This is a genomic window from Paraburkholderia sp. BL9I2N2, from assembly GCF_004339745.1.
Lineage (GTDB): Bacteria > Pseudomonadota > Gammaproteobacteria > Burkholderiales > Burkholderiaceae > Paraburkholderia.
The window spans coordinates 804,692-862,362 of record NZ_SMGP01000003.1 but is presented as its reverse complement, the minus strand read 5'-3'; the positions used below and the strand labels follow the sequence as shown (position 1 = coordinate 862,362).

The 57,671-nt window shown below is 60.7% G+C and carries 46 protein-coding genes and 5 pseudogenes (1 of these 51 cut by a window edge); 27 read left to right on the top strand and 24 right to left on the bottom strand.

From position 1 onward, the window contains the following. The 5 genes and pseudogenes from B0G74_RS34800 to B0G74_RS47555 form a co-directional block, all read left to right on the top strand. Positions 1 to 1,070, top strand: partial view of an amidase gene (locus B0G74_RS34800; protein ID WP_132380764.1) — the 3' portion only. Its footprint begins 397 nt before the window's first position; 1,070 of the gene's 1,467 nt are visible here — the last part of the coding sequence; its start codon lies off the left edge, out of view; it ends in the stop codon at positions 1,068 to 1,070. Positions 1,071 to 1,251: 181 nt separating this feature from the next. Further along, positions 1,252 to 2,631, top strand: a complete 1,380-nt coding sequence (locus B0G74_RS34795) for an MFS transporter (protein WP_132380762.1) — start codon at positions 1,252 to 1,254, stop codon at positions 2,629 to 2,631. Positions 2,632 to 2,679: 48 nt separating this feature from the next. Next, positions 2,680 to 3,828 carry a porin gene (locus tag B0G74_RS34790; protein ID WP_132380760.1) on the top strand — a complete coding sequence of 383 codons (1,149 nt, stop codon included), beginning with the start codon at positions 2,680 to 2,682 and terminating at the stop codon, positions 3,826 to 3,828. 86 nt (positions 3,829 to 3,914) lie between these two features. Then, positions 3,915 to 4,013 (top strand): annotated as a pseudogene (locus B0G74_RS47075) (IS6 family transposase); the annotation flags it as partial. A 730-nt stretch (positions 4,014 to 4,743) separates the two neighbouring features. Further along, positions 4,744 to 4,872 carry a hypothetical protein gene (locus tag B0G74_RS47555; RefSeq protein ID WP_279388633.1) on the top strand — a complete coding sequence of 43 codons (129 nt, stop codon included), beginning with the start codon at positions 4,744 to 4,746 and terminating at the stop codon, positions 4,870 to 4,872. A 210-nt stretch (positions 4,873 to 5,082) separates the two neighbouring features. On the opposite strand, the gene B0G74_RS34780 is transcribed toward B0G74_RS47555, so the two are convergent. Further along, positions 5,083 to 5,874 carry a phytanoyl-CoA dioxygenase family protein gene (locus tag B0G74_RS34780; RefSeq protein ID WP_243658453.1) on the bottom strand — a complete coding sequence of 264 codons (792 nt, stop codon included), beginning with the start codon at positions 5,872 to 5,874 and terminating at the stop codon, positions 5,083 to 5,085. Between the two features lie 190 nt (positions 5,875 to 6,064). On the opposite strand from B0G74_RS34780, the gene B0G74_RS45980 reads away from it, so the two are divergent. Continuing rightward, on the top strand, positions 6,065 to 6,241 hold the full coding sequence (locus B0G74_RS45980) for a hypothetical protein (protein WP_165923988.1): 177 nt from the start codon (positions 6,065 to 6,067) through the stop codon (positions 6,239 to 6,241). Between the two features lie 144 nt (positions 6,242 to 6,385). Further along, positions 6,386 to 6,703: a DUF2231 domain-containing protein gene (locus B0G74_RS34775; protein ID WP_132380758.1), complete on the top strand. Its 318-nt coding sequence runs from the start codon at positions 6,386 to 6,388 to the stop codon at positions 6,701 to 6,703. Positions 6,704 to 7,207: 504 nt separating this feature from the next. On the opposite strand, the gene B0G74_RS34770 is transcribed toward B0G74_RS34775, so the two are convergent. The 3 genes from B0G74_RS34770 to B0G74_RS34760 all read right to left on the bottom strand — a co-directional run bounded on the left by B0G74_RS34770 (position 7,208) and on the right by B0G74_RS34760 (position 10,869). Further along, positions 7,208 to 7,927 carry a hypothetical protein gene (locus tag B0G74_RS34770; protein ID WP_132380756.1) on the bottom strand — a complete coding sequence of 240 codons (720 nt, stop codon included), beginning with the start codon at positions 7,925 to 7,927 and terminating at the stop codon, positions 7,208 to 7,210. 1,123 nt (positions 7,928 to 9,050) lie between these two features. Further along, positions 9,051 to 10,124 (bottom strand): alpha/beta hydrolase, encoded by a 1,074-nt coding sequence (locus tag B0G74_RS34765; protein WP_132380754.1) that lies wholly within the window; start codon positions 10,122 to 10,124, stop codon positions 9,051 to 9,053. A 19-nt stretch (positions 10,125 to 10,143) separates the two neighbouring features. Next, complete coding sequence (locus B0G74_RS34760; RefSeq protein ID WP_165923987.1) at positions 10,144 to 10,869, bottom strand: SDR family NAD(P)-dependent oxidoreductase; 726 nt, start codon at positions 10,867 to 10,869, stop codon at positions 10,144 to 10,146. Positions 10,870 to 11,056: 187 nt separating this feature from the next. Between B0G74_RS34760 and B0G74_RS34755 the strand changes: the two genes are divergently transcribed. Together B0G74_RS34755 and B0G74_RS34750 are read left to right on the top strand one after the other, a co-directional pair. After that, positions 11,057 to 11,653: a helix-turn-helix domain-containing protein gene (locus B0G74_RS34755; RefSeq protein ID WP_132380750.1), complete on the top strand. Its 597-nt coding sequence runs from the start codon at positions 11,057 to 11,059 to the stop codon at positions 11,651 to 11,653. Further along, entirely contained in the window at positions 11,640 to 11,924 is a 285-nt protein-coding gene (locus B0G74_RS34750) for a hypothetical protein (protein ID WP_132380748.1), read from the top strand. Before B0G74_RS34755 ends, B0G74_RS34750 begins: the two co-directional genes overlap by 14 nt. Positions 11,925 to 12,041: 117 nt before the next feature. Here the strand turns inward: B0G74_RS34750 and B0G74_RS34745 are convergent. Continuing rightward, positions 12,042 to 13,760, bottom strand: a pseudogene (locus tag B0G74_RS34745) (amino acid transporter). Between the two features lie 394 nt (positions 13,761 to 14,154). On the opposite strand from B0G74_RS34745, the pseudogene B0G74_RS34740 reads away from it, so the two are divergent. Then, positions 14,155 to 14,332, top strand: a pseudogene (locus B0G74_RS34740) (ATP-binding protein); the annotation flags it as partial. A 298-nt stretch (positions 14,333 to 14,630) separates the two neighbouring features. Here B0G74_RS34740 and B0G74_RS34735 read toward each other — a convergent pair. From B0G74_RS34735 to B0G74_RS34720, 4 genes are all read right to left on the bottom strand, one after another. Continuing rightward, on the bottom strand, positions 14,631 to 14,849 hold the full coding sequence (locus B0G74_RS34735; protein ID WP_132380746.1) for a hypothetical protein: 219 nt from the start codon (positions 14,847 to 14,849) through the stop codon (positions 14,631 to 14,633). A 104-nt stretch (positions 14,850 to 14,953) separates the two neighbouring features. Beyond that, entirely contained in the window at positions 14,954 to 15,982 is a 1,029-nt protein-coding gene (locus B0G74_RS34730; protein WP_132380744.1) for an alpha/beta hydrolase, read from the bottom strand. 38 nt (positions 15,983 to 16,020) lie between these two features. Next, a complete protein-coding gene (locus B0G74_RS34725) occupies positions 16,021 to 16,446 on the bottom strand; it encodes an organic hydroperoxide resistance protein (RefSeq protein WP_132380742.1) in 426 nt (141 codons plus the stop codon). A gap of 170 nt (positions 16,447 to 16,616) precedes the next feature. Further along, on the bottom strand, positions 16,617 to 17,183 hold the full coding sequence (locus B0G74_RS34720) for a TetR/AcrR family transcriptional regulator (RefSeq protein WP_132380740.1): 567 nt from the start codon (positions 17,181 to 17,183) through the stop codon (positions 16,617 to 16,619). A gap of 899 nt (positions 17,184 to 18,082) precedes the next feature. On the opposite strand from B0G74_RS34720, the gene B0G74_RS34710 reads away from it, so the two are divergent. Next, complete coding sequence (locus B0G74_RS34710; RefSeq protein ID WP_132380736.1) at positions 18,083 to 19,705, top strand: tetratricopeptide repeat protein; 1,623 nt, start codon at positions 18,083 to 18,085, stop codon at positions 19,703 to 19,705. Positions 19,706 to 21,542: 1,837 nt separating this feature from the next. Here B0G74_RS34710 and B0G74_RS34700 read toward each other — a convergent pair. Continuing rightward, a complete protein-coding gene (locus B0G74_RS34700; protein WP_243658452.1) occupies positions 21,543 to 21,743 on the bottom strand; it encodes a LysR family transcriptional regulator in 201 nt (66 codons plus the stop codon). 514 nt (positions 21,744 to 22,257) lie between these two features. Here B0G74_RS34700 and B0G74_RS34695 point away from each other — a divergent pair. Beyond that, complete coding sequence (locus tag B0G74_RS34695; RefSeq protein WP_132380734.1) at positions 22,258 to 23,313, top strand: AI-2E family transporter; 1,056 nt, start codon at positions 22,258 to 22,260, stop codon at positions 23,311 to 23,313. Positions 23,314 to 23,323: 10 nt separating this feature from the next. Here B0G74_RS34695 and B0G74_RS34690 read toward each other — a convergent pair whose 3' ends face one another. Further along, complete coding sequence (locus B0G74_RS34690; protein ID WP_132380732.1) at positions 23,324 to 24,097, bottom strand: TetR/AcrR family transcriptional regulator; 774 nt, start codon at positions 24,095 to 24,097, stop codon at positions 23,324 to 23,326. 368 nt (positions 24,098 to 24,465) lie between these two features. On the opposite strand from B0G74_RS34690, the gene B0G74_RS34685 reads away from it, so the two are divergent. The 6 genes from B0G74_RS34685 to B0G74_RS34660 are packed head-to-tail and all read left to right on the top strand — an operon-like array spanning position 24,466 to position 33,935. After that, positions 24,466 to 25,590 (top strand): efflux RND transporter periplasmic adaptor subunit, encoded by a 1,125-nt coding sequence (locus B0G74_RS34685; protein ID WP_243658488.1) that lies wholly within the window; start codon positions 24,466 to 24,468, stop codon positions 25,588 to 25,590. Further along, positions 25,587 to 28,757 (top strand): efflux RND transporter permease subunit, encoded by a 3,171-nt coding sequence (locus B0G74_RS34680; protein WP_132380728.1) that lies wholly within the window; start codon positions 25,587 to 25,589, stop codon positions 28,755 to 28,757. Before B0G74_RS34685 ends, B0G74_RS34680 begins: the two co-directional genes overlap by 4 nt. Positions 28,758 to 28,759: 2 nt before the next feature. Further along, a complete protein-coding gene (locus B0G74_RS34675; RefSeq protein WP_132380726.1) occupies positions 28,760 to 30,223 on the top strand; it encodes an efflux transporter outer membrane subunit in 1,464 nt (487 codons plus the stop codon). Positions 30,224 to 30,234: 11 nt separating this feature from the next. Next, positions 30,235 to 31,614 carry a paraquat-inducible protein A gene (locus tag B0G74_RS34670; RefSeq protein ID WP_132380724.1) on the top strand — a complete coding sequence of 460 codons (1,380 nt, stop codon included), beginning with the start codon at positions 30,235 to 30,237 and terminating at the stop codon, positions 31,612 to 31,614. 24 nt (positions 31,615 to 31,638) lie between these two features. After that, on the top strand, positions 31,639 to 33,234 hold the full coding sequence (locus tag B0G74_RS34665; protein ID WP_132380722.1) for an MlaD family protein: 1,596 nt from the start codon (positions 31,639 to 31,641) through the stop codon (positions 33,232 to 33,234). After that, entirely contained in the window at positions 33,231 to 33,935 is a 705-nt protein-coding gene (locus tag B0G74_RS34660; RefSeq protein ID WP_132380720.1) for a PqiC family protein, read from the top strand. Before B0G74_RS34665 ends, B0G74_RS34660 begins: the two co-directional genes overlap by 4 nt. 20 nt (positions 33,936 to 33,955) lie before the next feature. Here the strand turns inward: B0G74_RS34660 and B0G74_RS34655 are convergent, their stop codons facing one another. Beyond that, a complete protein-coding gene (locus B0G74_RS34655) occupies positions 33,956 to 34,726 on the bottom strand; it encodes a TetR/AcrR family transcriptional regulator (RefSeq protein WP_132380718.1) in 771 nt (256 codons plus the stop codon). Positions 34,727 to 35,079: 353 nt separating this feature from the next. Between B0G74_RS34655 and B0G74_RS34650 the strand changes: the two genes are divergently transcribed. The 8 genes and pseudogenes from B0G74_RS34650 to B0G74_RS34610 form a co-directional block, all read left to right on the top strand. Next, positions 35,080 to 36,150 carry a VOC family protein gene (locus B0G74_RS34650; RefSeq protein WP_132381324.1) on the top strand — a complete coding sequence of 357 codons (1,071 nt, stop codon included), beginning with the start codon at positions 35,080 to 35,082 and terminating at the stop codon, positions 36,148 to 36,150. A 34-nt stretch (positions 36,151 to 36,184) separates the two neighbouring features. Continuing rightward, positions 36,185 to 37,141, top strand: a complete 957-nt coding sequence (locus B0G74_RS34645) for a fumarylacetoacetate hydrolase family protein (protein ID WP_132380716.1) — start codon at positions 36,185 to 36,187, stop codon at positions 37,139 to 37,141. Next, positions 37,138 to 39,162 carry an acyl-CoA synthetase gene (locus B0G74_RS34640; protein ID WP_132380714.1) on the top strand — a complete coding sequence of 675 codons (2,025 nt, stop codon included), beginning with the start codon at positions 37,138 to 37,140 and terminating at the stop codon, positions 39,160 to 39,162. Before B0G74_RS34645 ends, B0G74_RS34640 begins: the two co-directional genes overlap by 4 nt. A gap of 506 nt (positions 39,163 to 39,668) precedes the next feature. Further along, entirely contained in the window at positions 39,669 to 40,409 is a 741-nt protein-coding gene (locus B0G74_RS34630; protein WP_132380712.1) for an OmpW family outer membrane protein, read from the top strand. 127 nt (positions 40,410 to 40,536) lie between these two features. Continuing rightward, positions 40,537 to 43,515: a molybdopterin-dependent oxidoreductase gene (locus tag B0G74_RS34625; RefSeq protein ID WP_132380710.1), complete on the top strand. Its 2,979-nt coding sequence runs from the start codon at positions 40,537 to 40,539 to the stop codon at positions 43,513 to 43,515. A gap of 10 nt (positions 43,516 to 43,525) precedes the next feature. Continuing rightward, positions 43,526 to 44,389 (top strand): 4Fe-4S dicluster domain-containing protein, encoded by an 864-nt coding sequence (locus tag B0G74_RS34620; protein ID WP_132380708.1) that lies wholly within the window; start codon positions 43,526 to 43,528, stop codon positions 44,387 to 44,389. 686 nt (positions 44,390 to 45,075) lie between these two features. Continuing rightward, entirely contained in the window at positions 45,076 to 45,516 is a 441-nt protein-coding gene (locus B0G74_RS34615; RefSeq protein ID WP_243658451.1) for a hypothetical protein, read from the top strand. Between the two features lie 83 nt (positions 45,517 to 45,599). Next, positions 45,600 to 45,821, top strand: a pseudogene (locus tag B0G74_RS34610) (TetR family transcriptional regulator); the annotation flags it as partial. Positions 45,822 to 45,835: 14 nt separating this feature from the next. Here the strand turns inward: B0G74_RS34610 and B0G74_RS34605 are convergent. From B0G74_RS34605 to B0G74_RS34550, 12 genes are all read right to left on the bottom strand, one after another. Further along, positions 45,836 to 46,912 (bottom strand): TadG family pilus assembly protein, encoded by a 1,077-nt coding sequence (locus B0G74_RS34605; protein WP_132381318.1) that lies wholly within the window; start codon positions 46,910 to 46,912, stop codon positions 45,836 to 45,838. A gap of 31 nt (positions 46,913 to 46,943) precedes the next feature. Continuing rightward, positions 46,944 to 47,393 carry a TadE/TadG family type IV pilus assembly protein gene (locus B0G74_RS34600; RefSeq protein ID WP_132380706.1) on the bottom strand — a complete coding sequence of 150 codons (450 nt, stop codon included), beginning with the start codon at positions 47,391 to 47,393 and terminating at the stop codon, positions 46,944 to 46,946. Next, positions 47,390 to 48,292: a tetratricopeptide repeat protein gene (locus B0G74_RS34595; RefSeq protein ID WP_243658450.1), complete on the bottom strand. Its 903-nt coding sequence runs from the start codon at positions 48,290 to 48,292 to the stop codon at positions 47,390 to 47,392. Before B0G74_RS34595 ends, B0G74_RS34600 begins: the two co-directional genes overlap by 4 nt. Before the next feature lie 26 nt (positions 48,293 to 48,318). Beyond that, positions 48,319 to 49,266, bottom strand: coding sequence for a type II secretion system F family protein (locus tag B0G74_RS34590; protein WP_132380704.1), 948 nt, complete (start codon positions 49,264 to 49,266; stop codon positions 48,319 to 48,321). Beyond that, positions 49,263 to 50,249, bottom strand: a complete 987-nt coding sequence (locus B0G74_RS34585) for a type II secretion system F family protein (RefSeq protein WP_132380702.1) — start codon at positions 50,247 to 50,249, stop codon at positions 49,263 to 49,265. Before B0G74_RS34585 ends, B0G74_RS34590 begins: the two co-directional genes overlap by 4 nt. Next, positions 50,246 to 51,733, bottom strand: coding sequence for a CpaF family protein (locus tag B0G74_RS34580; protein WP_132380700.1), 1,488 nt, complete (start codon positions 51,731 to 51,733; stop codon positions 50,246 to 50,248). Before B0G74_RS34580 ends, B0G74_RS34585 begins: the two co-directional genes overlap by 4 nt. Beyond that, entirely contained in the window at positions 51,694 to 52,920 is a 1,227-nt protein-coding gene (locus tag B0G74_RS34575) for an AAA family ATPase (protein ID WP_132380698.1), read from the bottom strand. Before B0G74_RS34575 ends, B0G74_RS34580 begins: the two co-directional genes overlap by 40 nt. Positions 52,921 to 52,934: 14 nt before the next feature. Beyond that, a complete protein-coding gene (locus B0G74_RS34570) occupies positions 52,935 to 53,300 on the bottom strand; it encodes a CpaD family pilus assembly lipoprotein (protein WP_243658487.1) in 366 nt (121 codons plus the stop codon). Positions 53,301 to 53,382: 82 nt separating this feature from the next. Then, positions 53,383 to 54,816 carry a type II and III secretion system protein family protein gene (locus tag B0G74_RS34565; RefSeq protein WP_132380696.1) on the bottom strand — a complete coding sequence of 478 codons (1,434 nt, stop codon included), beginning with the start codon at positions 54,814 to 54,816 and terminating at the stop codon, positions 53,383 to 53,385. A gap of 8 nt (positions 54,817 to 54,824) precedes the next feature. Further along, a complete protein-coding gene (gene cpaB, locus B0G74_RS34560; RefSeq protein WP_132380694.1) occupies positions 54,825 to 55,847 on the bottom strand; it encodes a Flp pilus assembly protein CpaB in 1,023 nt (340 codons plus the stop codon). A gap of 52 nt (positions 55,848 to 55,899) precedes the next feature. Further along, positions 55,900 to 56,436 carry a prepilin peptidase gene (locus tag B0G74_RS34555; protein WP_132380692.1) on the bottom strand — a complete coding sequence of 179 codons (537 nt, stop codon included), beginning with the start codon at positions 56,434 to 56,436 and terminating at the stop codon, positions 55,900 to 55,902. A gap of 73 nt (positions 56,437 to 56,509) precedes the next feature. After that, positions 56,510 to 56,689, bottom strand: coding sequence for a Flp family type IVb pilin (locus B0G74_RS34550; protein WP_132380690.1), 180 nt, complete (start codon positions 56,687 to 56,689; stop codon positions 56,510 to 56,512). Between the two features lie 423 nt (positions 56,690 to 57,112). Between B0G74_RS34550 and B0G74_RS34545 the strand changes: the two are divergent. Then, positions 57,113 to 57,343, top strand: a pseudogene (locus B0G74_RS34545) (IS66 family transposase); the annotation flags it as partial. Between the last annotated feature and the right edge of the window lie 328 nt (positions 57,344 to 57,671).

Sequence of the window (57,671 nt, the reverse complement as noted above, 5' to 3'; positions counted from 1 at the left end):
GCAATGCCGGCGCGAACATCATCGGCCGCTCGAACGTACCGCCGTTTTCTTTCAGGTGGTTCACTGACAACCCACTCCACGGCAGGACGCTGAATCCGTGGCGGGAGGACATTACGTCAGGTGGATCGAGCGGCGGTGCAGGTGTATCGGTAGCAACAGGCATGTGCGCTCTGGCGCATGGCACCGACATCGCCGGATCTATCCGCTACCCCGCGTATGTTAATGGTGTGGTGGGCCTTCGTACCACGCCGGGACGTGTCCCGGCCTATCACCCGACCACCGGCCACCGCTTCTACGGCCTTCAGTCCATGTCCGCGCAGGGCCCACTCGCCCGATCGGTCACCGATGTGTTACTCGGACTACGCGCAATGATCGCCGCCGATACGCGTGACCCAACGTGGGTCGATGCGCGGTTGGAACACCCGGATGATTTTGCGCCAGTGAAGGTCGCCCTGATCGACGAGATTCCGGGAACCTCGGTTTGTGCAGAGATCAAGGCAGCGCTCCAGCAGGCAGCGACCGCGCTTGCAGCGGCTGGCTATATCGTCGAGCGCGCGCTGCCCCCGGTAATTGAGCAGTGCGTTGAAGTGTGGCAGTCGATCGTCATGACAGAGTCTCGTCTTGGCATGATTGCGGGCGTGGATGCGATCGGAGACGCCGACATCAAACGATCGGTCCACAACATGGCTGATTGCGGGCCCACGGTCGACCTGAACGGCTACGTTCGGGCAATCGCACGGCGCGACGTATTGCGTCGCAAGTGGAACGAATTCCTTGGCCGCTACCCAATTGCACTTTTGCCCGTTTCATGCCGCCTGCCTCAAACGTGGGGCGCGGACCTGGGAACGGTCGATGAGATGCGCGCGCTGGTAGCCGCCCAGAGTCCCCTGATCGCCACCGCAGCGCTCGGACTTCCCGGGATCAGTGTTCCGACGGGTCTGTCCGGTGGACTGCCGGTAGGCGTGCAACTGGTGGCCGACAGTTTTCGAGAATTGCGCCTGCTCACCGCTGCATCAGTCATTGAAAGCAATGTCGGCGTGACATCTGCTCTCGACTATAGGGCTGACTGAGGTACCCGAACCCGGCTATTACCGGGCTCCAATTAAGTCACTACCCGGCCGGCATGACGCAGAAGTCGGGGACGCGACTGCATCTTCGATTTCTGTACGCGTATCGACAAACATTCAAGTGTGGGCAACGTACTCACAATCAGCAACGCGCGCACGAGTCGCGCAATCAGGAGACTTCATTATGTCCTCAGCCAACTCTTCATCTGAAGTGGTTGATGTTCAGGCTTTCATCGACCAGCAAAGGTTCTCTCCCTACCAGTGGCTTATTCTCGGGCTGTGTTTCCTGATCGTTGCCGCGGATGGTTTCGATACGGCGGCAGGCGGATTCGTTGCGCCCGCGCTTGCCAGGGAGTGGGGACTGACACGACTCGAACTCGGCCCCATACTGAGCGCTGCGCTCATCGGATCCGTGGTCGGCGCCCTTATCGCAGGTCCGCTTGCCGACCGCATCGGTCGAAAACGTGTCCTGGTGGGTGCCGTTCTGTCGTTCGGTACATTCAGTCTCGCCTGTACGCAAGCTCATTCCACTGAAGTACTCACGATGCTACGCCTGTGCAGCGGCATCGGATTGGGCGCGGCCATGCCGAACGCGACGACGATGATTTCGGAATACGTACCCGCAAAGCACAGGGGACTTCTGGTCAACGTGATGTTTTGCGGATTCACGATAGGCGCCTCCGCTGGTGGATTCGCAGCCGCTGTGCTCATTCCCGCATTCGGATGGAGAAGTGTCTTTTTCGCCAGCGGCGCTGTGCCACTCCTGCTTGCCGTTGCACTTCTCATTTATCTGCCGGAGTCAGTTCGATTCATGGTCGCGAAGTCATGGCCCGCGGCACGCGTCAATGCGGTGCTCGGTCGTATCTCAGGCACGACGTTGACAGGACAACGATTCACGCTTCACGAGCAATCCGGAGCTACCAGACAGACGTCCGTTGCGTTGATTCTGTCGAAGAATTTTCGTGCGGGAACCTTGCTGTTGTGGCTCACGTATTTTATGGGACTGCTTGTCTACTTCCTGCTGACCAGCTGGCTTCCGACCTTGTTGAAAGACAGCGGGATGACCTTGAAACATGCATCTTTGATCACGGCGCTGTTTCCCCTTGGCGGCGGACTTGGGTCGATTGCCTGCGGATATTTCATGGACCGCGCCAACGCACATCGTGTCGTCGCTTTCACCTATATCCTGACCGGCGTATTTCTCTGGAGCATTGGACAGCTTACCGGTGGCGTGTTCTTCGTTGGCGTGCTGATCTTTATTGCCGGGACCTGTTTAAACGGTGCGCAGGTTTCCATGCCGGTTATTGCCGCAGCATTCTACCCAACCAATGGGCGCGCATCGGGCGTTGCGTGGATGCTAGGCATAGGCCGCATCGGTGGCATTGTCGGGTCCATGGCCGGAGCAAGTTTCCTTCAGGCCGGATTCGGTATCGGCTCCATTCTAAGCATGCTCGCGATTCCCAGCTTCATCGCAGCCGCGGCTCTTTTGTTGAAAGATTGCCTGGCACGGCGGCAAGTACGTACAGATGTGATCTTGCAGCAACTTACACCGGATTCCGACTAGACGACTACGTATCGATCTGAAAATTTCATATGGCTGAATATAATTAGTATGTCTATTGTTTGGAGACGCAGTGAAAAAATTGCAATTACCTTCGTCGGAGGGGTAGGTTTAGTCAGTGGTACGGTATTCGCACAAAGCGTGCAGTTATATGGAATTGTGGATACGGGTGTGGAGTACGTCACACACGCCGACTCTGCTGGTAGCAGCGTTGTGAGAATGCCCGCAATTACAGGATCAACTCCGTCACGTTGGGGATTGCGCGGCTCCGAGCTATTGGGGAATGGTTACTCGGCAACATTTAACCTCGAAAGCTCCTTTAATCCCCGAGGTGGAGACCTCAATCAAGGTGGCCGCTTATTCGGCCGCCAGGCGTGGGTTGGGATATCGGGGCCAACGGGCTCGTGGTTCCTCGGCCGTCAGAATACGGCGACCCTCTACACGATTCTTGATAACGATGTCATGGGGCCTGCCATCTATGGGGTCGGCTCCGTTGACGCCTACGTGCCCAATGCGCGTAGCGACAATGCGATTGGCTACAAAGGTGTCTACCACGACGTCACAATTGGTGCGACTTATTCTTTTGGTAGAGACGCCGTCGGAGGCAATTCTCCAGGACAAGGTCTGTGCGCTGGATCGGTTCCGGGAGCATTTACGCAATGCCGGCAGTGGACAGCAATGATCAAGTACGACGGACCGACGTTCGGTGGTGGGCTATCGTACGACGAACAGCGTGGAGGCACGGGGGCAGCTGCCAATTTTTTTGACGGTGTGCCTCCTGTGCAAACCAGTCGCCCAACCGACGTGGACTCCCGGCTGCTGCTTGCTGCTCATGTGACGGTTGGCAAGGTGAAAGCGGAAGGCGGCTGGCTTCATCGCAATACGGAAGATCATTCTTCTACCCCGGATATCCGTTCTGACATCTTTTTTGGCGGTGTGTCATATCAGGTCACGCCTTCATTGCTTGCCGAAGGTGAGATCATCCGGGTTGTCAATGCGCAGCACGATACTCGTGCGACATTAACCACCCTGCGCGGTATGTATTTGCTTTCGAAGCGCACCGCACTGTATGCGCAAGTCGGCTACCTCTCGAATAGCGCAGAGGCCGCCTACACAGTTAGCGCAGGCGGCGGTGGCACGACGCCACATCGAGGGGCGAGTCAGTTGGGGGCCATGATAGGTATGCGGCAGTACTTCTAGCGCCATGATGTGTGGCATCCGTCGTCAGGAACTCGCGCGTGCGTGAGGGACGCACGTTCGCGTACAGATCGAGATCACACCGGAACGAGACGATCACGCTCGATGGATGTGCCGCGTCGCACCGCGCCGTGCGCGAGATGATCGCTGACGCTCTGCTGCCGGAGGGGACCTATGTGCGCTCCTCGTTCATCAGTTTTCGCAAGACTTCAAATCAATGTCTCGTGACATGAATCTCGCGAGGGATTGGCTTGATCGAATGGACCATGAAAAGATTGAGAACCATGTTGAATGGTAGACACTAAAAACAGCCTCTCTTGAGAGCAGCATCAAGGAAGTGTTCTTACTAAAAAACTTCGACCTTGCCGTGAAGCGCGCAGGAGCACTAATCGCTCATACGCCACTTGATTCCCGGTCGTGGCTGGAACTCGGGCAAGCCAGTCTGGAAGTGAACGATGTGCGCCGGTGCATTGAACGCCTACACGAAGGCTGCGTTCCGTCGGACACCTCTGGGTTTCCAACGGCCGCTGCTTCCGTTTCCGGGCGTGATGTTGGAGGCATAGTCATGGCATGCTCCTGATTGCGTTGAGCCGGGGTCGGCTCGCTGCGGTACCTCCCGACACGGCGGCTGCATGCCGCGATCGCTTGGGGGTGTGCATGGGTGAGCAAAGCGCGATCCTGATGAATTCTTTACAGGTGTTATTGCACCTGGCTTTCAACGTGGTAAGCGCAACCCACTTGCCGAAGTCGGAACGCGTGTGTCATCGGTCGTGTGAATGCCGCTAATGCGACTGTGCGAGGTGGACGATGGGACTACCCAGGCGACAATTTCTTGAACTCGCCATATGGAGGGGCAGCGCGGCTCTCGTTACCCCGCGCCTTGCGTCCGGGCAGGGGTAGGGCGGAGCGGCGGCGTCCATGCCTACACCGGAAGAGATGCAGGTCGCACAACGTGGCGGTTTCGCCGACGCAATTCACGTGGCCGGTGGTGGTCCAATGAACGGTGGTGCGTTTCAGACTTCAGTTCACGAGGAGTTGATCTCGTGACTGTCGGCTGCCTCAAAGCGTCGCCGTATATGCGTTCAGGGCCGCCACCGATCAGTCGCCCCGACAGCCGGCCATGATATCGCGCGGTATAGCCTGCGCGTCATCGAGCCGACGATCAGGGCGTGCCGTCGTGTCCACGGAGCAGGTGTACGGTTCGTGCTGTGCTCTGATCGACTCCTCACGCTCACATACAAAGTCTTCGGGACTGCTTCAATAGGCGAACTTCTGATACGCCTCCGGAGCGCGGGCAACGTCCAGTCGATCTACGCGTGGCATATAACGTAGTAGCCGCTTTGCCCGGAGGCTCAGGCGTTCGTCCGCGTCGGCCGGCACATCGATATGAACCTCGGGTCGAAAATACCAGCTTCTGCTGTAGCCGATCACCACCATCGGGCGCGGCTGATCCGTCCTGTTCGGCGTACCTCGGTGCAGCGCACGAACGTCCCGCACCATGACGTCGCCGAGTTCCATCTGGATGGCCTGCAAACCAAGCCGGTTCTCGCGCCACGCCTTCATGGCTTCGTCCGGACGCATGCGGTGCGTGCCTAGCGTGGTCTCAAAGGGACCGTTCTCGAGGGAGACGTCGCACAAGGGAAAATTGACCGCCAATTGAAAGGAGGGCATTTCCGGCTGATCATCGAACAGCGGAGGCGTGTCGCGGTGGATGTCCTGATACGTCGAGCCGCTCAGTGGCGTATCGGTCGCGAGCTGACACATCACCGGGTCGTCGCCCACGACCCGCTCGACGATACCGAGAATGGCCGGGTCGCAAAAGATGCTTTCGTCGGCGAACACACCCGAGAACGGGAGGGTGATGTAGTGCCGGTTGTCTCCGCGCACCGCAGTTGTCTGCGAGGCGACGCGCTCGCGGAGCAGCGGCTCGAATGCTTCGCGCCAGACAGTGAGTAACGCCGGAGGAAAATGGTGCTTCAGAACAACCATTCCATCGCGTTCGAATGTCGCAGCGTATTCGTCCAGTTTTTCTGAAGAGAGGTCAGGCACAGTCGTCTCCTTGTTGTCGGGCTTTCATCGAATGCAAACTGTCAGGGCGTAGATCAGCGAGGCCACAGATGGCGCAAGCGGGAGGCACTAGCGCCCGGACACGTTCACTGGTATGCGGCACGCCGCATGCTTCTGCAGAAAGGATCACGCACCTGATGGTCAACAGTCAACCTACCTGAATGGAGTTTATATGGCTACCGAATCCTCCCGCCCAACGCCGCCACGTCAGACCGAGACAGATCCGACCGCCGCCGACCGCCGGTTGAGCGACGAACAGAAAGACTCGCTGACAAATGAACCGGAACCGCCGAAGCCGAATAGCGGCGAAAAGCTGCCCGATCCGAAAGAGGTCGGCGAAGCCGGCTGATAGAGAGGTCAGGTGCGCCGCACGCCTGTCGCTCGCCCGCACAGATCGCGCAAGGAACATGCCTTTCCCTGAATTCGTTCCGAGCGAACGCGGTTCTCGTTCAATCCGAGCTTGCTTGCGGGTACTTAGCACGAGGATTCACCCATGATTCCCGCCACGCCGACCCATCGATCGAGATTCGCCACGGCGGTTTTCGGGCTGTTGAATCCGATTCCGTATGGGCTCTTCGTCGGCACGCTTATTTTCGACTTTGCCTACGCGGCCACCGCCAATGTGTTCTGGGGAAGGGGAGCTGCATGGCTCGTCACGACAGCGCTGCTTTTTGCCATCATTCCTCGCGTGATCAGTCTTTGTCACGTATGCTTTTCTCCGAGCGGAATGGTGGCCGCCGTTGAGAAGCTCGACTTCTGGGCAGTTCGCTCCTGGATTCGCCAGATTTGGTTTCAAGGAGGCCGCTCGTGAATAAAACTATCTTGAGCGACGCCCGGCGACTTTTTCAAAAGCATCCTGCTGTCAACAGCCCTTCGTTGGATGCTGTCAAATAGCGGTTCACCGGCCGTTGCTTCGCGCGCAATCAGCGGCTGGTTTGCCGCGGCGGCGACATTTGTGGGACGCGTCGAGAACCGTTGATCCTATAATTTCCCGCGACACGTGAAAACGGCGTGAGACGATCGCGGCAAGTGAGATACGCGTTCGGCAGCGTGTCGATGCTTTCGCTGCCTACTGGGTTTGCGCTATGCACATTGAATCGAAGGCCATGCGGAATATATCCCGCCATTGCCCTCATCGCCATTGGAGTCATTACGGTGCGCCCGCACTTTCGCCCGGCTCGCAGGGACGCCTGTTTATAGCGCGAGGATTCTGGGCAGTCATGGGTGTGTCCGCCTGCGACGTTTCTTTGCGCGGTCACCCTGCATGAGCCGGAGGGCGGCCTGTCAAACGAATTTGAGCGGCGTTTGCGCGTGGCTAGCTATTTTCGTTATGGATCTCGACCGAGAATCTCGTATTGTCTTGGTTGCATTGCTCATTTACTGCATTGGTTGACTTAGAAGCTGGCTTGCCGGCGATCTTCAGCATATGCAGGTTCGGATCAAGCGGCCCGACTTGCTCGATCACCAGCACTGGAAAGCGCTTTTTTTCTATTTTGATGTACCTATACTCAATCGAGATATGTGACGCCACGTACGTATCAATCAAGTCTTGGAATACAGGCCGTGTCGACACGTTGACCCTGTAGTGGACCCCATACCAGGCGTCAATTTCCTTTTTCTCGCGGTCAATTCTGTGACACTGGAGTAGCATTTTCTTTATATGGGCCTCGTACGCTTTGTGAGCACTGTTCGCTCTGGTTGTCAGGGGTGTGAGATTTTCGTCTCTGTCACCTTGTCCTCCCATCTCTTCATTCAGTAAGTGACCGGCTATCCAGCCTTTCATGTGGCTATCATCCGCAAGTGCCGTCATGAACGGGCGCAAGCTATTGCTGTTGGTTTTGGTACCTAGCCTGTAATAGCTCGAGACGTTGGATTGGTCAGGGCCGAGCACTGCTTCCATCCACGTCCCGCTGTGGATTTGCGCGTTCTCGAACGTTTGGGCTAGAGCCGGCCCATACGTGTGCCTGACAAGTCCGACAGGAAGTTGCTCAATTATCGAGCGTCCGCTGCTCGTGTTAGTTTTCCTGAAAGCCAAGAGTCTTCTCCTTTGATCCGTGGACCCGCACAACACGAGCTGCAGGCGGCCCTCGTATTTCTCCTGTTGGCTCGCGCGCCGATGAACCATCCGGCCGTCACGCCCGCTCGCCGCAGGATCGATCTCATGGTGAACAACACCGAGACCCCCCTACTTATTCCTTATGCACGATCGCCCATTCGGGCGTGGCGCAAACAACGAAAACCGTGAGCGCGCGGCCGTCCCATCTTGAGTTGCGCTGAGAGGGTAGATTCAACCTGTGGCTGCAATAGTTTGGTGGAAGCAACTCGGCTTTGGTTGCTATTCCCGCCGCCCTTCGTGCTGCACGTTTGGGATACTCTTCTGCGGCGTGTTAGTGTCCTTTGAAGACATACAAACGATGAGGTCCATCCGCCGCGATTCCTGGCTGTCCGCTATCGCCTCAAAACGATACGGCCGAATCGCAGCGGAACATCGGATCGAAGTCCGGCGCAAAATACACGATATCGGTGCGTTAAAGGCCGGGCCAACCAAACTCGCGGGAAAGGCGATGCAATCGAAGACTCATAGGCAACACGTCTATACGGCGAAACGTCGACCGAAGTGGGTGGCGGATTCAACCGGTCGATGCAACACCTAGAATCTGCGTGAGCAGCGGAGGTGTTGCATCGACCGGTTGAATCCGCCGTCGAACTGGGCCGTTCAAAGTCACTTTGCCGAGTCTTCACGGGCGGCGATAGCTCAGGGGGTGAAGTGACAGGCGCAACGCCTGTCAGATATGGATGGCTACCCCTGCTGTAGGAGATCCGTAGCACGCAAACCTTCCCCATTTATAGCAACAATCGGCAATTCCGCCGGTCTGGCTCGTGCACTCATCCGACGACAATCGGCCCAGATTGCGCCAGTCGACGGCGTAGTTGCGCGGACGCTCGAACGGCTGCTCCGCACTCGATCACGGACCGTTCAGCTTTATGGTTTGCTCTTCGCGACGGATCGCCGCTCACCCGTTCTAAGTTCGTGCCACGTCGGAGCGTACATCCCGGTCGGTTGTCAGTCGGAACCAACTGGCAACCAACAGGATTTCGTCGCTGCCCCGCTCACACATAGGCGTGAAGAATGGCAGCGGGCGGTGTGCATGATCTGGCTAGAGCATTCGACCGAGGAAGACGTGCATCTGCTTGGCGATCTCCTCGCTCTTGTCGGCCAACGCGCAATGACCGCTGTCTGTTAAATGGATCTCGGCGTTAGGCACAACTTCTCGATACCGCAGCTGACTCTCGGCCGGAAACAAGATGTCGTTTTTCCCGCTAACGACCAGCGTAGGCGGTTTTTGCGCACGCAGGTAGTCCTGAGCACTCTTGAGTGCGGGGCCATTGGTGCGGATGTCGTAGAGCAGATCGAGTGAAATATCCGCAGCACCGGGGCGCTGCAACGACGAATAGTCGATTTGCCACTGTTCCGGATCGATCAGGGATGTATCTTGAACGCCCGTGAGGTACAGATCGCGGACCACGTCGAGGGTTAGATAGTGTTGTCTGACCTTCTCGCGGCTCCCGTCCGTTCCGTCTTTCCAATACGACACAAGCGGCCCGAACCATGGGCTCGCACCCAGGAACAACGGATTGTTTTGCGCTACCAGCGCTTTCATCCGTTGAGGGGTTTTCAGCATCACGCGATATCCTACGAGGCCGCCGAAATCCGTCGCGTACAACACGTATTGACCGATGCCGACCTTGTCAACGAACTTGCCGATCGTCTCACCGAGCACGTCAAAGGTATAGGGGGCGTGCGAGCGATCGGGGATATCGCTGTTGCCGAAACCTGGATAATCCGGAGCGAAAACATGGTAGTTCGCGGACAGCTCGTGGATGAGATCACGAAACATCGCGGATGACGACGGCCAGCCGGGCAGGAGTAGGACGACTGGCGCACCGGGTGCGCCCGCTTCGCGGTAAAAGATCGAAGCTCCGTCGACATCCACCGTGCGGTAGCGGGTCGGAAAAGCCGGATTTCCAGCGAGCGACGATTTTCCAATAGGGTTGGTAAGCTGAGGTTTGGCCGACGTTGCGCGGGTTACAACCATGGCTGCAGCACCAGCGAGAAAACTCGTTGTAAAGGAACGGCGTGTAATCATCAAGGTTTGTCCTGCGAGGGTTAAAACATAACCATCCGTTGTCGCGGCAAAATCGTCGTGACGACGTCTGGGGCGAATCGACATCTGCCGATCAATCCGGTATTTAGGTGCCGAGGTGCAGCGAGACGTGTTCCAGCTTCCGGTTGTCGCTCGACCACAGTTGCTCGACTTGCTGCGCCAACGGATCGGGGAAGATGTAGGAGTGCCCTTCGGCGATGCCTTTCACTATATTGACGGCGGCATATTCGGGCGTCGCCTTATCCGGATAAGGTACTTCCTTCGCCAAGGCCGTCTCGATCGGTCCGGGATAGATGCCGACAACCGTGACGTTGTCTTTTTCCAAGGTCCCTCGCAGAGACTGGGTAAGAGAATGCAGCGCTGCCTTGGAAGCCGAGTAACCGGCCATCAAGGGAACAGCCGACAGGCCGACAACGCTACACATATTCGCGATGGTGCCGGACTTGCGGGTCACGAACTGCGGGGTGAATGCCCTTAGAACGCGAAGGGTACCGAAGTAATTTGTCCGCATGTCGTCTTCGAAGGTTTCCCAGTTACTGCTGAGAAAATCGCCGAAGGCCAGCGTGCCGGCGTTGTTGACAAGCACGTCCACATCCTGCGCTGCCGCAGCTGCGCCGTTGACCGATGGGTCGCTCGTGATGTCCATCTCCAACGGAACGACCCGCGGGTCTTCGAACAGCGGCAGCGCCTTCGGATCGCGCGCTGTGGCGTAGATTCTCGCCACGCCAACCTTCAGCAATTCCTTCACGATGGCCGCACCGATGCCGCGATTGGCGCCGCTCACCAGCACGACTTTGTTCGAAAGAGTCATGATCTTCTCCTGAGTGTTTAATTACCCGATGTCGGGATACGGAAAACCATTCGGCGGGAGTTTTGCCAAACGCTTGCACCGCATAAGTAAACGACATCGTTTACTTATGCGTATATGTAAACGATGTCGTTTACTATGTCAACGGAATTTGTTATAAATGCGAGGTGGACTTCAAGAGGGTGACGAGATGGAGCAGGGCACGGAAATCGAAGGCAAGAAGCTGGATATTATGAAATATGCATTCGATCGCTTCTACGATGCAGGCTTCCATGCGACGGGAATGGAAGCGGCCTTGGCCGGCAGCGGCATATCCAAGCGCACGCTTTACAAGTATTTCCCGTCGAAAGAGGATCTGATTGAGGCCGTGTTGTGGCTCTATAGTGAAGGTGTCGTGCATGAACTCTTCGATCCGGTCGCGCACATCAGCGACCCGCGCGAACAGATCATCGAGTTCTTCGACGTGCGGAAGATTACCGGCCGAATGCTCACGCGCGGCTGTCTGGGAGTGAAGGCGGCACAGGAATATGCCGGGAAGCACGAGGGCATCGTTGCACTTGGCATAGCGGCAAGTTCACGCGGTGAAATGAAGTTCCTCGAACTGTGCAAGCGGGCGGGATTTGCCAAACCTCAGCGCCTCGCCAAGCAACTGAACCTGCTTCTTCATGGGGCGTTGGCGCTTTCGCACGCGTCGGGTGAAACCTCGGCGTTCATGCTCGCAAAGGACGCAGCGTCGGCGGTCCTGGAGAACGCGCCTTTGTTGCAGCCTACGCGTGCAGGATCGTAGCAGAACTGCAAAACCTGGTGGCCGTTATACGTTGGAAGCGGTCATACCAGAGCAAGTCTTTTGGCCGGCCTGTATTTTGGCACGCTGTTTTCTGATCATCGGTACACCGCTTGCGCTTGGGTCTTGGTATACACTCGCGCTGACACCCGTTCTGCTGGTTGTTCTATATTTCCGTATAGGGAGCGAAGAAAAAGTGCTCGTTCGCGATCTCGTCGGTTATACTGAATATCAGAACAAAGTGAAATATCGTTTGATTCCGTTCATTTGGTAGCAGTGTTTATGACAACACTCATAGAAGCAACGCCTCTCGGGCGCCACCCATCGCTACCTGGTCTTTCCACCACAACGCACACCACACCGGACACAGACTGCAACCCCGATCCGTTCTTCACCCGACATTCATCGGCAACAGCACCATCTGCCTACCTTGCAGATGCAAGCGTGTCTGTATCTCGACCGGCGTTTGATTGTGTAGCCACGCAGTCAGGAAACTGACCCGCTTGAATATCAGCTTGCTGGCAAAACAAACGCTGTTCGGAAACTCGTCCATCGTGGTCCCGGCGAGCTTCATGAACTCGCCGACCGGATGCGTTCCGAAAGCGATCCGGTAGTCCGCCGCCATCCCGTGCCGGCGGCAATGCGCCACGTAGTACTCGAGCGCTGTCGAGATGGTTTTCCGCAACCGCTCAAGGTGCTCCGCGCCTTCATAACTTTGTGCGTCGACTTCTCCGACCGCGAGAAAGATCACATTCTTGAAGTGCCCTGGGAAGAGCCGGTTCACCCACAGGAGCGCATGCATGCTCGCGCCGCGGTGCTTGCCAACCGGCAGGATGGCTGTGGTTTGGGACGGGTCCGGTATGTCGGGGGCGGTTGCCTCGTCGACTTGGGGCGGCGGTCCGGCAAAGAGTGCATCCTCCTTCGCAAGCTGGGCACGCGTATCGTCGTAGTGCTGCTTGATGAGGAAGCACAGCGCAACAACAGCGCTCGTCACCAGCACCGTCAGCCAGCCACCCTCAGTGAATTTCTCGACCAGCGTGATGACCAGCACAGTGGTCGTCACCGACAGACCAAGCGCAGACAACCCGAAGTGCCGCAGCCAGTTTTCGCCGTCATGGCGGTGACGCCACCAGTACGTGCACATGCCAAGCAGTGACAGGCTGAACGTCAGAAACACGTTGATGCTGTACAGGACCACAAGAATCGAAACGTCGCCGCGTGTCCACAGCAGGATCAAAAGGCTTGCGGCGCCCATCACAACGATGCCGTTCTGCCTGACGAGCCGCGTCGACAGGTCGCGAAAATGGCGCGGCACCCACGAGTCGGTGGCCATGTTCGACAACACGGCAGGACCGTCGAGAAAACCGGTTTGCGCACCGACGAGCAGGAGCGCGGCCTCGAAGGCCAGTACGGTCGGGAGCAAGCCGTGCCGCGCAAGCGCCGAGCCGAGCCCGAGATGATCGATCACACGGCCGAACACGAGGGCGTTGAGCGTCTGCCCCTCCACCGGTTGCGCGTGCCACAGCATGTAGAGCAGGATGATGCCGCCCGCCGTGAAGGCGAGCGACGACGACATGTAGAACATCGTGATCTTGCCGTTCGGCACGCGCGGCTCTGCCAGCATTGTTGACATTGTTCGACATCGCTTCAAGGCCGGTATAGGTGCCACCGCCCAGCGAGAATGCGCGCATCAGCAGCGCGATGACCACGAGTGGCCCGATGGCATGCGACATGCTCCGGGCGTCGCCGATCGCGCCAGGCACGATGGCACTCAGATTATCGCCATGAGCAGCCACGCCATAAACGATGAGGACAAGATGCAGCACGACGAAGCCGAGGAAAATCGGTAGCAGGACGAGTATCGACTCCCTCATGCCGCGAAAGTTAAGCCCGGTCCGGTCGCCACGGCGAGAAACAGCGCGAGAGACGTGTGTTGGCCGAGCGCCAGGAACGCTTCTTCCGGGCCATAGCATGAAGATGACAGGCCGTCTGCGCCGAGGCCGACCCAGGCCAGCAGCGGCGTCACGGCGATCGCGTGGCGGGTGCGGGGGTCCAGAGGATCGAGCGGCTTGCCGACGATCAACTGCCACATCCTGGCGAAACCGGCCATGGTGTCTCCCGGCAAATCAAGCTGCGGCAATGTCCTCGCAAGTGCCAGCGTCGAAGCTCCATAGCATCGGCGAAGCACGTGAACGGGGCGTCCGTCGACACCCTACCAGTTGCAATGTAGGGCAGTTCCGCAGCGTATGCCAGTCGTCGTAACCCCGGCGGGGCGAAGCCGACGATTTGAAAGGATATCCATTGCCCACTCCGGCATACCTGCGCCGCAGCGGCGAACCGGAAGCGTAGTCGCCCCTACCGACACAACGGCAATCCGGGCGGGGAATGGCAACACAATCGGAAGAGAAAAAAGGCCGCATCACAGACCCGCTATGGACTCTGCATCTCGCTCAAGCCAACCAGTCGATAGCCCCACACGCCAGTCTCGGTGACGATGTGCTTGTGCAGAAGGGCCGTTCTTTTCAAACCAGCTGGAAGCTGGCGGCGATCATGATCCGAACGCGGGCACCACCCCACGAACGCATGCGGCTTTCGCTGCGGATCCGGGAAGCGGCTGCGCGCGCTGGTAGGGGGACGTTTCTGCTCTTTTGCGATGAGGCGCAACGCTACAACGAAAACGAATTACCAGATGTTCAGTGAAAACCGGTGTCCCGCTCACCAACAGAAGCTTGAGACGAAATGCCAGCATTGCGGGAGGAGGACACCCTACATCATCGACGCGAGTCTTGTGGGCTCACCGTATGGTTGTGCGCGCTGTGGCGCGCTTTACGCGACCCGATCTCCTCCTGCTTTTGCAACGAAACCGGCGATGCGCAAAGAGCATCGTATTGCCATCGCGCGACATTTCCACAATCGCATGGCAGGCAGCCAACTGATCTCTTTACTCCGGCCTTCCGATGGGTGACGACTTTACTTCGCTCTACGCCACACCGCCGTATGCACCGCCATTCTCGGTGTACGTGGTCTGTTCAGCGGCGACTGTCTGCGTGCTCTGGCCACGTTGCGACGCCGTGGCGCCGACGAGCGGGTGATACGACGGCGCCGGGCCGTAGCCGCTGTTAGCGAATGCGGGTGCTGCCACTGCTGCGGTAACGACAATCAGAAGGGCTGCGATGAGATTGCGGTTTATAAGATTCACTCCAATGTGCGTTAAATGTCTTGGGGACCCGACGCGCCTCAAGTGTGCGGAGGCAGCGGCGCAGTGTCGTTTGAGGACTGCGCCTCGTCGGGATTAGCAGGGTCTTACTTCAGGCGCGACTGCAACTCGTCGGCAAGCTGTCTGGTCGCAGCCTTCGTCGGTGCATCTTCAGCAAGTGCATTGAGCAAACCGAAGTCGTGGATCGTGCCGTTGTAGCGGACCGTAGTTGCCTCATCGCCCGCCGCGTCGAGTTTGTGGCCGTAAGCCTCGCCTTCATCACGCAGCACGTCGAACTGTGCGACCTGAATCAGCGCCGGCGGCAGACCCTTCAACTGGTCCAGCGAAGCACGCAACGGCGACGCGTAAATCTCGTTACGCTGCTTCGGATCCTTGGTGTACGCGTCCCAGAACCACCTCATCATCGGACGGGTCAGGAAGTGGCCTTCCGGATAGGCGTTGTACGAGCCGTTGTTAAAGGCGTTGTCCGTGACCGGCCACATCAAGCCCTGAAAGCGGATCGCGGGACCTTGCTTGTCCTTCGCCATCAGTGCGACGACCGCCGCCATGTTGCCGCCCACGCTGTTGCCCACCACCGCGAGACGGCTGCCATCCACACCGATGTCGTTGCCATGTGCCGCGACCCACCTGGTCGCCGCGTACGCCTGGTTGATCGCCACCGGGTATCGCGCTTCGGGCGACGGCGTGTAGTTGACGAACACCGCCACGGCGCCGGATTGCACGACGAGGTCACGCACCAGACGCTCATGGGTCTGAAAGTCGCCAAGGATCCAGCCACCGCCATGGAAGAACATGAAGACCGGCAACGTACCCGTTGCGCCTTGCGGTCGGACGATCGTGATCGGCACCGTGATGCCGTCCTGCTCGATGGTCTTGTTCGACACCTCGATGCCCGACAGATCGACCTTGACGCTATTCTGCGCACCGATCAGCACCTGGCGCGCCTGCGCCGGGGCCAAGGTGTTGATCGCCGGTCCGGTGCCGCTGTTCAGGGCATGGAGGAACTGGCTTGTCACCTGATCGGGCGTGGCGGGTGACGCCGGGGTTGCAGCAACTGCGAAGGTGGTGCTGGCGGCCAGGGCCGCAGCGAGCAACAAAGGCGTGAAGGTCTTCATGGCAGATTCCAGTTCTTGGATTGATGGGGGCGTGTGGGTTAGGCGATCGTGAGCGTGACGTCGATGTTTCCGCGGGTTGCGTTCGAGTACGGGCAGACGATGTGTGCCTTGTCGACCAGCGTCTGCGCCGCTTCACGCGCCATGCCGGGCAACGAAATCTTCAGTTCGACTTCGATGCCGAAGCCGTTCGGAATCGCACCGATGCCGACGCTGCCGTCAATCGCGACGTCCGCCGGGATGGCGATCTTGTCGCGTGCGGCGACGAACTTCATCGCGCCGAGGAAGCAGGCGCTGTAGCCGGCGGCAAACAGTTGTTCCGGGTTGGCGCCTTCGCCGCCCGCACCGCCCAGTTCTTTAGGCGTCGTCAGCTTGAAGTCGAGATTGCCTGCGGGAACGACAGCACGGCCGTCACGGCCGCCGGTGGCGTGAGCATGGGCGCGGTAGAGGACTTTTTCGAGGGACATGGTGAAACTCCTTTAAAGAGACTGGGTTGCTAATTTGGCTATCTATGAGTAGATAGATTTTTGCGGGAAAAAACGGGTGTTTCCAATTCTCATCTGCCGCTTATCTATCTATGCACAGATAGATAAGCGGGCAAACAAAGAGGTGGCATGCCACCTCTCGTTCGACTGCTTTACCGCGTAATTCTCACCGAGGCTTCGACATCTTCCAGTCGAGCCCTGGTATGAAACAGCCGGCTTGCCAGCACGCTACCCTGAAAAGCCGCGTAGAGCGCGCGCGCCGCGTTTTCCGGTTTGCTGTTCACCGTTAGCGTCTTTTCCTGCGCACCTTGCGCGAGAACCTGGGCCAGCCAGTTTTCGTTCGCCTTGAAAAACGCCTGCACCGCTTGCCGGACGTTCTCGGGCAGCGACTCGATGTCCGCAGCAAGCATGCCGCACAGGCAGATCTGATCGCCGTCACCGAGGGTCCTGCCGAACATCTTCGTGTACCTGCTGAGCTTTGCATCGGCCGGCAACGAAGCGTCGATAGCGTGGACGGCGTTGAGCACCTCTTTGCTGTACTGGTTGACCGCTTCCAGCACCAGATCGTCTTTCGACGGAAAGTAGTAGTGGATGCTCGAGGTCTTTACGCCGACCAGACTGGACAGATCACGGTAACTAAAACCGTTGTAGCCGCGCAGCATGATGAGCGTGACTGCGTGGTCGAGGATCTGTTCGCGCACTGTCGTTGTCGTTTCCATGGATCGAACTTTATCTACTGGTAGATAGATTGTCAAGCGATGGTGTGAAAAATTTTGTGGGAGGAGAGGGGCATGATATGGGAGGTGTGGTGTACGCAGCCGGCCGGCGATATCCGAAATTTGCTTGGGTTGCGCGGCACGGTATGCATGCGTCTCGAGAGCGTACCGTCCCGCCATGCGCGGGCGGTGTATCGAAGGAAGCGCCGTGACGGCCGCCCTGACTCGTGGCGAGACGGTGCAGCTGATCGGCTTTGGAGACGTTGACTCGCGGGGTCGACATGGTCGAATCGGACCAACTTCGGCATCCTTTCGGCGATAAAAGTACCCACGACCTTGTCCGTCCGGACTGTGGACCTCAAAATCAAAACTATGGGGTGACCGCTTTACGGCTTATTGAAACCGGCGTCCGGATGTGGCGTTTCCGGTCCGATTCGTTGGCGGTAGCGCCCGGTTAAGAAACTCTACAGTCAACCCCCGAGACGCGGCGTTGTAGGCCCATCGAACGAACTGCTCCAGCAACAGTGCGTCGCGTTTTCGCAGTTCTGCGTCCTCCTGCTGCAACCGCTTCGTTCGCTCCAGGCATGCGTTAAGCGCGGCAGGGTTTATCTCGCACAATAGATCGTGGCGCGTGTTGTCGTTCGTAGTCGCGCAGAGAGTGGGTGGCCGCTCCAATTGCATTGGATGGTCTCCGGCCAGAACCAGCCACCGAACCTTAAGCTACGACCGTCCGTTTCCGATTCAGCTTAAGACGGCCGCTGAGGCTTATCTATCTTGCGTAGCAATCGAAACCGCTGATTAAACAGCTCGACGCTGGCGGGAACACTTTGGTGTTTGCATATGCAGGTAACCGACGCTGCCATCGCTTCGCTCTGGAGACTCGCTATACGCGGTCCCGTACAATGAGTCGTTTCGAATCCCGCGACAGATCGCACTTTGCTCCAGCCTCCAGCGCCATGAATCACGAAATTGAACACGCTCTCGCCGCCGCGCAGGCGAACCTCATGGCCGGTCGGCTCGACGATGCCGCAGGTCTGCTGCTCGGCATTCTGGCGAGCGTCCCCGACCACGGCGAAGCTCTTGCAGGTCTCGGTTATATCGCCGCCAACCAGGGCGATCATGCATGCGCAGCGGAGTACCTGATGCAGGCATCGGCGCACATGTCAATGTCTATGGATCAACTGAACTTCGCCGCGCAGGTGTGTCAGTTGGCGCAGCGTCACGATGCTGCGATAGCGCTGTTCGAGCGCTGCCTGACCCAGTTTCCGAACCATGCCGCCTCGTTGTACGGTGCCGCAATGTCGCTGATACAGCTTGGCGAATCGCAGCGGGCACTTGATCTGTTGGTGCATCTGTGCAAGCTCCAGCCACAATCAGCCGAAGCGCATTACAACCGTGGAACGCTGCTCGGTACGATGGCACGCTATGAGGACGAACTGGATGCCTACCGGCAGGCGATCACGCTCAAGCCGCGTTTCGTACGCGCATACGTTAATCTCGGGGTCGCGTTGCGAGATCTCCGGCGCTTTGATGAGGCATTGCTTCAATTCAAGAAGGCGCTTTCAATCGATCCGAACGACGCCGGCGCGCGCACCAATCGAGCTCAGACGAATTTGCTGCTCGGCGAATTCGAACACGGCTGGCGCGAATACGAATGGCGTTGGCGCGATGGCACCTGCAGCCACGGTTTTCCGCAGAACACCCTATGGACTGGCACCCAACCGATAGACGGCAGGACAGTGCTCGTTCATCATGAGCAGGGGTTCGGCGACACGCTGCAATTCGTGCGTTTTGTGGATCGGCTCAGTGCAGCTGGCGCTCACGTCGTGTTGCGTGTTCAGGATGCCCTGTTGCCGCTCCTCCAAAATTATCGGGGTGCGGCCGAAGTCATCGGTGAGACAGGGCAAGTGCCACATTTCGACTATCACATTCCAACCCTGAGTCTGCCGTTTGCGCTCAAGGTTCGTGCACCCGATCTCGCGCTATCCGGTGCATATGTGCAGGCAGACGGTGCGCTTGTCCCTCAATGGGACGATTTTTTTACAGGCTCCATTCGACGGCCGAGCATTGGGATCGTGTGGTCGGGAAGCCGTACGCATCTGAATGATCACAATCGGTCCATTTCGCTTGAGCAACTGAAGCCAGTGTTCGATGCCGACGCGGATTTCTTCGCGTTGCAACCGGATGTACGCGACAGTGATCGCGCGTGCCTCGCGCAACTTGAGCAGCGCGGGGTGCTGCGCGATGTTTCCGGGCGGCTCACCACGTTCGCTGAGACTGCTGCGCTGATCGCTCGCCTCGACCTCGTCGTCAGCGTCGACACAGCTGTGGCGCATTTGGCGGGGGCGCTTGGGAAACCCGTATGGATTGCTTTGCCGTTCATGCCGGACTGGAGATGGCAACTCGACCGAAGCGATAGTCCGTGGTACCCAAAGGCGCGGTTGTTTCGACAAACGACGCGAGGCGATTGGACTGGCGTAGTTGCAGCGCTTCGCGCAGAGATCGACGCATTGCGGGGCGCCTGAAAGGCGAGCCGCCCGACAGAGAGCGCCCCATCCACTGCTCGCCGCAGGTTCGGGTCGCAAATTTGGTCGCGCCTGTTCCGTCGTGCCGCTTGCCCGCTTTGAGCGACTAAGGCGCGTCGGATTGCCGGGTCCAGGCAACGGGGAATACTTGCCGTCGATCGAGTGTCCAATTTCAAGCCCTCTTACGGACATTCGTCACGGTGATTCGACAGGCGGTTGCGGGTCGAGTACCGCCGATCACCCAACGCGAACGCAAATCTAAATGGCGCCTCAAGTGGCACCCGATGGGGTGGGTGAGCGCCGTCTTCGACAGCGGCACGCAGTATCAGGTGACCGCGCTTTCGCATGGTTGTGAATGTCGTCTGCCATAAGGGCTCACTCTGGAAGTCCGTGTCGATACAAACATGCAACTAACCATCTGGCACGTCCGCGTCTCCCTCAACCGCAAACCTCGCCTCCAGCAAACGCAGGCGCAATCTACACTGCGGCAGACCGAAATTTCGTTTCGCCTGACCGGACATCGCAGTGAGATCGTGTGCGCGACACGCGAGGCGCGCCGGAAGCGCAATTCTGGTTGCCGCCAGACGCTGACCAGGTCCGGATGCTCAAGGCGTTTGCTGATGGGAGATGCCGCATTATCGCGGTCGCCGATAGAAAGTCCGCCTGCGTCCGGGTGAATCAATCAGGCTCACGGCCGACGATTTCCAGATCAGGCGGAAGGGCCTCGCCGCGTAGGCGTTCCGGGCAGAGTGTTCGTGTTCCGATGAAAAAGACACGTTAGCAAAATTAACGAACAGCATTAGCGCCCTTATGGCCACCGCTAGCAGAATTAGCGATCTCCAACAGTGGGATCACAAACGTCGGCGGAGTTCAGGTCGTTGGCCACTATCGTCGGTGACAATACGCTGGCGATGTACATCGTCTGGGACAACGGCGCGAGTGCAGGGAGGGCGGTCCGGGTGAATCGACCAATCTCGAAGGCGCGATGAATGGCGTCGTACCGACAACCGCACAGATGTTGCCGATGATGGATGACCCCTGCACATGGAAGACCTATAACCACTTCCCCCATGGGTTGGGCGCACGCGCTGGATAGACCGTTCCAGTGTACCAAACAGATCGCCAGGAACTTCGGCGGCACACGCAACGGAATGGTCATTTCGTTGCCGGCGCACACCAAGGAGCAGGGGGAGATCCGTTCACAGTAGCATCACGTGATCGATATTCCGCCCACTGTGCTCGACGTTTCCCCATGTCCCGCAACCGGTCGAGGTGAACGGCGTCAAGCAACGTCCGGCTGAAGGTGTCAGCATGGCCTAAACCTTTGATCAACCCAGCGCAACGTCCACGCGCCGCACGCAGTACATCGAGCTGTTTGGCAATCGCGCGATCTATCACGATGGCTGGATTGCCGCGACGACGCCAATTGCGCCGCTGTGGGCGACCGAAGTCCCAAAGTCGACGTGATAGACGGTTACAAATGGGAGCTTTGTGACGTGAGCAAGGACTTCAGCGCCGCCGACGATCTCACGGCCCGCGATCCAGAAAAACTCAAGCAGATGCAAAGGCTCTTCGACAGCGGAGGTCCGGCCCCTCGCGAACTTGCGATCTGTACGCGTGTAATTTGCACCGTCCGATTTGTACCGATTCGCAGATAGCTCGTCAGTCTTCGAACTTGGCGCGTACGTGCTCCGCGAGCACTTCCGGACGAAAGGGCTTGCGAATGACTTCCATATCGGACAACGCATCGCCAGGCGCGACACCGGCCGGCACTCGGACATGGTTAGCGGCGTCGGCGTCCAGGCAGTCGAGATCGTCGAGGATGCGGCAACACCCGTCATAAAAAACGCTCGGCAACCTCTGTCAGCGAACGCTGGCGGGTGGAGCGATGGAACAGACGCGAGCTTAGACGGCCCTCCAATGAAGCTATCGCGCGCGAGACCGCCGACGGCGATAAGCCCAGAATTTCCCCCGCGCGCCTAAAGTTTTTGACCTCGACGATCGTGCGAAACAGACGCAAGCTTTCAATGTATTCCATTGGAACGTCCGGTGCGAGCAGGTAACGGCTCAGTGCGTCTGCTGGCTGCTGTTTCCGAGTAGGCGCTCGAGCTCGAGCAGGGCGTCGCCGAGCGCGTCGCGCCATTGGCGGTTGTGGCTGTCGCGGCACTGCGCAATGCATGCTGCACGATGTCGTGCACGCCATGGGGTTTCGCTTGCACACCGGGAGGTCTGGTTTGTTGCGCCATAGGAGATCCTGCGAAAAATTTAACTTGTGTCCCACGAACGGTCTGACCGTCGCCGGCAGTCGGCGTCAGGCATTTGTGGCATTAAACTCATAACTGATATAAATGTCAACTAAAGCGTGTAAAGCATACGGAATGAGCCAGACGAAACAAGCCGCCTCGCGAGGTTCAACGTAAGTCATTCGAAATGATCAGTGTTGACCAAACAAACAAAAGTGATGATAATATCATTTAGGGTGCGGGCCTGCCCGCCCGCACCGCGACATCCCAATGCGGGCGTCCCCGATTTGTTCACCCTACGTTGCACTTATGACTTTGCACCATCGCCACGCCTTGCTATGGGGCGCGGTCGTCTTGACGGCTGGCGTCCTGCTTTGGATCTTGCGCCCGGTCCTTACGCCGTTCCTGCTCGGCGGGCTTATCGCATATGTCCTTCAACCGGGCGTGGAGTGGCTGGTACGCCATCGCACGCCCCGCGGTCTTGCCGCGCTCCTGATGATGCTTCTGTTCGGTGTGATGGCCACGCTGCTCGTTTTGCTCGTGTTTGCCGTGATCCATCAGGAGGGGCCTCAACTGATCGTGCGGATTCCTGCTCTGGCAGCGGCCGTTAACGCGTGGTTACAACCCAAACTGGCCTTGCTGGGTCTAAGCTATTCATTCGATTTGAGCCATGTTCGCGAGATGTTGGCGACAGACCTCAAGGTGAGCGAACAGGCCATCGCAGTGGCTGCGTGGCAGTCACTGCGCACGAGCGGCAACATGATGGTTGCTGTCGTTGGCAACATCGTGTTGGTGCCGCTCGTCCTGTTCTATCTGCTCTATGACAGGCACGAGGCATTTGCCCGCCTTGAAAGCTTTGTGCCGCGACCGTGGCTGGGCAAAACGCGAAGGTTCCTGACAGACATAGACCAGATGCTGTCGCAATACCTGCGCGGCCAACTGCTCGTGATGGGGGCGCTCGCTACATTCTATCCAATAGCTTTGACGATCGCGGGCTTCGAGATCGCGCTGCCTGTCGGTCTCTTCACCGGGCTCGCCGTGTTCATTCCGTACATCGGATTCGCGATCGGACTGGCGCTCGCGCTTCTCGCCGCGCTGCTGCAATTCGGTAGCTGGTATGGCGTTGGCGCGGTGGTGGTCGTGTACGGCATCGGCCAGATTCTCGAGAGTTTCGTTCTCATGCCGCGCCTCGTCGGCGAGCGCATTGGCCTGCATCCGCTCGCGGTGATTTTCGCCTTGCTCGCATTCGACCAGCTTTTCGGTTTCTTTGGTGTCCTGCTCGCGCTTCCAGCCAGCGCAATTCTGGCCGCAGGCCTGCGCGAACTCCGCGGCCGTTATCTGGCGAGCGCGTTTTACGGGGGATAGCAGGCATTGATCAGCAGGAGCGCGATTTTGCTCTGCAAACCCTGGTTTCCGATCTGCTCGTGGGTAAGGGCAGGTGCGCGATCCTCTCGGCCTCTGCGCGTTTGAGTCCAAGCACCTGCAGCACGACTGCTGCCACCCGTTCAGCGAAGTTCTGTCCGCCCACTCCTGACGCTTTTTGCCGCCGGACTGGTGGTGCAACCGATAAGGCAAAGTGCAATTCGGCGGCGATCGCCGCGAAGATGATGCCCGTGACCGACACGACGCACATCAGGTGATCAGGCACGACAAAGCGCTTTGCGGAAATGCCTCTTTGGCTGTCGCGCAGCAATCGTTGGCCGAGCCCCCAGCCCAGCGCATGCACCGAAAATCCCTCGCGGATCAGAAGCCGTCCCCATACCGGCTCACGGCGTGCGCGCATCAGCGTGTGGCGTACTGACACGGCGACTATTTCGGCCGGGTCGGACAGCTCGCGGGCGAGCTGATCGAGCGTATCGGCGAATTCCTCGAACACCCATTCGACCAGCGCCGCGAAGATTCCTTCCTTCGACCCGAAGTGGTTGTAGAACGAGCCGAAGCCGACGTCGGCGGCCTCGGTAATGTCATTTATGGCTACCGAGTCCATTCCTCTTTCCGCCATCAGCTTCAATGCGGCGTCGAGCAGGCGGGCGCGGGTTTCGCGCTTGCGGCGGGCGCCGCGCGGTTGGCGCCCTTCCGCCGCTGGGACCGGGCCGCGCAACGTCTGCGTGCGCTGCCGGTTTGCACGGGGTTTTGGGATATCAGGCATCTCGGCTCCAGGTCTTGGTATCGTCATATTTTATAATTATGCTTCATAGTTGACAATATCATCATGTATGGGTTTAATGTCATCTTAGCCGGACATCGGCGGCTGCGTAGACGAATTGAGAAGCGACGGTATCTACCGCATGCGATGACGAAGTATGAAGAGTTGCAAGCGGATCGTATCAGAAGAGTCAAGTAGGAATGCTAAGTTAACCGTGTTGGGGATCGTCTTTGGCGCATTGAGCAAAAGCATGCCGCCGGACGCACCGTGTCTTCCTATGCCTCGCCTTTTTTTATTGCTGGACCATCACCTGCCTTGTAAACATCGTGAAACTATCCGGTCTTAACGCGCGGACATTCGCGCGTCCCTTCCTGTCTTCCATCGCCCGGCCACCGTTCCGAGGGCGTCTGCTCGTTGCGGCTTGTGGTGCAATTCTGCTCTCGGCCTGCCACCGCGGTGAAGTAGCTCCGCCGGAGCCCAAACCGGTTGTCGCGTTCGCGGTTCATCCCGACGGACGCACGCCGACTGCCTCATTACCGGCTCAGGTAGAGGCGCGCTACTCCACGCCACTGTCGTTCAGAGTGGGGGGCAAGGTTATTGAACGAAAGGTTCATCTCGGCGATACCGTCAAGGCGGGGCAAATCGTTGCGCTGCTCGACCCTACCGATCTGCGCAATAACCTCGTTAATGCGCGCGCGCAACTGGATGCCGCCGAACATCGTCTCGTGTACGCAAAGCAGCAGATCGATCGTGATCAGGCTCAGATCCAGGCACACCTGATTGCACCGGCGCAGATGGAACAGACCGAAGACGCTTACGCTACGGCGCTCGCGCAACGCGATTCGGCCCTCGCGCAAATGGCGCTCGCCACCGATCACCTGCGCTACGCCACGCTCACGGCAGACCACGACGGAGTCATCAAGTCGGAGGACGCGGACACTGGCCAGAACGTCCAGGCGGATCAGGCGGTCTATCACATCGACTGGACCGGCAGCGTGGACATCGTCTGCGACGCACCGGAGCGGGCGCTTGGCGCGTTGGCCGTCGGCAGCAAGGCGCGCGTGAGCCTGTCCGCGCTGCCCGGCAAAAGCTTCGAAGCGAGCGTGCGCGAGGTATCGCCCGCCGCCGATCCGCAAAGCCGCACCTGGCGAGTGAAACTCACGCTAGCCGAGCCGGCCGCGGAAGTCCGAGTCGGCATGACGGCCAATGTCACGTTCGATGCCGCCAGCGACGTGCCGGAGGCGGCTGCGTTCGCACTGCCTGTGACGGCGCTGTTCCACAAGGGCGAGAACCCTGCTGTATGGGTGGTGCGCGCCGGTAGCGACACCCTTGAACTGCGCACTGTCGGCATCGTGCGCTACGACGACCGGACCGTCTCCGTCATTGGCGGACTTCACGACGGCGACCGCGTCGTGATGCAAGGCGTTCACGCGGTGAGCGCGAACCAGCACGTGCAGGTCGTGGCTCCGCTCCATCCCGAGGACTTTTCGTCATGAACGCCCGCGACCGTGAAGCCGCGCGCGACAGCGCGCCCATCATTCCACCTAAAGCCGAGGCATCCAGCGAAGGCGGATTCAATCTGTCCGCGTGGGCGTTGCGCCATCAGCAGCTCGTGATCTTTCTGATCGGGCTGGCGACGCTGTTCGGCGTGATCGGCTATACGCAGCTTGCCCAGTCGGAAGACCCGCCGTTCACGTTCCGCACCATGGTGGTTAAAACCTACTGGCCGGGCGCGACTGCCCGCGAGGTACAGGAACAGATCACGGACCGGATTGGACGTCAGTTGCAGGCCGCGCCGTACGTCGACAACATCAAGAGCTACTCGCGGCCCGGCGAGTCGATGATTTTCTTCGCAATGAAGGACTCGGCGCCGGTCAAGGAGGTCCCCGAGACCTGGTACCAGGTGCGCAAGAAAGTGGGCGACATCATCGCGACGTTGCCCAAGGGGACGGTTGGACCGTTCTTCAACGACGAGTTCGGCGACGTCTATACGAACATCTATGCGCTCGAAGGCGACGGCTATACGTCCGCGCAACTGCACGACTACGCGGATCAGTTGCGCACGGTCCTTTTGCGTGTGCCCGGTGTCGCCAAGGTTGACTACTTTGGTGATCCTGACCAGCACATCTTCGTCGAAATATCGAATGCGGAGCTGACGCGGCCGTCCATCACGCCGCAGCAGCTCGCACAGGCCATCGACGCACAGAACACGGTGACGCCGGTCGGCACCATCACAACGGCGGACGACCGGGTGTTCGTGCGCCCAAGCGGCGCGTTCAAGGACGTGCAGGCGCTCGCGGACACGCTCCTCACCGTGAACAAACGCACGTTCCGGCTCGGCGACATCGCAAAGATAACGCGTGGCTACGACGATCCGCCCGTCACCGAGATGCGTGTCGGCGGGCAGGCGGTACTCGGCATTGGCGTGACGATGCAAAAGGGCGGCGACGTGATCAGCCTCGGCAAGGCGCTTGACGCCAAAACCGCCGAACTGCAGGCCACCATGCCTGCGGGACTCAAGCTGGCTCCCGTCTCGAGCATGCCTCACGCGGTCAAGCATTCAGTGGACGAGTTCGTCAGGTCGGTCGCGGAAGCGGTAGCAATCGTGCTGGTCGTGAGCCTCGTTTCGCTCGGCCTGCGCACTGGCATGGTCGTCGTGATCTCGATTCCGATCGTGCTCGCCGTGACGGCGCTGTGCATGCATGTGTTCAATATCGGGCTGGACCAGGTCTCCCTTGGCACGCTAGTGCTCGCGCTCGGGCTGCTCGTCGACGACGCGATTATCGCCGTCGAAACGATGGCCGTGAAGCTCGAGCAGGGGTGGACTCGCACGCGCGCGGCGGCCTTTGCCTACACGAGCACGGCCTTTCCGATGCTGACCGGCACGCTCGTGACAGTATCGGGTTTCCTGCCGATCGCGCTTGCGAAATCGAGTACGGGCGAATACACGCGCTCGATCTTCGAAGTGTCGGCCATTGCGCTGATCGTGTCCTGGTTCGCGGCTGTCGTGCTGGTCCCGTTGCTGGGTTTTCACATGCTGCCCGAGCGCAAGGGCCAGGCCGGCGGCCACCATCAAGAGCACGACGTTTACAACACCGGCTTCTACAAGCGCCTTTCGGGTTGGGTCTCGTGGTGTATCGAGCGTCGCTGGGCCGTGCTTGGCGTCACCGCGGTGCTTTTTGTGATCGCGATGGCGGCATTCACGCGCGTGCCGCAGCAGTTCTTTCCGAACTCCGAACGGCCCGAACTGCTCGTCGACTTGCGGCTGCCGGAAGGCGCTTCGTTCGAGGCGACGCTGCGTGAAACGAAGCGCCTCGAAACGGCCCTCAACGGCAAGCGCGAAATTGACCACTTCGTCGACTTCGTGGGCACTGGCGCGCCGCGCTTTTATTTGCCCCTCGACCAGCAGCTCCAGCAGCCCAATTTCGCGCAATTCGTGATCACCGCGAAGAGCGTCGAAGATCGCGACGAGTTGATGCGCTGGCTCGATGCGAAACTCGAGAAGGATTTCTCCGGCGTGCGGGCGCGCGTGGCGCGGCTCGAGAATGGTCCGCCGGTGGGGTTCCCGATCAAGTTCCGGGTGAGCGGCAGCGATATCACGACGGTGCGCTCCATTGCTGAAACGGTCGCTGACAAGGTCCGTGCCGATTCCCGCACGCGCAACGTCCAGTTCGACTGGGACGAGCCGGCAGAACGGTCGATCTCGTTCGAGGTCGATCAGATCCGGGCGCGCCAGCTCGGTGTCACGTCGGAGGACGTCTCGAACTTCCTGGCCATGACGCTCTCGGGCTACACGGTCACGCAGTTCCGTGAGCGGGACAAGTTGATCAACGTCGATCTGCGTGCGCCGAAGGGCGAGCGCGTCGATCCCTCGAAACTCACCAGCCTCGCGGTGCCGACTCTGAACGGCCCGGTTCCGCTGGGTTCCCTCGGACACATCAAGGACACGCTCGAATACGGCGTGATCTGGCAGCGCGACCGGCAGCCGACGATCACGGTACAGGCCGACATTCGGGGCGACGCGCAGGGTATCGACGTGACCCGCGATATCGAGCACGCACTTGCCGGCGAGCAGGCCAGATTGCCGGTGGGTTATCGCATCGAAGTAGGTGGCGCGGTCGAAGAAAGCTTGAAAGGCCAGACCTCGATCAACGCCGAGATGCCGCTCATGATCATTGCTGTATTGACGCTGCTCATGATCCAGCTGAAAAGCTTCTCGCGGACCTTTATCGTCGTGTTGACCGCACCGCTCGGGCTGATCGGCGTCGTGGCTGCGCTACTGCTGTTCGGCAAGCCCTTCGGCTTTGTCGCGTTGCTCGGCGTGATCGCCATGTTCGGCATCATCATGCGCAACTCCGTGATCCTGGTCGACCAGATCGACCAGGACATCGCGGCGGGGCATGGGCGCTTCGACGCGATTATCGGTGCGACCGTACGGCGTTTCCGGCCGATCACGTTGACGGCCGCCGCGGCCGTGCTCGCCCTGATTCCGCTTCTGCGCTCAGCGTTCTTCGGACCCATGGCGACCGCGTTGATGGGCGGGATCACGATCGCTACTTTACTGACGGTGTTCTTCCTGCCGGCTCTCTACGCGACGTGCTTCAGGGTCCGGCGCGACGAGCGCGGGATGCAGCCGGTCGTCGTCGAGCATACGGAGATTTGAAGATGAAGTTTGCCTATAAGACATCCGTTCTCGCCGTCGCTATGGCGCTCGTGCTGACGGCTTGCTCGTTCGGCCCCAGCGGCGAACCCCCGGTGATGCCTTCGCCGATCCATTACGGCGCGCAGGCGCAGCCGTCCAGGACGGTGGTCGCAAATGGCGTCGCCCAGCAGTTCGATATCGGCTCGACGGCGGTGCCGCAATGGTGGCGGCTGTACCGGTCCGACGCGCTCGATGCGCTGGTCGAGGAAGGTATGCGCAACAGCCCGACGCTGGCGGCGACGCAGCGCACGCTTTCGGCCGCGCAGGAGGGACTGCGCGCGCAGGTCGGCTCATCCACACTACCGTCAGTCGACGGTGTCGCCCAGGTTGAACGCGCGCGTTCACCCGTCGTGCCGGGGCTCGGCCCTGAGCAGGTGCAGTACAACTTTTTCGCCGGCCAGCTTCAGGCGCACTACACCTTCGACTTCTTCGGCCAGACGCGCTACGCCAACACGGCGGCTGCCGCTCGCGTGAATGTGCAGGGGTATGAGCTGGAAGCGGCCCGGCGCGCGCTCGCCGCCAACATCGTCGGCACGGCGATCAATGTGGCGGCGCTTGATCGCCAGATCGCACTGACCGAACGGCTCGTCGCCGTGGCGAGCGAAACGGCAAACGAGGACCGGCAACGGTACACGCTCGGATCCATCTCGCATGTGCAGGCGCTCAACTCGACGCAGGATGCAGATTCGATTGCGGCTAGTCTTCCGGCCCTACGCCAGCAGCGCACCACAGCCGTCCACGCGCTGGCGGTACTGATGGGTCGTACGCCGGATGACGCACCGGCCGTTCCCGACCTCGACAGCCTGTCGTTGCCCGACCATGTGCCGGTCGCTGTGCCGTCGGACCTTTTGCGTTCGCGTCCCGACATTCAGGCGGCCGACGCAGCCGTGAAGGCAGCCGCAGCCGACGTTGGCGCCGCGACTGCGCAACTCTTTCCGAGCCTGTCATTGACAGCCGCGATGGGCCGCGGCGGCTTTAGCTGGCCGATGTTGCTCTCAGGCGCGGGCGGACTGTGGGCGATCGGGGCGGGCCTGTCGCAACCGATCTTCCATGGTGGGGCGTTGTTCGCGCAACGCAGGGCCTCGATCGATACATACGATGCCGCGGTTCTGCACTACAAGTCCACGGTTCTGTCGGCATTCCAGGATGTCGCGGATTCACTTGCCGCGCTGGATAACGACGCGCAGTCGCTGAGGTCTACCGAACGAGCGGCGCAGTCGGCCCGCGCGGCCTTCGACGAAACCGCTTCGCGCGCCCGCCTCGGTTCGTTGCCGTCCACGGCGCAGCATACCAGCGAGCAGAGATTTCTCACTGCGCAGCTGGGCGCCGTGCGCGCCGCAAGCCAGCGCATGACGGATACCGTCGCACTGTTCCAGGCGATGGGCGAATTGCCGTCCGCTCAGCAGCACGTGACGTCAAAAGAGTGACGTCTCCAAGCATGGAACATCGCAACCTGATTGCCTGCCACGAGTGTGATCTGCTTTTCCGCAAGCCGCCGCGCCTGGGTGGGCTGGTTGCACGCTGTCAACGGTGCGGTGCGGGTTTCAAAGGCCTGCATCGCAGTGGCCTGTCGCTCGAGGCGATTTGCGCGTTGACCGTTGCGGCGTTGATTACCTTTGTTATTGCCCAGGCGTTCCCGGTACTAAGGCTGGAGACAAACGGGATCAGCTCGCAGACCACGCTGTTTGGTGCAGTGCAATCGCTTTGGGGCGAAAACATGCGTGTTGTCGCATGCATGGTGTTCTGTTCGTCGATGCTGTTTCCGCTGACGGAGTTGCTCGCCTTTCTTTATGTGCTGGTTCCCGTTCTGGTGGGCAAACGGCCATCTGGCTTCAATCGCGTCGTTCGTCTCATTCAGTTCGTTCGGCCATGGGGAATGATCGAGGTCTTCATGCTCGGGGTGCTCATCACGATTGTGAAAATGGTGAGCATCGCGCAGGTGATTCTGGGGCCCGGCCTGTTTGCATTCGGCGCATTGACCGTGATGTCGGCCATGGTTGCCGCGTTCGACCCAGCCGTGTTGTGGGAGGTTTGCGACGAAATGAAGATTCGTCGGCGTGCCGACGTTTCCCGGTCGAGCGTGAGTGACAGCCGCGTTGTGCCGGGTGACACCTCCGGCTCGCCGGAAACAGGAGTCACGGATTATGTCACGGCAAGACATGCAGGACTTCTCGCGTGTCATACCTGCGGCCTGGTTCAGACGGCAATCGCGCATCAGCCACACCAGCACTGTTCGCGATGTGACTCGCCGCTGCACGAGCGCCGCCCGGACAGTGTGACGCGTTCGCTGAGTCTTCTTATCGCCGCAGCGCTCGTCTATATTCCGGCGAATCTTTTGCCGATCATGCATGCCTCGTCGCTCGGCCGCTCGGAGGACGACACGATTCTCGGCGGTGTCGGCTACTTCTGGAGCTCGGGAGACTGGCCGCTCGCGGTCGTTATCTTCGTGGCGAGCGTCATGGTGCCGATGCTCAAACTCGCGGTTCTCGCATTGCTGACCTTGACCGCTCGCCGGGATTCGGACTGGCGGCCGGTCGAACGCGCGAGGCTGTTTCGTATCGTCGAGCGCGTGGGCCGGTGGTCGATGCTCGATGTCTTCGTTGTTTCACTCACGGTTGCCCTGGTGCATTTCGGCTCTTTTGCCTTCATTACTGCGGGTCCGGGCGCGCTCGCTTTCGGGTCGGTCGTGATCCTCACCATGCTGGCATCGCATCAGTTCGACCCGCGGCTCACCTGGGACAACGTCCATTGCGCACGGCCGCATCCTGACGACGTCGAGTCCGCACGGATTCGTAGCGCCGTCGCATCCGTAAATTGAAATCAGCAACACTATCCTCTAGCGATGCATCTTCCTGATCTACCCCTTCCCGACATTAAACCGCGAAAACGCTGGCTTCCCTCTTTAATCTGGTTGGTTCCCCTGATCTCGGCGTTGATCGGCATTGCGCTAGTGGCCCGATCCATTTCAGAAAAAGGGCCGACAGTCACGGTTTCGTTCAATAACGCAGACGGAATGGAGGCAGGCAAAACGAAGGTCAAGTACAAGGACGTCGAAATCGGCTCCGTGCAGGCCATTACGCTAACGAAAAATCTTCAGCACGTGATGGTGAAAATTCAACTCACCCGGGAGGCAGAAAAATTCGCGACGCAAGACACGCGCTTCTGGATAGTTCGACCGCGCGTTGGGGCCAATGGCATTTCGGGCCTCGGTACTTTGCTCTCCGGCGCGTACATTGGCGTGGACATCGGGCAATCGTCAGAAAAACGCACGGAGTTCGTCGGACTCGAGAATCCTCCCATCGTCACCAGCGGCCAACCGGGGCACCAGTACACGTTGCGAGGAGATTCGCTGGGGTCGGTCGATATCGGTGCTCCTGTCTTTTACCGTCGTGTGCAGGTGGGCCAGGTGGTCGGCTTTTCGCTCGACCCGCACGGCTCGGGCGTAATCGTGAACGTCTTTGTCAATGCGCCGTTCGATCAGTATGTCGGGACGAACACCCGGTGGTGGCATGCGAGCGGCGTCGATCTTCGGCTCGACTCGAGCGGGCTCAAGATCAACACGCAGTCGCTGGCGACAGTGGTTGTGGGAGGTCTCGCATTTCAGTCACCGCCGGGTCAGGACGCCGGACAACAGGCCGCTGACAAGGCGGTGTTTCGACTCGCAGTGGACGAGTCGGACGCGATGCGCGAGCCGGACGGACAACCCCTCAATGTGGTGATGCGATTCAACCAGTCGCTGCGCGGATTGTCCGTTGGCGCACCTGTGGACCTGCGCGGAATCGCGTTGGGGCAGGTGATGGAGATCGGTATTGAGTATAGCGAAATGGATAAGAGTTTCAGTATGAAGGTTTCCATGGCACTTTATCCCGACCGGCTCAGCCGGCGCAGCAGCGAGGCGCTACCGGCTCCCAACACGCCAGGCGGGCATGAGCTGCTTCAGCACCTCGTGATGGAAGGGTTGCGTGGCCAGTTGCGAACCGGCAACCTTTTGACCGGGCAGCTCTATGTGGCGCTGGACATGTTCCCGAAAGCCCCGCGTGCGACCGTGGATGTGCATCAGAATCCGATCGAACTGCCGACCGTGCCTAACACGCTCGACGAACTGCAGGTGCAGATTGCGGACATTGCCAGGAAGCTGAATCAGGTACCGTTCGACAAGATTGGGGCCAACCTCAATGGCGCGCTGGAAAACGCCAACAAGCTGTTTGGTCATCTGGATACCGAGGTCGTTCCACAGGCTCGGGACACGCTGGCGGCAGCGCAGCGGACCTTCGGCACCGCTGAGGTGACGCTTCAGCAGGCGGCGCCGTTGCAATCGGACGTCCAGGGTGCGATGCAGGAACTGACCCGTACGCTGCAGTCTCTCAATGCGCTCGCGGACTATCTTGAACGCCATCCCCAGGCGCTTCTGTTCGGCAAGAAAGGAGACCGGCCGTGACTTTCCTTCAGTCTTTTTCGTTGCGCGCTTTCGCTCGTGTGGCGACGGGAATCAGTCTCGCCGTTCTGGTGGCATGTGGTTCCCCGCCCAGCCGGTTCTACACGCTTGGCTCCGGCGGCGGTTCGGCCACGGCGGATCGCACGGTAAGCCCCGCCGTTCTGGTCGATATGCGCCCCGTTACAGTGCCTCCCGCGCTGGCGAGGAGCCAGCTCGTCGTTCAGGTGAATGCCACCCAGGTCAAGGTGCTGGAGGACGATCGCTGGGCGTCGCCGCTGCCGGATGAGATCCGCACTGTAGTGCTGGCAACCGTGACCCGGCAATCGGGCGCGGTCGACGTGCGCGACATGGCGCGCGCGGACGATGTTCCGCTGTACCGCATTTCGGTGCAAGTGCAGCGCTTTGAGACGTGGCCTGGGTCGCACGTGCTGATTGAAGCCGTATGGAGCATACAGCCGTCAAATGGTCAGGAAACGATGACCTGCCACAACATAGCCAGCCAGCCGGTCTCGGCTGGCTATGATGCAATCGCGGATGGTCACCGGCAGGCCTTGCAACGAATCGCCACGCAGATTGCGCGGGCCCTCCGCGAGCTTGCCAGGCGGTCGGAATTGCATGGGAGTCCGCAAGCGGTGAACCGTCCGGCATCCTGCCCGCTAATGGCCTACGCGGAAGCGGGGAGCGGGGCGACCCTAAGCCCCTGACGGTCCTTTTCGCGTCCGCCTTATTCCGCCTCGACTTCTGCCTCGATGAGCGGCAATGCTCGCGTCGAAATCTTCTCGGCCTCCGCGCGTTTGAGGCCGAGTGTTTGCAAAAGCGTTGCTGCCGTGCGCTCGGCAAAGTGTTCCCCGCTGAAGCCGAGTTCGTCGAGCAGCGCTGCCGCCGGCGCGCCGGGCGCGACGAAATTCAGCTCGGCAGCGATTGCCGCGAGCACCGTGCCGCCCAGCGAAAGAAAGCCGATGAAGGGGTCAGCGACCACAAAGCGCTTGGCTGCGATGCCATTTCCGATGTCCCGCAGTAGCCGCTGGCCCAACCCACGGCTCAGGATGTGCGCCGAAAAACCTTCACGTATCAGGAAGCGCCCCCAAACGGGATCGCGCCGCGCCCGCATCAGGGTGTGGCGCACGGAAACGGAGATCACTTCCGCCGGGTCGGACAGGCCGCCGGTGAGGCGATCGAGCATGTCGCCGAACTCCTCGAACACGTTGTCGACGAGCGTCGCGTAGATGGCTTCCTTGGACTCGAAGTGGTTATAGAACGAACCGAAGCCCACGTCGGCGGCCTCGGTGATTTCGTTGATTGCCACGCCCTCCATGCCCTTTTCCGCCATGAGCCTGAGCGCCGCGTCTAGCAGGCGGGCGCGCGTCTCGCGCTTGCGGCGCGCTCCGCGCGGCTCGCGCTCCTCGGGAACGGGGGCCGGGGAATCGGAGACCGCGGAAACGGAGGCCGCACGGGCGGCGCGCTTAGGCGCAGGCCGCGTTAAAGAGTTCGCCATGACAAGTTCCAGTCTTTGCTCATATCCAAGTATAGATTGGAATGTCTCTATTGACAAAACTATCATATATGACTTTAATGTCACGAAGGCGCATGCTTGATGCCCGATAAACAAATAGACAGATGGAGTGACAGTGGAGACAGGATCAATCAACACCACCGGGCCGTCTGGTCCGCACGAACCGGTTCAGCCGTCGGTGCACGAGGTGGTCTGCCTTGCCAAGCCGCTTCGGCAGCGCGAATTCGCTCGACAGCCCGAATGGCAGTCCGATGCCCGTTATGTCGAATCTCATTGGCGGGCGCCGGCTATCGAAGCCGAAGACGCCATTCAAACCGTTTGATTTCCGTCCTGCCATGAAACTGACCACTGCACAGCCGGCCCGTCACCCCAATCCCACGTCGAAAGCATCGGCACTGACCTATCTGATATTCGATCGGCCAGACCTCGAGAAAGCCGAAGCTTTTCTCAATGATTTCGGTCTCCGAACCGTGTCGCGCACTGAAGAACTTGTTCTATTGCGAGGAACGGGTGCTTCGCATTTTTGCTATGTAATCCAAAAGGCACCGAAATCCCGGTTCGTTGGTTTTGGGCTAAAGGTTGATAACAGGGCCGATCTCGATGCACTTGCCAAGCTGCCTGGTGCATCCGAGGCCGAACGGTCGCCCTTGCCCGGCGGCGGCTATATCGCACGGTTGACCGACCCTTCCGGTTTTCGCGTCGATGTGATTTGGGATCAGGCGCCGGCTTCGGCGCTGTCACACCGGCCACCTTTGCCGTTCAACTCCGTGGATGCGGCCGTCCGGATTAACGGGACGCAGCGACCGCCTGAGTGCTCGCCCGAAGTTATCCGGCTCGGGCATGTCGTGCTCGAACTCGCTGACTTTCAGGAAACCTGCGCATGGTATGCGCAGCATTTCGGCTTTATCCCAAGCGATGTGCAGGTGCTTCCCGATGGCTCGCCCGTCGTCGCGTTCATGCGACTCGATCTTGGTGACAAGCCGGCCGATCACCATACGCTCGCGCTTGCACAAGGCTTCCTGCCCACCTACAGCCATAGCGCCTACGAAGTCGTTGACGCCGACGCGGTCGGCATGGGCCAGCGCGTCCTGCGCGAGAAGGGCTGGACGCACGCGTGGGGGATCGGCCGGCATATTCTGGGCAGCCAGATCTTCGACTACTGGCAGGACCCTTGGGGCGACAAGCACGAGCACTACTGCGACGGCGATCTCTTTACTGCCGATGCGCCGACCGGTGTCCATGCCGTGAGCCGTGAGGCGATGGCGCAATGGGGACCAACAATGCCGCGCAGTTTCACAAAACCCAGATTCACGCCTGCGAGCGTCGTGGCGCTCTTCAGGAACCTGCGCCGCAGCCCTGATCTGACGCTGAGCAAGCTGCGTTCGCTGGCAAAGCTTTTCGCCTGAACCAATCCCTTCCATAGAATCCGGAGATCGAAAAATGGCACTTCACGTTCTGCATTATTTGCATCAAGGCCGCGCCCAGTGGGGCGTGGTCGCTAATGGCGCTATCACGCCGATTCCCGGCGAATTCAGGTCGACCGCCGAGTTTATCGAGGCTAACCCGGTTGAGCGGCTGTTCCTGCTGAGTGGCCCGACGATTCCCGAATCGAAGGTCCAATGGTTGTCGCCCGTAACCGCCAATCAGCAGTTCATCTGCCAGGGCGCGAATTATCGCCAGCATATGATCGAGTCCGGCATGGACCCGGATGTGAAGAAGTTCAACATGATCTTCACGAAGGCGACGAGCTGCATCGTTCCGGCCGACGCGGCCGTCGTGAAGCCAAATGAAGTCCGGTTCCTCGACTATGAGATCGAACTCGGTCTCGTCCTCAAACGCGACGTGACCTCCCGCGAGACCGTCACCGACGACAACCTGCATGACTACATCGCCGGCGCCGTGATCGTGAACGACTACTCCGCGCGCGACATCCAGATTCCGCAGATGCAGTTCTACAAGGGCAAGAGCTATCGCACGTTTGGCCCTGTCGGCCCTTACCTTTGCCTCCTGGAGAAACAGGATATTCCGAAGCTGAAGGAGCTCGTGCTGACGCTGACGGTAAACGGAACTGTCCGCCAGAATGACTCCACTGCGGGTCTCGTCTACGGCCCGGCAGAGACCTTGACGGAGCTTTCCGGCATACATGACCTGCGCGCTGGCGACCTGCTCGCGACCGGGACGCCGTCCGGCTGTGCGCTGAGCGTTCCGTCACCCGAGAAGCAGCGCGCCACGGCGCAACTGCCTGAAGCGGAAAAATGGCGTCTCTTCCTGAAGATGCAGGAGGAGAGGCCACAGTACCTGCGGGTTGGTGACGTCGTGGAGGCGTATATCGCCAGCTCTGACCGCGCGATCAATCTGGGCGTACAGCGTAACGTCGTCGTGGAAGAGGCAGTATGACAGGCGTCGCAAACGTACACGATGTCCTTGCCATTGAAACGAAGGGGCAGCCAGCGGATCTCCCGTCGGGCACCTACGAGATGATCTGTCGGGGCGCGGCCCTCAATCCGTCTGCGCCCGCACTTTCGTTCTTTGCAACGGCCGACGACTACAGGAATGCCGAGTGCTGGACGTATAGTGAACTGGTGCACGATGTCACGCGAACCGCCAACATGCTTGCCCGCCTGGGAGTGCAGCGCGACTCAGTTGTCGCATACGTCCTGCCCAACCTTCCTGAAACGCATTTTGTGATCTGGGGCGGGGAAGCTGCCGGAATCGTCTGCGCGATCAATCCGCTGCTTGAGAGCGAAGCCATCGGTGAATTGCTCAACGCTTCATGCGCGAGCGTGCTCATAACCCTGGCGCCGTTCCCCGGAACTGACCTTTGGCAGAAGGTGCAAGCGGTACTGCACAAAGCCCCTTGCCTGCAGGAACTGGTGCTCGTGAATCTGGCCGACCGCATGCCAGGCGAAAAGCGATTCGCGGCCCGGATGCTGCAACATGGCGAGTGTTCAAGACTGCATGGTCCTGGCGGCGTTCACAGTGCCGTGCCTTCGCATGTTGGGATACACGATTTCAGCACCGCAATCGCGAGGGAGGACGACGGGGAGGCGCTCAGCCGCACGCGCCGAGTGAGCAACGACGATGTATCGTCCTTCTTCTGCACAGGCGGCACCACGGGGCTGCCAAAGATTGCAATTCGCCGGCACGGCAACGAGGTGGCCAATGCGTGGAACGCGGGTCAATTCTTCGGCGAAAGCATCGGTCCGGGAAAAACGATATTCTGCGGATTGCCGCTTTTCCACGTCAATGCCGTGATGGTGACGGGTCTGCTGGCGTTCTCGCGTGGTGCCCACGTCGTGCTCGGCACACCGCAAGGTTATCGGGGCGAAGGCGTCGTCAAGCGCTTCTGGGAAATTGTCGAGCATTACCGCATCAACTTCTTCAGCGGTGTCCCGACACTGTACGGATCACTGCTGGACGTTCCGGTTGGCGAACGGGATATCAGCTCGCTCGAGTATGGACTGTGCGGCGCCGCCCCCATGCCGGTCGAATTGCTTCGCACCTTCCAGGATCGCACAGGAATCAGAATCCTCGAGGGCTACGGCCTCACGGAAGGCACCTGCGTTAGCTGCGTGAACCCACCGCTTGGCGAGCGCAGGGTCGGTTCGATCGGTCTTCGTCTGCCCGGTCAGGCCATGAAAGCCGTGGTGGTCGACGAAACCGGCCGGTATGTACGGGATTGCGTTGCGGATGAGGTCGGCCAGCTGGTTATTTCTGGTCCGAACGTGTTCGCTGGCTATACCCGGCCGGAGCAGAACAGTGGCATCTGGATGGAGGGTGGTGACGGCGGCCGCTGGCTCATTACCGGCGATCTGGGACGCTGCGACCCCGACGGCTACTTCTGGCTCACCGGCCGGAAGAAGGAGCTGATTATCCGGGGCGGACACAACATCGACCCCGCGGCAATCGAAGAACCATTGCATCGCCATCCCGCAGTACAGATTGCCGCAGCCGTAGGCCGTCCCGACATGCACGCGGGCGAGTTGCCGGTTGCCTATGTCCAACTGAAGCCGGGCACCACCGCAACCGAAGCAGAATTGGCCGAATTCCTGCGTCACGAGATCAACGAACGCGCCGCGTTGCCAAAGGGAATACGAATCGTGGATGCGATGCCGCTGACGGGCGTCGGCAAGATCTTCAAGCCGGCGCTGAAACGGCGCGAAACGGCAGACGCCCTGGAGTTAGCCCTCGTAGAGGCTGGCGTCGAGGATGCAATCGTTAGCCTCATTGACGACACCTCGCGCGGAATTTCACTTCACGTCGAACTTGGCGACCCCGCGTTCGAAGCATTGGCGACTTCCGCGCTCGGACGCTTTCCGTTCGCATTTTCGATCTCGGCCGCCGGGAGACAGCCAAAGGCGGAGCAGGCGACGGGGACGGACCCGGCAGCGACAGATGCGCAGGGCAGCCCAACGTGAGACGAGCCACGACATTAAAGGGACGCGTTCGGTCATGCGCCCGGATTAAAGGTTAATCGGGCGTACGCGCCGCGATGACACGATTCAAATGGTTGCCGGTGCTTATAAATCAGGAACCCTAATTGTGTGGAAGGAAAATATGGGCGTTACCTCAAAAAGGTCTTTGCGTTCGCAGGTTGAAAAATGGCTCGGGCCGACTTCTTCGACACCGGTTCGGGTTACCCGATTCAGCCGTGCACGTTCGAATCAGAGACCGTGCGTGCGCATCGAGCTACTGCTGCCGGCAGGCCCGCTTGGATTCTTCTTCTTCCGGCACCGCGACGGCACGTGGTGCGTGTTCCCACCTGAGACGGAACGCGTGGCCATGCACGCTTACCAGGGTGAAGAGCAATCGGAGTGTGTGGCATGTCTAGCTGTACCAAAGGAATAAAGCAATCAACTAAGCAGAGTCAGCCGCAACACCAATGATTCATAAAAACTTCCAGACATAGCGACAGGAGAGAGACATGAGGAATTACAAACGCGCAATCAGTTCGATCGGTATGGCGGCTTGCATCTGCTCGGCCGCGGTTATCGACGATGCCCATGCGCAGTCTGCCGGAAGCATAACGCTGTCGACAGGTTGGCTTCACATTGCGCCACAGGGTGATGCAACGCCACTGACCGTGGAAAGCATTGGCGGCGTAGCGGTGAATCAGCAGCTATCTGGTAGCGGAGCGCACGCCAGCTCGACGGATACGGTGGGAATTACCACCGAGTACTACGTCACGGACAACATTGGTGTCGCCATGCTTTTTGGACTACCGATGAAAGTGAACCTGGTTGGCGACGGGACGCTAAAGAAGTATGGCAACCTCGGCACGACAAAGCCGATGCCGCCCGCCATCGAAGTTCGATACCACCTGTTTTCAGCCGAATCGAAATTCCGTCCGTTCATAGGGCTCGGCGTGAACTACACGTGGTTCACCCAGGTTCGCACAACCAATAGCCAGTTTGTCACTGATAGCCTTGGCCCAGGCGGCTCGACACATGCGACACTCAGTTCATCGTGGAATCCTGTATTCGAGGTCGGGGCAAATTACGCGATTACAAAACACTGGTCGGTCGGAACCTCTCTCGGCTACGTTCCAGTGAAGACCCACCTTACGTTATACGGGCAGACCGCGACGGGAACGCAGATCGTTTCCAGATCGACGCTCCGGCTCAATCCACTTAACGTCTTCCTGAACGTCGCCTATACGTTTTAACGCGTACCGGTCTTTGACTCCCAGCGTGACATGACCGCGCTAGTCAGGGCCGCTCACATGTTCCCGCAAGCGCGTCGGTCAGGCGTTCATGCCGTCGCTGGCGCAACAAAGTTTTTCTGGATCGAATATGAAACGACAGGTCCTCAAGACCATTCTTTTTGCATTGCCCAAGCTCCTTGAGCTGACGGCACGCCGGTTTCCCGTCTATCGTGAACGCCTGAGGCAGCGCGATCTCGTCGTCTCGATCGGGCTCGTGGACGGAAGCGTCAATCGGGTCATCGAGTTCAAGAATGGCCACATTCGGTCGCGTGCCGGCAATCATCGGCGCTCCAACGTGCGCATGGCCTTCAAGGATGTCGCCACCGCGCTGAAGTTCTTTTCCCCCAAGCCGGACCAGGGCGAGATTATCCACGCTGCCAAGAACTTCAAAGTGGTGACCGAAGGCGAGGACGAATTGCTGGTTTGGGTCATGCAAACCCTGAGCATGATGCAGACCACCGGTTTGCCGATGGGCACGCGGATGCGCGACGGTACGCGCCGCTACACCACCTGCACAAATGGCGGCCCGCTGTTCGTCTACGTCAACGGTGGCCGCGTCGTCCGGGTGACCCCCATCGATCTCGACAGCACCGATGCACCGAGCTGGGTAATCGAAGCGCGTGGGCGCCGCTTCAGTCCGCCACGGCGCGGATTGGTCGCGCCCCACGCGTTGACGCTCAAGTCGCTCGTCTATTCGGACAAGCGCATCCTTCATCCGATGAAGCGAGTCGACTTTGATCCTGACGGCGAGCGCAATCCGCAAAACCGCGGCAAGTCCGGCTATGTACGTATCAGTTGGGAGGAGGGGTTGGACATTGTCGCCAAAGAAATCAACCGGCAGAAGCGCGTTCATGGACCCGGCTCGATTACGTTCCCGCTGTCGTCCCACCACCAGTGGGGTAATGTGGGCTATTACCTCAGCTCGCTGACGCGTTTTGCCAACCTGATCGGCTTCACTCGGGTCGCCGCGAATCCGGACAGTTGGGAAGGATGGTACTGGGGCGCCATGCATCATTTCGGCAATTCGATGCGGATCGGCGTTCCATCCGGCTACGGCGGTGTCGAGGATTGCCTGAAGGAAGCGGACATGGTTGTCTTTTGGTCCTGCGACCCCGAAAGCACCAATGGCGCCTATGCGGGATTCGAGGGGACACCGCGGCGCCTATGGGCCAAGGAACTCGGCATTGAGTTCGTGCACATCGACCCGCACTGCAATCCCACCGCGCAATTGCTCGGCGGGCGATGGGTGCCGATCCGACCGCAAACAGACGCGGCGCTCGCCACCGCGATCATGTATGTGTGGGCCGTGGAAGGCTTGTACGACGGGGATTATGTCGCCACCCGCACGACCGGGTTTGACGAGTGGAGGGCCTACCTTCTCGGCGAAACCGACGGCGTTGCCAAGACACCCGAGTGGCAGGAAAGCGAGACCGGTGTGCCCGCCAAGGACGTCCGCGCGCTTGCGCGCCGATGGGGGAACAGGAAGGTCCATCTGGCTGTCGGGATGACCGGTGCGGGATTCGGTGGCGCGGGCCGAGGCGCAACAGGAGCGCAATGGGCGCGCTGCATGATCATGATGATGGCGATGCAGGGCTGGGGTAAGCCGGGCGTGAATTTCGGCTGCCTTGAAGTGGGTGTGCCTCACGACCTCCATTTCTATTTCCCCGGCTATGCGGACGGCGGCATTTCCGGGGACTTGGCCTGGACCGCCAACGCGGTGAACAATTACCAGCGCATGCCGCACATCCTGACCATGAATCCCGTCAAGCAGATGGTGCCGCGGCAGCAACTTCCCGATGCGATCATCAACGGTCATGCCACAGGCTACCTGTGGGACGGCGTGTCGCAGGAAGCGCAGTTTGCGCCGTTTACCTATCCCATGCCCGGGTATTCGCCGATCCACATGATCTACCGTTACGGCGCATCCGCCTTCGGTACGGTGACGAATTCCGGGCGCTGGGCCGACGCCTACCGGCACTCGAGCATCGAGTTCGTGGTCAACCAGTCCATCTGGATGGAGGGTGAGGCTCAGTTTGCCGACATCATCCTGCCTGCCTGCACTTCTCTGGAGCGCTGGGATATCGGCGAGTGGTCGAATTCCGGCGGCTACGCTCATCATGGCTATAGCACGGTCAATCATCGCATCATGACGTTACAGCACAAGTGCATCGAGCCGTTGGGCGAGTCCCGCTCCGACTACGACATCTTCACCGCGATCCTGACCCGGTTAGGCCTGGGCGCTGTATTCACCGAGGGCTGCAGTGAGCTTGACTGGGTCAAGCGGGTCTTCGACTCGTCGGATCTGCCAGATCATATTTCGTGGCGCGAGTTCTGCCGCAAGGGCTATTTCGTCGTACCGCCCGAGAAGCCCGCGTTGCGCCATCCGGTGGACATGCGCTGGTTTGCGGAGGGCCGGCGCAAGGACTTGCAGGAACCGCACCCGCTGCCGTCCCAGTTCGCCGAAAAATTCGGCTCGGGTCTGCAGACGCCCAGCGGCAAACTGGAGTTCGTCCCCGAGTTGCTGAAGCGGCACACGGCGGACAATCCCGAACGGCCGGCGCTCAATCGCTACATCCCGTCCTGGGAGGGAATGCGCTCCGAGCTCGCCAAACGATATCCACTCCAGTTGATTGCCACGCACAGTCGTTACAGCTTCCATACCCATTGCGACGGCAAAAATTCTTCGGTGAACAGCATCGAGGACCACCGCGCGCTGATCGGCGGGCACCACTTCTGGCTGCTGAGGCTCAGTCGGGCGGACGCGTCCATTCGAGGCATTGCCCATCGCGACCTCGTCAAGGTATACAACGACCGGGGCGCAGTGATCTGCGCGGCCGACGTTTCGCCGCTGGTCTACGCGGGAGTGGTCAAGTCGTACGAGGCGAGTGCCGAATTCAAACTGATTGAAATTGATGGGGAGCGCGTCGAGATCGGCGGCTGCATGAATATGCTGACCCCCGACCGCTCTCAGACGGCCGGCACGAGCAGCATGAGTCCCAACTCGTGTCTGGTGCAGGTCGAAAAATGGAAATCCGCCGACGCGTTCATGCTCGGCCGCGCAGCCTGAGGAGCATAAAATGAGCAAGTGGAATCTGGTTGTCAAAGTAGGGCAGTGCGAGAACTGCCAGAACTGCGTCATTGCCGCCCGGGACGAGCACGTCGGCAACGACTTTCCCGGTTATGCCGCGCCCGCGTCGGCCAATGCCGAAAGCGTCGTGCGCATTCTGCGCCGTATCCAGGGCGATGCCCATATGGTCGAGACCACGTATCTGCCGGTCATGTGCAACCACTGCGACGACGCGCCGTGCATGCGGGTGGGCGGCGATGCGATTCGCAAGCGCGCCGACGGCATCGTAATCATCGACCCGGACAAGGCGCGGGGCCGGAAAGACATCGTGAAGTCGTGCCCATACAAGGCGATCGTCTGGAACGAAGAGCTTCAGTTGCCACAGACCTGGATCTTCGATGCGCATCTGCTCGATCAGGGTTGGCCCCGGCCACGTTGTCAGCAGTCATGCCCCACCGATGTTTTCGAGACGGTCAAGCTCGATGACGCGGCGATGGCCGAGAAGGCACGGCGCGAGGGGCTCAAAGTATTGCGGCCCAACCTCGGCACGAAGCCACGCGTGTGGTACAGCGACATGGAGCGCTGGGAAACCTGTTTCATCGGGGGAAGTGTCAGCGCGCAGATGGGAGAAGTGGTGGAGTGCCTCACGGATGCGGTCGTCGCCCTGTACGTCGGCAATCAGAAAATAGGCGAAACCGTCTCGGACGGCTTCGGCGATTTCCGGTTCGGTGGCCTTGCCAAGGGAAGCGGCCTCTACCGGATCGAAATCCGTCACGACCTCGGCAACGCCTCGCGCAATTGCGAACTGGACGAAAGCGCTTACCTGGGCGAGATCAGGCTTGTCCAGTCGACAAACAGCGTGCAAGTCGCGTGATCATGAGCACCGCAACGAAGCTGCTTTTCCGGAAACCGGCAGCTCCCCTATCCAACTGGAGACACGAACGACCGCGATGCCTCGACCGGGAACACAAGTCGACACGCGGGGTGAGTGTGTCGTCGATTGCTGCACAGGCTGCCGGAGTCGGCTTCGACTTTGGCCCGTTTCGGCGCACTGACAGGGGACGGGCGCTTCTGCGCCCGATGATTCCGCTGTTTGTTTTCGCATCAGTATAGATTCTATCGCATCGATTGACATTAACATCAATATTGAGTTTAATATCGTTTGTGAGGCTTGGTGGATGCTGCCATAGAGGGCGTTGTCATGCATGGAGCCACGCGGCGGGGCGCGTAGTCGGAAAGTTATCGGGAACACCAGGCACGTACCGCAAAACATGCACGTGACGCGCTCAAGGTTCGTGGCATCACTCACTCCTCGGAGCATTTGGCATGAGGCCGTTGAACTCGCGCATTGGCCTCGCCGTTTCCGGGACACTCGCCTCGCGCCCGCTTTGCGGACTTTGCTCGACTTACCCCCGGGGCGCTGGTCGACGCAACCCGAAGCCGCGCGTGAGGTGAGTTCGTGTGCGTCGTCGAGCAACGTTATTTTTACGCCCTCGAATAACCTGGCAGAACGCCGAACTGGATCAGATTCAACAGGTTGATAGAGCTCGCCGAGGCAACATGATGAACGCAACGCTCCTGTCGGCAATGGCAGCACTGTTCGGTGCAACGATCGCCGGCCTGACATCCGTTGTCACGCAACGAACGCAGACTAAGGCAGAGTGGCTTGCGCAAGACCGCATTCGCCGGCAGGACCTCTATAAGGAGTTCATCGAGGAGGCGTCGCATTGCTATGTCCACGCGCTTCAGCACGATGAGCCGGACCTCGCTGCTCTCGTCAGTCTGTTCGCAAAGATAAGCCGTATGCGCGTCCAATCCTCGACAGAGGTTGCGAACGAAGCCGATCAGGTTGGACGAAAGATTGTGGATACCTATCACGCCCCGGAAAAGACCTTCGTTGAATTACGTGAAATGCTCGCAGACGGTTCGATCGACATCCTCGGCCGCTTCAGCGACGTTTGCCGCGCCGAATTCGATTTGCTGCGCGCGCAGCAATTCTGAGTGAAGAATCAACCCGGATTTTACGCGAACCGCGCGCGCATTCCATGGCGCCGCAGATGGCGATCTGACCGGTACGTTATGCCATGAAACGGGAACGCCTGACACACGCACAGCGCAGGGAACAGACGCGAGAGCGCCTGCTTGAGGCTGCGCGGAAGACGTTCGTCAAAAAGGGATTGGCTGCTACAAGTGTGGAGAATATCGCTGAGGCGGCTGGCTACACGCGCGGCGCGTTCTATTCGAACTTCGACGGTAAGCCGGAGCTGCTGCTTGAGTTGCTGCGCCGGGACCACGATAGCGCGCAGGAACGAAATTCCGCTCAGAACGCGAGACGCGGCGCGACATACCCGCCATAGTTCTTCGTCGAGACGCCTGTTCCCTGGGTCGGCATCGTGTAGCCGGCTACGAAGTGCCCCTGGATGTACTTGCTGCCCTGGTCCGCACTGTCGATGTGAAAAGCGGCGAATGCGATGATCGGGACGAGTGTCTTGTTCTCGATTTGCGTGCTGACTGGCATGAGGACGGTCGTTGCCGTGGGAATGCTCTTGTAGACAGCCGCCTTGACGCCCGGCTCGATGTAGATGCTGTCCCCAATCGACAGTGAGGTCGGATTCCCGTTGTCGATCAAATTGACGACCGTCGGCGTGTCGTTGGCGACCACGAGAAACGATGTCCACTGCCCCGCCTCGCAGGAAGCGCCATATTCCTGGCCGTTGCCGACCTGGAACTCGTAAGGCTGGCCTGCCGCGTCGAGCTTGGGCGCATTCTTCGTCGAGTCCCAATATTGGTTGTACACGCATTGATCCATGACCATGGGAAATAGCGCTCCGGCAGGCACCGCGGAAGGCGGCGCGATGACCGCCACGGCCGTTGCGCTGTCGGCCGTCGTCGGCATGCCGAGCAGCGTGCCGAGCAGCAGGTGCACGAGGCCGCCGTTGCTCGTGGCATTGCGGCTGATCGTCACCTGTACCGCGGGCTCCAGCAATTGGCCCGCCGGCGCCGGCAGCGTGACCTTGCCCGGCGCGAGCAGCGAGGGCGACGACGCAGCGACGTCCCAATATCCCGCTGTGACCGATCCGCTCGTCAGCTTGACGCCGTCCGACGTATTCAACGCCACGGCCGCCGTTGCGGACGAGGCCGCCCCCGCCCAGTTCGGTCCGCTCGTGTTGCCTTGTGAGAGCGCTCCGGCGCCGGCGAGCGCCGCCGCATCAGCCCCGTTTTGCAATTCACCGCTGACCGTGAAGACACGCGGCAGGTCGATCGCAAAAGCCCCGATGATCAGCAACGCCGTGAACGTCAACAAGAACCATAGCGTTACCGAACCGCGCTCTTGCGATCTCGCACGCACGCACCGGCGCAGGCGCTCGTCGCGGTGCACGGATGGCCGGCAGAGCATCGTAGCCGCGGCTTGGCGGGAACGCACTCGCTTATTCACAGTTTTTCACCGCGACGGCCTTCACCGTAATTGGCCCCGTTATCGCACTGAATGCCGAGCCGAGCACAACACCGTTGTAGGTGTAGCTGATGTTCACCTGCAGCGGATTGCTGCTGCCGGCCGATGCGCAGCCGCCCGTCGGGGTCACGCTCACGGTGGGGGACGTGGCCGTGCCGCTTGTCACCAGACTGTTCTTCGTATAGGCAAGCGCAACATTCTGGATCTGGGTTTGCGTATAGGACGGCACGCGCAGCACGACGCCCTGGCGCGCCGCTTCCCCCGCGGCATTCGTGATCACGGCCTTGTCGCACAGCACCATGCTCACGTCGACGATGCCGAAGAGCACCATCAGCAGGAACGGCGTTATCAGCACGAACTCGAGCGAAACGCTGCCGCGCGCGCGAACGCGGGCACCGGAGCCGGGGCGCCCGTGCCGCTTCATTGGAGCACTCCGCGAGCAGCGGCACTCGCTGCCGACACCGGCGGTGTTTCTCCCCCAGCTGCAACGCCTGCAACACCCAAGTCGCCTGCATCACGCCTGGCGGTGCCGAGACGCTCGCGCAGTTGCCGGTAGAAGCGCAGATTGTCGTCCGCCGATTCGGCCGGCATGTCGGCCACCAGAATGCGCCTCGCCGCCTCGCTGTTGCCGAGCATCCCATACGCCAGCGCGAGGTTTTCGCGAGCCTGCGGCGGCGCGTCAGGCAAGCCGGCGATATCGAGCAGAACATTGGCGCCTGCGCGCACATCGCCGGCCAGAATGAGCGACAAGCCGAGATTGGCCTTGAGCCCCGCGACCTCGGGGTGACGCTGCAAGGCTGCACGATAGACCGCCTGCGCTTGCGCGTGCTTACCCTCGAGATCCAGCGTGGCGCCAAGCCCCTCGGCCGCTACCGCCTGGTCCGGGTGGGCTGCGGTGAGTTCGCGGTAGCGCTTCTCGGCCTCGTCGAGCCGTCGCTGGCGCAGAGCGACGCGTGCGAGCCCGAGCACGGCGCGCGCATCGTCCGGCGCTACGGCCGCAACCTGCCCATAGAGGACGCCCGCGCGCGCGAGATCGCCACTCTGATACATCGCATCGCCGAGGCCGAGCTGCGCAGCTTTCGATTGCGGGTCGGTCTTCAGTACTTTTTCGAAAAGCGACAGGGCAAGCGGCGTGTCGCCGGCCTCGAGGGCGCTTTCGGCGACATGCATGTCGGCCTGCGCATCGGGCAGATGGGTGGCGGCGGCAGGCTGTGGCGTCACGAAGTGATTGCTTGCGCATCCGGTGGCGAGCAGCGCAGCGGCCAGCGGTGCCAGGAGCGCGGCGAAGGTCTTGCGCGCGAGCAACGGATGAGATGAGTTCAATTTAAGCTCCAGGAACCTTGCAGCGCTCAATGGCCGCGAAATACGGCGATGAGTCGAATGACGGCCGGCCCCGCCGCAATGAGCGAGACGGTCGGCATGATGAAGATCATCATCGGCAGCGTCATCTTCGGTGCGAGCTTCGCGGCCTTTTCCTCGAGCGCGACCATCTGCATGGCCCGTTCGGTACGCGACAGGGTGCGCAGCGATTGAGTGATCGGCGTGCCGTACTTTTGCGACTGCACCAGTGTGGTCACCAGTGCGCGCATCGTGGGCAGGCCCACCCGAGCCGACATCGCGCTGAGTGCCTGCGCCGTGTCGCTGCCGATACTGAGTTCGTCCGCGGTCACGGTGAACTCATCGGCAAGCGGCGGGCAGATAACGCGCAGCTCGCGGGCCACGCGCTTGATGGCAACGACGAGACTATTGCCCGCGTTGGTGCAGACCACGAGCAGGTCGAGTGCGTCGGGCAGCGCGGCGGCGATCGCCTTGCGACGATGCCGGATGAAGAATGCGAGCGCATATTCCGGCAACATCATGCCGATGACGAATGCGCCCGCCATCAGCAGCGCGCGAATCGTAAAGTACTGGCCGACCTTGGGCAGATGCCCGCCGAGGACGATGGCGCCGAGCGCGAGACAGGCTCCCACGACAATCTTGAGCCCCGACATGACAGCGATCGCACGCCGGTCGCGAAATCCCGCGCTGGCAAGACGCATGGCCACTTTGGCGCGGTCTTCGGCCTGCACGACAGGCAGCCGTTCGCCGAGCGCGGCGATCCGCTTGGCGAAGCGCTGCGGCATGCGCTTCGCGGCGTCGGCCATCGCGCTGTTGTCGACGCCCACGCGGGCCACGCTTTGCCGTGTGCGCTGGGCAATGCGCGCGCGGTGGCTCCTGTCGCGCAGGACCAGCCACAGCGTGAAGCCTGCGAGCAGGACGAGCAAGGCGGCATTGCGCCAGAAGTCGGCGTTCATCATCGCGAGGTGTCCAGGTTCGAAATCTTGTTGATCGACCACAGCCCGATAGTGAGCAGCACGGCGGCGAGGGCGAGAATCTTGTGTCCGGCCCGGGTATGCGTGAGCGTGTCGAGATAGGGCCGATTGGCGATATAGATAAAGCCCATGAGCGCGAACGGAACGACTGCGATCATCTTGCTGGCGAGCCGCCCTTCCGCCGTGAGCGCCTTGCTCTTTGCGCGGATATCGCGCCGCATGCGCACTATGCCCGCGAGGTTCTCGAGCGTATCGCCCAGATTGCCGCCCGTTTCGCGTTGCAGGACCAGGCAGACCGAAAAGAACGAGAAGTCGGCGAGTCGCAGGCGCACCGCTGCCTGTTCGAGCACCTCCTTCAGGTCGGCGCCCACGAGCAGCGCATCGCCCATGGTGCGAAATGTCGTGCGCACCGGCTCCTCGCTTTCGACCCCGGCGACGCAGATCGCCTGCACAACGGGAATACCGGCACGCACCGCGCGAATGATGAGGTCGATCGTATCGGGAAAAACGGCGAGAAAGCGGTTCCTGAAACGCGCGATCTGCCAGTGATAGGCCCACCGCACGACGAGAACGGGGATTGCGATGCAGGCGAGCACGCGCAGCGCGGGCCCCACAGGAACGAACGCAGTGGCGATCACCGATGCAATGAGGGCAGCGAAAGCGATGACGTAAATCGCGCGAACACCGCCCGGGCCGCTGACGGTGCGTACGCGCTCATGCCAGGCCGAGACGACGGCGAAGAGCGCGTCCTGGTCGGCGAGGCTGCGCTTGGGGTGCAGCAGTTGCTCCTGAAGACTCGCGTCGCGCTCGGCGAGGGCGGCCTTGCTTTCGTCGCGCACCTTGGCCACACGTGCGCGGATGCGCGTACCCGCCTGCTGGCGCGCGATGCCGCGCAACGCGTGCACGATGAGCCCCCCGACCATGAGGGCGAAGAAGGCGCCGAGGCCGATGACGTCCGCGGGTCTCATGATTGCATCGCCGTGAGCAGCGCGTCTTCGAGGCCATAGTAGGCAGCGCGCTGGGCGAACACCGGACGCAGCGACGAGCATTCGAACATGCCGCGTACCTGCTCTTCGTAAGCGGTTCCGTTGTAGCGGAACGTGAATAGATCCTGGGTGATGACGACGTCGCCTTCCATGCCCGCGATCTCGGTCACATGAGTCACGCGCCGCACGCCGTCGCGCATGCGTTCGATTTGCACGATCAGATGGACGGCGCTGGCAATCTGCCTCCGGATCGACATCAGCGGCAAATTGCCGTTGGCCATCATCACCATGCTCTCGAGCCGCGTGATCGCATCGCGCGGCGTGTTCGCGTGGACCGTCGTCATCGATCCGTCGTGGCCCGTATTCATCGCCTGCAATACGTCGAATGCTTCCGTGCCGCGCGTCTCGCCGAGGATGAGCCGGTCCGGGCGCATACGCAGCGCGTTGCGCACGAGGTCCCGTTGAGAGATTCCACCGAGGCCTTCGCTGTTTTCGGAGCGCGTCTCGAGGCTGACGACATGCGGCTGTTGCAGTTGCAGCTCAGCGGCATCCTCGATCGTGACGACGCGCTCGGTTTCGTCGATAAAGCGGGAGAGCGCATTGAGCAGTGTTGTCTTGCCGGAGCCCGTGCCGCCGGAGATGACGACGTTCAGGCGGGACGCGGTTGCGATACGCAGTACGTCCACCATCTGCGTGGAGATATTGCCTTGCTGCGCCATCCGGCCAAGTGTGATGTTTCGTTTGGCGAACTTTCGAATCGAGATCGATGCGCCGCGCAGCGCGATGGGCGGCAGCACGACGTTCACGCGGCTGCCGTCGGCAAGACGTGCATCGACCATCGGGCTGCTTTCGTCGACACGCCGCCCGATTGCCGCCGCGATGCGCTGCGCCACGTTAATGACGTGCGCGTTGTCGCGGAATTTGAGCGCCGTCAGTTCAAGGCGGCCGCCGCGCTCGACGTAGACCTGGTCCGGTCCGTTCACAAGAATATCGGTGACGCGTTCGTCCGCGAGCAAGGGCTCAATTGGCCCGATGCCGAACATGTCGTTGAGAATCTCGTCGACAACGAGCGTCTGCTCGGCCAGCGTCAGCGACAAACGCTCGCGGGTGGTCGTCTCGGCTGCGACCTGCTCGATGCCCGTGCGTACCTCGCTGCGCGACATCATGAGCGCCGCCGACATGTTCATCGACGCAAAGACGGCCGAACGAATTGCCCTGAACGTGTCGGAGCGGATCAGCGCTTCATTGCGATCCGCGGCTGAGTGGCTCATTGCTGCGGGGGTAGCGCTCGACGAGGCCGGCTGCGTCTCGCGCTTGCTCGCTTCCGGCCCGGCTGCCGCAGAGCCGGCGACCGCGCCGGATTCCCGACGCTCATCGTGATCGACGAACGACGGACTGGTCGAGAGGGGGATGCGCCGGCCGAACATCAGCTCACCTTCCGCGTGGGCAACAGGCGCTTGTACCATGGCTCGCGGGCCACTGCCGTGTCGCTGCCCGTGATCGCATCGGCCAGCGACACGATGGCCGCTGCGAACGGCGAGCGATGTGCGTGGGCAAGCCTTCCAGCTTCACCGAGGTTCTCGGCGAGGGCAAGACTCTGCGGCTCGTAGGGCAGCGAATGCACGGACCCGCGTGCGAGCGCGTTGACGAAATCGTCCTCGCGAACGCGCCCGGGCACAGGCTGCTGTGCTTCGTTGAGCAGCACCGTGATGGCGGGCGCGGCGTCGAGGGTCTGTGCGAAACGGCAAAGCCGCGCGGCTTCGCGCGCCGAATGCACGGAGAAGTCGGCGACGACGTGGACCGTCGAGCTGCTATCGAGGGCTTCCTCGACGAGTCTGCCCGCGCGCCCAGGCAGATCGAGCATGATGTAGTGGAAGTGATGCTTGAGCATCGTGACAAGCTCGCTCAGCGCGCCCGTGCGCAAGGCGAACTCCTGGTTGTACGGGAGCTCCGCCGCAAGCACGAGAAGACGATCGCTCTGGGCAACGAAAGCCTGATTGATTAATTGCTGGTCGAGTCGCTGCGGGTTCTGCAGCAATTCAATAAGCCCGTTGTTGGCGGCGACGCCGAGCATCGACGCGGCCGCGCCGCCGTACGGGTCGAGATCGACATAGGCGATCCGGCGCCGCGTCGTGTCGGCAAGATGAGAAGCAAGTGCGGTGGCGATTGTCGTGACGCCGACGCCGCCTCGCGCGCCAACGAACGAGAGCACCTTGCCCGTGCGTGCCGACGCGCCGTCGTCGGTGGCCGCCAGCGCGCGCCGGACGAGTTCCGCGGTGAGCGGCTTGACGAGATAGTCCTGCACGCCGATATGCAGCAGGCTGCGATAGAGCCCGACGTCGTTGCGCTCGCCAACGACGATGACTGCAACCGAAGGGTCGACGGCCTCGGCGAGCCGCGTGAGATCGGAAATCGGCATCGTCGATCCCGTCACATCGACGATCAGGTGGCGCGGCGACTCCTTCAGTGAAGTCATGATCCCGACCGCGTCGTCGAGCGAACCGAGCGTGACGTGCGAGGTCGCGATGCCCTGATCGACGACGACGCTCTTGACGACCTCGATGCTTTGCGCGTCGGAGACGACAGCGATGAGTTTCTCGGCGCCAGACGGTTGTGCCCGGCGTTTGAGGATGTTCGATTCGAAAGCGCCCATGTGTGCAATCTCCGTTAGCGAGATCCCGACGACGAGCCCGTCGTCGAGTTCGACGAAGTTGACGACGAACTCGAATAGTCCGAGCTCAACGGTTTCGCCCGGTCTTCCTGGTAGCGCCGTACCGCGCTCGCGGCGAGCGGCGCGTCCGCGCCCGCGTAGGGCATGGGCGCCGCGAGGTCGGCTGGCCGCGCGAGCATCGCGGCGAGGTTCGAGTAGGTCGCGCAGCCGAACGCCACACCGGGCCGCGCCTGGCCCGCATCGCGCATGCCGGAGTGCTGCGTGAGCGTTTCGCACGCTGGTGGCGTCGCGCGTCCGCCGTCCCCGGGCGTAAAGCCGATCACGGATGGATCGGGCATGCCGAGCGGCGGCCGCGCCGCCATGCACGACGTGAGGCAGGCGCTCGCCACACCGGCGAGAATGGTGGCAATGAGGGAGAGCCGAGGATTCATTGTGGTCTCCGTATCAATAGACGAAGCCCGCGGCGCCAACGAGGCGGGGCGAATTGCCCGCAAGCGGGTCGATCGAAAGCGACTGGCGCACGGCATATTCGATGTCGCTGCTGGGGGTGATGACATCGTCCAGCGCGCCGCGCAGCCGGCCCGGCCCCGTCGGTCCGACGATATACGGTGTCACGATGACGACGAGCTCCGACTTGTTGTTCTGATATTTCGTCGACGAGAACAGCTTGCCGAGAATGGGCAACCCGCCGAGGCCGGGAAGCTCGGAGAGCACGTCGCTCGTCGAACTCTGGAGGAGTCCGCCGATTGCAAAGCTCTGCCCGCCTGACAGCTCGACGGTGGTTTCCATGCGGCGCACGGTCAGCGCCGGTACCACGATCGAGTTCAGCGTGATGCTATTGCTCGGATCGATCTGGCTGACTTCAGGCCGTACGGTGAGGCTGATACGGTTGTCGGCGAGCACAGTCGGGGTGAAGTTCAGCGCGACGCCGTAGGGTTTGTACTCGATCGTGATCGTGCTCGTCGTGCCGCTCTGGGGCACGGGGATCGGCAGCTCACCACCTGCGAGGAAGCTCGCCGTCTGACCCGACATCGCGGTCAGGTTCGGTTCGGCCAGCATCGTCAGCAAGCCTTCCTGGTCGAGCGCGTCGAGTACGCCTTCGATCGACGTGCGGCCGGCCTTGAAGCCGCCCACCACCGAGAATGCACCACCGGTCGGCAGGTTGAACAGATTCGTCGTCGCGTCGAAAATGTCACGCCCGTTGAACAGCCCACCGAAGAAGTTGCCGCTCGCGCCAATGGCATTCCAGTTGATGCCGAGCTGCTGCGTAATGTTGCGATCCACTTCGGTGATGCGCACGCGCAGCAGGACCTGGATCGGGTGAGCGATCGAGAGGCGGTTCACGAGTTGCTCGTTGGCGTGAAGATACGGTTGCAGCGTTTGCACAATGGCATCGGCATCCGCCGCGCTCGGCACCGCGCCAGTCACCATCAATGAGCCGGGCGCACCCGACACGGTGACCGCGAGTTTGGGAAAGCGCGCGTCGATGAGACGTTGAATCGAGGCCGTATCCGTCGACACACTGATCGTCTTGCGGAGAATTTCCCGATTGTTCGGTCCGAGTGCAAAGAGTGTCGTCGTGCCGGACTTCTTGCCGAGCACGAACACCGAGCGCGGCGTCGGCACATGGACGTCGGCAACGCTCGGGTCGGCGACGAACACGGCAACGGCGGGCTGCGGCAGCTGGATCAGCGTGCCACTGCCTGCCGCAACTGGCAGCACATCGGCGGGCTCGCTCGCCCATGCCGCCCCCGTACCGAGGCCGCAGAGCGTGACAATGACAAGCAGCGCGGCGCAAAGGCCGGTGAGGGCAGGACGGCCGCCTGCGCAAAGCCGCGCGCAGCGTGAAAACAGCTTGCCGTGTGTGAGGCTGAACATTTGTCGTCCTATGATCCTGCGGAGATGGCGGGAGCCGCGTCGGCGTGTGCGGGAGCGGCGGGCGGCGTGCCGGTGGGCAGCGGCGGCACGCCCGGCGCGCCCGTCGACGTGCTGCCGGGCAATTCGCCGTCTGCCTGGTCGACCTTCGAGCCACGGTAGATGACGACATGCGGCGCCGGTGCCGGTGTTTTTGCCGAGTGCGACGCTGCCGGTGCGCTGACTGCGCGCAATGCGCGCGAGACATCGCCGGCCCACACGGGAGGTGTGTGCGTCATGGCGACATCCTCGACGTCCGGCGTGCGCCGGTCACGCGTGGCAAAACTGCGCAGTGCAAGCGAGAGCGTGCCGAGGTGAGCCGCCACCGTGATCGTCTGGGCGCTCGCCGGTGTGACTTCGATGGTCACGGTGCGAGCGGTCGTGCTCGGGGCATTCGTGCTCGAGGCGCTGTCGTCATCCTTCGGCCGACGAAACGCTGTACCGACCGCCAGCACGCGCACGCGCTCGGCGACCGTTTCCGATTCGACCGCGCGCGCGGGGGCGACCTGGGCGCCTGCTTCGGTCCGCATCTGCTGGGTCAACAGGATGTCGACATAGTCGCCAGGCTGAATGAGCCCTGCATTGCCCGACACGTCGTCAACGGCAACGGAGATCGCGCGCATACCAGGCTTGAGCGCGGCCGCAAGAAATCCGGGGGCGCTCGGCAAAATCACGTCGGCAACGCCAAGCGGCGTCCCCGCGCGCACCGCGTGCCGCAGCAGATCGCCCTTGAGGTCTTTTGAGTCGCTGCCGTTGGAGGGTTCTTCGATGAGCGCGCCGGCCGGGACCTGCTCGCGCGGCATCGTTTTCCAAACGAGGTCCACGTCGCGCAACAGCAGTCCGTCCGGCAGATCGTCGGCTGCGGCGCGCACGTGCATCATCGACGATTGGTGCGCCACACGCGGGCTCGATGCCGAAATGTACAGCGCGCGGATGATGAATGCGCCCATTGCGGCGATGACAACGAGCGCGGCTAGCTTGATGAAGTTTTGCATATGGGCGGCGTTGTATTCAGGCAAGCGGCGCACGGCTCGTGCAGCAATAACCTTAGGTGGACTCACCGAATAGTCGAAACATGGCGAGCGTCGTGCAATGACCGGCTGTGGGCTGCAGCAAGACTGCGACGATGCCGCCCAACGCGAGCGCGACGCCATACGGGACGCCCCGCGCCGGTGCAATCCAGTCAAGTTGCCTGCTCACGCCCGCGAGGGCGGGAATTCGCTGCATGCCGGCCACTGCGAGCACTGCGAGGGCAACAAGCAATCCGCACAACGAAACGACCACCAGCACCGGCCAGGATTGCGGCCCCGCCCAGAGAAAAACCGCAGCGGCGAGCTTCGCATCGCCGCCGCCGAGCCAACCCAATCGAAACATCAATACAGCCGCGGCAAGCGATGCCGCGCCCGCGGCCAGATGGATGTCCCATGACGCACGGCCGAAACCGGTCATGGCGGCGTTGACGAAATACAGGGCGACAAACGCGGCCACGGCGGCATTGGGCAGACGCCGCATGCGCAGATCGAAACCTGCCAGCATGACGAGGGTCACGCAGGCACCTGCTTTCACTACGCCGGGGGCTATCATCGTTTTCCCAATGTGCCGAGGAAGGTGGTCTCCGGCTCACACATGCTCGTGCTGAGCCGGAGCATCACGCCCACTACATTGCTTGGGTTGCCTTTGTGATCAGCGTCTGGAAAACGGACTGAAAGCCACCGGCACCTTGCAGGAACGTGCCAAGTGCGACCAGCACGGCGACGATGATGCCACCCAGAACAGCATATTCCAGCGAGCTGACGCCGCGCTCGTCGCGCGAAAGGGAACGGATAAAACGCAGCATGAGAAGACTCCTTGTTAAGTAACGCCTGCATGACAGGCTTGCTACGCCGATTGGCTACGAAGGAGGACCGACTCATCCCCCCAACCCCGTCTAACGGCAATTGGCCGGCAAGCTTGAGCCCATCGCGCGAAGACTGGGATCCGGTGTGGACGCCCTTCCTTGATGCTTATCGTATTTCCGGTCGCAGCAATGCGATTCATTGAATAGAGGCGTAAAACAGTTCCAGTTTTTGCCTTATAAGAGCCTTTCAGGTCAGACAATTAGGGCATGCGCGGTAACGCTCAGTGGCATAGGATTTTGTTTTGTTGCGGTTTCCTCACGCGGGCGCGGTGCATATTTAATGTCTGGTACCGATCATGTTCGGGGAATCACAACAGCGGAGGTCATCATGAGCTACGGCTTGGAGGAACGCATACTGGAAGTCTGCGCGAACGGTTGCATATCGAGGTGAAGGCGTCCGTGCAGCACTGCACTTCAAGTACGCTTGCCGCCACTGCGAACGCCATGCCGAACGCACGCCGGTGATCACCGCATCGATGCAAGTGCAACCGTTGCCGGGCAGTAATGCCAGTGCGGCGATGATCGCCACCGTCACCGCAGGAAAGTACGTCGATGGGTACGCCGCTGTACCGGGTCGCTCACGCGCTCGCGCGCAGCTATCGAAGTGGGAGGTCATTACGCCGAACCTGAAAGACTGTGCAATCGCGGTCGTCGATGGAAGCGTGGTTAGGCTGAAGCAAACCGCAGCATCGGCGAGCACATCATCCGCCACTGCTGCTGCCAAACTAGATGGCGAGCCGCAGCCGGCAGTGCCACCGGGCACCCAGGCCGCGCTTGAAGCGAATTTCGATTGCAAGTAAGCGCATTCGACATCCGAGATGCTGATTTGCGGCGACGCCGAGTTGGCGCAGCTCGATCGCGACCTCGCCCAGCTCTACGCGCAACCAAAAGCAGCGGCGCCGGACAAAAAAGCGTTCGCGAA

Excerpts from the sequence above, each read along its gene's own strand:
- B0G74_RS34775 (WP_132380758.1), top strand. The coding sequence starts at position 6,386 with ATGATTCCCGCCACGCCGACCCATCGATCGAGATTCGCCACGGCGGTT.
- B0G74_RS34615 (WP_243658451.1), top strand. The coding sequence starts at position 45,076 with ATGATGAACGCAACGCTCCTGTCGGCAATGGCAGCACTGTTCGGTGCA.
- B0G74_RS34725 (WP_132380742.1), bottom strand. The coding sequence starts at position 16,446 with ATGTCCCTCGAAAAAGTCCTCTACCGCGCCCATGCTCACGCCACCGGC.
- B0G74_RS34710 (WP_132380736.1), top strand. The coding sequence starts at position 18,083 with ATGAGTCGTTTCGAATCCCGCGACAGATCGCACTTTGCTCCAGCCTCC.
- B0G74_RS34620 (WP_132380708.1), top strand. The coding sequence starts at position 43,526 with ATGAGCAAGTGGAATCTGGTTGTCAAAGTAGGGCAGTGCGAGAACTGC.
- B0G74_RS34670 (WP_132380724.1), top strand. The coding sequence starts at position 30,235 with ATGGAACATCGCAACCTGATTGCCTGCCACGAGTGTGATCTGCTTTTC.
- B0G74_RS34585 (WP_132380702.1), bottom strand. The coding sequence starts at position 50,249 with ATGAGACCCGCGGACGTCATCGGCCTCGGCGCCTTCTTCGCCCTCATG.
- B0G74_RS34590 (WP_132380704.1), bottom strand. The coding sequence starts at position 49,266 with ATGATGAACGCCGACTTCTGGCGCAATGCCGCCTTGCTCGTCCTGCTC.
- B0G74_RS34605 (WP_132381318.1), bottom strand. The coding sequence starts at position 46,912 with ATGCTCTGCCGGCCATCCGTGCACCGCGACGAGCGCCTGCGCCGGTGC.
- B0G74_RS34640 (WP_132380714.1), top strand. The coding sequence starts at position 37,138 with ATGACAGGCGTCGCAAACGTACACGATGTCCTTGCCATTGAAACGAAG.
- B0G74_RS47555 (WP_279388633.1), top strand. The coding sequence starts at position 4,744 with ATGCCTACACCGGAAGAGATGCAGGTCGCACAACGTGGCGGTTTCGCC.
- B0G74_RS34570 (WP_243658487.1), bottom strand. The coding sequence starts at position 53,300 with ATGGCGGCGCGGCCGCCGCTCGGCATGCCCGATCCATCCGTGATCGGC.
- cpaB (WP_132380694.1), bottom strand. The coding sequence starts at position 55,847 with ATGCAAAACTTCATCAAGCTAGCCGCGCTCGTTGTCATCGCCGCAATG.
- B0G74_RS34695 (WP_132380734.1), top strand. The coding sequence starts at position 22,258 with ATGACTTTGCACCATCGCCACGCCTTGCTATGGGGCGCGGTCGTCTTG.
- B0G74_RS34680 (WP_132380728.1), top strand. The coding sequence starts at position 25,587 with ATGAACGCCCGCGACCGTGAAGCCGCGCGCGACAGCGCGCCCATCATT.
- B0G74_RS34655 (WP_132380718.1), bottom strand. The coding sequence starts at position 34,726 with ATGGCGAACTCTTTAACGCGGCCTGCGCCTAAGCGCGCCGCCCGTGCG.
- B0G74_RS34600 (WP_132380706.1), bottom strand. The coding sequence starts at position 47,393 with ATGAAGCGGCACGGGCGCCCCGGCTCCGGTGCCCGCGTTCGCGCGCGC.
- B0G74_RS45980 (WP_165923988.1), top strand. The coding sequence starts at position 6,065 with ATGGCTACCGAATCCTCCCGCCCAACGCCGCCACGTCAGACCGAGACA.
- B0G74_RS34665 (WP_132380722.1), top strand. The coding sequence starts at position 31,639 with ATGCATCTTCCTGATCTACCCCTTCCCGACATTAAACCGCGAAAACGC.
- B0G74_RS34550 (WP_132380690.1), bottom strand. The coding sequence starts at position 56,689 with ATGCTGCGTTTTATCCGTTCCCTTTCGCGCGACGAGCGCGGCGTCAGC.
- B0G74_RS34690 (WP_132380732.1), bottom strand. The coding sequence starts at position 24,097 with ATGCCTGATATCCCAAAACCCCGTGCAAACCGGCAGCGCACGCAGACG.
- B0G74_RS34795 (WP_132380762.1), top strand. The coding sequence starts at position 1,252 with ATGTCCTCAGCCAACTCTTCATCTGAAGTGGTTGATGTTCAGGCTTTC.
- B0G74_RS34765 (WP_132380754.1), bottom strand. The coding sequence starts at position 10,124 with ATGTCGATTCGCCCCAGACGTCGTCACGACGATTTTGCCGCGACAACG.
- B0G74_RS34565 (WP_132380696.1), bottom strand. The coding sequence starts at position 54,816 with ATGTTCAGCCTCACACACGGCAAGCTGTTTTCACGCTGCGCGCGGCTT.
- B0G74_RS34580 (WP_132380700.1), bottom strand. The coding sequence starts at position 51,733 with ATGGTACAAGCGCCTGTTGCCCACGCGGAAGGTGAGCTGATGTTCGGC.
- B0G74_RS34760 (WP_165923987.1), bottom strand. The coding sequence starts at position 10,869 with ATGACTCTTTCGAACAAAGTCGTGCTGGTGAGCGGCGCCAATCGCGGC.
- B0G74_RS34675 (WP_132380726.1), top strand. The coding sequence starts at position 28,760 with ATGAAGTTTGCCTATAAGACATCCGTTCTCGCCGTCGCTATGGCGCTC.
- B0G74_RS34650 (WP_132381324.1), top strand. The coding sequence starts at position 35,080 with ATGAAACTGACCACTGCACAGCCGGCCCGTCACCCCAATCCCACGTCG.
- B0G74_RS34630 (WP_132380712.1), top strand. The coding sequence starts at position 39,669 with ATGAGGAATTACAAACGCGCAATCAGTTCGATCGGTATGGCGGCTTGC.
- B0G74_RS34700 (WP_243658452.1), bottom strand. The coding sequence starts at position 21,743 with ATGGAATACATTGAAAGCTTGCGTCTGTTTCGCACGATCGTCGAGGTC.
- B0G74_RS34755 (WP_132380750.1), top strand. The coding sequence starts at position 11,057 with ATGGAGCAGGGCACGGAAATCGAAGGCAAGAAGCTGGATATTATGAAA.
- B0G74_RS34575 (WP_132380698.1), bottom strand. The coding sequence starts at position 52,920 with ATGGGCGCTTTCGAATCGAACATCCTCAAACGCCGGGCACAACCGTCT.
- B0G74_RS34645 (WP_132380716.1), top strand. The coding sequence starts at position 36,185 with ATGGCACTTCACGTTCTGCATTATTTGCATCAAGGCCGCGCCCAGTGG.
- B0G74_RS34555 (WP_132380692.1), bottom strand. The coding sequence starts at position 56,436 with ATGATAGCCCCCGGCGTAGTGAAAGCAGGTGCCTGCGTGACCCTCGTC.
- B0G74_RS34790 (WP_132380760.1), top strand. The coding sequence starts at position 2,680 with ATGTCTATTGTTTGGAGACGCAGTGAAAAAATTGCAATTACCTTCGTC.
- B0G74_RS34730 (WP_132380744.1), bottom strand. The coding sequence starts at position 15,982 with ATGAAGACCTTCACGCCTTTGTTGCTCGCTGCGGCCCTGGCCGCCAGC.
- B0G74_RS34625 (WP_132380710.1), top strand. The coding sequence starts at position 40,537 with ATGAAACGACAGGTCCTCAAGACCATTCTTTTTGCATTGCCCAAGCTC.
- B0G74_RS34720 (WP_132380740.1), bottom strand. The coding sequence starts at position 17,183 with ATGGAAACGACAACGACAGTGCGCGAACAGATCCTCGACCACGCAGTC.